Origin of the sequence: Mucilaginibacter dorajii (assembly GCF_024808255.1) — a bacterium.
Classification (GTDB): Bacteria; Bacteroidota; Bacteroidia; order Sphingobacteriales; family Sphingobacteriaceae; genus Mucilaginibacter; species Mucilaginibacter dorajii.
Window position 1 is genome coordinate 1 of record NZ_JANTYS010000028.1, and the last position, 57,671, is coordinate 57,671.

At 42.0% G+C, this 57,671-nt stretch carries 37 protein-coding genes; 18 read left to right on the forward strand and 19 right to left on the reverse strand.

The window, feature by feature from the left end:
- Positions 1-242 precede the first annotated feature (242 nt).
- From FHS10_RS25385 to FHS10_RS25405, 5 genes are all read left to right on the forward strand, one after another.
- Positions 243-2,633, forward strand: coding sequence for an ABC transporter permease (locus FHS10_RS25385; RefSeq protein ID WP_259096573.1), 2,391 nt, complete (start codon positions 243-245; stop codon positions 2,631-2,633).
- A gap of 98 nt (positions 2,634-2,731) precedes the next feature.
- The gene (locus FHS10_RS25390; protein WP_259096575.1) at positions 2,732-5,158 is read left to right on the forward strand and encodes an ABC transporter permease; all 2,427 of its coding nucleotides are present in this window, start codon (positions 2,732-2,734) and stop codon (positions 5,156-5,158) included.
- A gap of 119 nt (positions 5,159-5,277) precedes the next feature.
- A complete protein-coding gene (locus tag FHS10_RS25395; RefSeq protein ID WP_259096577.1) occupies positions 5,278-7,653 on the forward strand; it encodes an ABC transporter permease in 2,376 nt (791 codons plus the stop codon).
- A gap of 135 nt (positions 7,654-7,788) precedes the next feature.
- On the forward strand, positions 7,789-10,167 hold the full coding sequence (locus tag FHS10_RS25400; RefSeq protein WP_259096579.1) for an ABC transporter permease: 2,379 nt from the start codon (positions 7,789-7,791) through the stop codon (positions 10,165-10,167).
- 108 nt (positions 10,168-10,275) lie between these two features.
- Positions 10,276-12,672 (forward strand): ABC transporter permease, encoded by a 2,397-nt coding sequence (locus FHS10_RS25405; protein ID WP_259096581.1) that lies wholly within the window; start codon positions 10,276-10,278, stop codon positions 12,670-12,672.
- A 134-nt stretch (positions 12,673-12,806) separates the two neighbouring features.
- Here FHS10_RS25405 and FHS10_RS25410 read toward each other — a convergent pair whose 3' ends face one another.
- Complete coding sequence (locus tag FHS10_RS25410; protein WP_259096583.1) at positions 12,807-13,952, reverse strand: glycoside hydrolase family 18 protein; 1,146 nt, start codon at positions 13,950-13,952, stop codon at positions 12,807-12,809.
- 36 nt (positions 13,953-13,988) lie between these two features.
- Positions 13,989-15,164, reverse strand: a complete 1,176-nt coding sequence (locus FHS10_RS25415) for a DUF5009 domain-containing protein (RefSeq protein ID WP_259096585.1) — start codon at positions 15,162-15,164, stop codon at positions 13,989-13,991.
- Between the two features lie 352 nt (positions 15,165-15,516).
- Here FHS10_RS25415 and FHS10_RS25420 point away from each other — a divergent pair, with 352 nt between their 5' ends.
- The 3 genes from FHS10_RS25420 (at position 15,517) to FHS10_RS25430 (ending at position 23,601) form a co-directional block, all read left to right on the forward strand.
- Positions 15,517-19,083, forward strand: a complete 3,567-nt coding sequence (locus tag FHS10_RS25420; protein WP_259096586.1) for a sensor histidine kinase — start codon at positions 15,517-15,519, stop codon at positions 19,081-19,083.
- A 529-nt stretch (positions 19,084-19,612) separates the two neighbouring features.
- The gene (locus FHS10_RS25425; RefSeq protein ID WP_259096588.1) at positions 19,613-22,498 is read left to right on the forward strand and encodes a TonB-dependent receptor; all 2,886 of its coding nucleotides are present in this window, start codon (positions 19,613-19,615) and stop codon (positions 22,496-22,498) included.
- 149 nt (positions 22,499-22,647) lie between these two features.
- Entirely contained in the window at positions 22,648-23,601 is a 954-nt protein-coding gene (locus FHS10_RS25430; RefSeq protein ID WP_259096590.1) for an AraC family transcriptional regulator, read from the forward strand.
- Here FHS10_RS25430 and FHS10_RS25435 read toward each other — a convergent pair.
- Complete coding sequence (locus FHS10_RS25435) at positions 23,598-24,293, reverse strand: class I SAM-dependent methyltransferase (RefSeq protein WP_259096592.1); 696 nt, start codon at positions 24,291-24,293, stop codon at positions 23,598-23,600. The genes FHS10_RS25430 and FHS10_RS25435 overlap by 4 nt on opposite strands.
- Positions 24,294-24,353: 60 nt before the next feature.
- Between FHS10_RS25435 and FHS10_RS25440 the strand changes: the two genes are divergently transcribed.
- Positions 24,354-25,064: a DUF92 domain-containing protein gene (locus FHS10_RS25440; protein WP_259096594.1), complete on the forward strand. Its 711-nt coding sequence runs from the start codon at positions 24,354-24,356 to the stop codon at positions 25,062-25,064.
- An 18-nt stretch (positions 25,065-25,082) separates the two neighbouring features.
- The gene (locus tag FHS10_RS25445; RefSeq protein WP_259096596.1) at positions 25,083-25,859 is read left to right on the forward strand and encodes a M90 family metallopeptidase; all 777 of its coding nucleotides are present in this window, start codon (positions 25,083-25,085) and stop codon (positions 25,857-25,859) included.
- Here FHS10_RS25445 and FHS10_RS25450 read toward each other — a convergent pair.
- Positions 25,834-26,673 (reverse strand): MBL fold metallo-hydrolase, encoded by an 840-nt coding sequence (locus FHS10_RS25450; protein ID WP_259096598.1) that lies wholly within the window; start codon positions 26,671-26,673, stop codon positions 25,834-25,836. The genes FHS10_RS25445 and FHS10_RS25450 overlap by 26 nt on opposite strands.
- Positions 26,674-26,836: 163 nt before the next feature.
- Between FHS10_RS25450 and FHS10_RS25455 the strand changes: the two genes are divergently transcribed.
- Positions 26,837-27,490, forward strand: coding sequence for a YceH family protein (locus tag FHS10_RS25455; protein WP_259096600.1), 654 nt, complete (start codon positions 26,837-26,839; stop codon positions 27,488-27,490).
- 36 nt (positions 27,491-27,526) lie between these two features.
- Here FHS10_RS25455 and FHS10_RS25460 read toward each other — a convergent pair whose 3' ends face one another.
- The gene (locus tag FHS10_RS25460) at positions 27,527-31,849 is read right to left on the reverse strand and encodes a hybrid sensor histidine kinase/response regulator (RefSeq protein ID WP_259096602.1); all 4,323 of its coding nucleotides are present in this window, start codon (positions 31,847-31,849) and stop codon (positions 27,527-27,529) included.
- A gap of 618 nt (positions 31,850-32,467) precedes the next feature.
- Between FHS10_RS25460 and FHS10_RS25465 the strand changes: the two genes are divergently transcribed.
- Positions 32,468-32,692, forward strand: coding sequence for a VF530 family protein (locus FHS10_RS25465; RefSeq protein WP_259096603.1), 225 nt, complete (start codon positions 32,468-32,470; stop codon positions 32,690-32,692).
- Here the strand turns inward: FHS10_RS25465 and FHS10_RS25470 are convergent.
- From FHS10_RS25470 to FHS10_RS25480, 3 genes are all read right to left on the reverse strand, one after another.
- Complete coding sequence (locus FHS10_RS25470) at positions 32,689-33,984, reverse strand: DEAD/DEAH box helicase (protein ID WP_310504203.1); 1,296 nt, start codon at positions 33,982-33,984, stop codon at positions 32,689-32,691. The two genes, FHS10_RS25465 and FHS10_RS25470, sit on opposite strands and share 4 nt — an antisense overlap.
- 184 nt (positions 33,985-34,168) lie before the next feature.
- Entirely contained in the window at positions 34,169-34,957 is a 789-nt protein-coding gene (locus FHS10_RS25475) for a tRNA pseudouridine synthase A (RefSeq protein ID WP_259096605.1), read from the reverse strand.
- A 107-nt stretch (positions 34,958-35,064) separates the two neighbouring features.
- The gene (locus FHS10_RS25480; protein WP_259096607.1) at positions 35,065-35,289 is read right to left on the reverse strand and encodes a CDGSH iron-sulfur domain-containing protein; all 225 of its coding nucleotides are present in this window, start codon (positions 35,287-35,289) and stop codon (positions 35,065-35,067) included.
- Between the two features lie 248 nt (positions 35,290-35,537).
- Between FHS10_RS25480 and FHS10_RS25485 the strand changes: the two genes are divergently transcribed.
- From FHS10_RS25485 to FHS10_RS25495, 3 genes are all read left to right on the forward strand, one after another.
- Positions 35,538-36,569: an aldo/keto reductase gene (locus tag FHS10_RS25485; protein WP_259096609.1), complete on the forward strand. Its 1,032-nt coding sequence runs from the start codon at positions 35,538-35,540 to the stop codon at positions 36,567-36,569.
- Between the two features lie 443 nt (positions 36,570-37,012).
- Complete coding sequence (locus tag FHS10_RS25490; RefSeq protein WP_259096611.1) at positions 37,013-38,344, forward strand: Gfo/Idh/MocA family protein; 1,332 nt, start codon at positions 37,013-37,015, stop codon at positions 38,342-38,344.
- A gap of 122 nt (positions 38,345-38,466) precedes the next feature.
- Complete coding sequence (locus FHS10_RS25495; protein ID WP_259096613.1) at positions 38,467-39,819, forward strand: 3-keto-disaccharide hydrolase; 1,353 nt, start codon at positions 38,467-38,469, stop codon at positions 39,817-39,819.
- Between the two features lie 100 nt (positions 39,820-39,919).
- Here FHS10_RS25495 and FHS10_RS25500 read toward each other — a convergent pair whose 3' ends face one another.
- From FHS10_RS25500 to FHS10_RS25510, 3 genes are all read right to left on the reverse strand, one after another.
- Positions 39,920-40,948, reverse strand: a complete 1,029-nt coding sequence (locus tag FHS10_RS25500; RefSeq protein WP_259096614.1) for a GntR family transcriptional regulator — start codon at positions 40,946-40,948, stop codon at positions 39,920-39,922.
- Between the two features lie 172 nt (positions 40,949-41,120).
- Positions 41,121-42,131, reverse strand: a complete 1,011-nt coding sequence (locus tag FHS10_RS25505) for a cytochrome d ubiquinol oxidase subunit II (protein ID WP_259096616.1) — start codon at positions 42,129-42,131, stop codon at positions 41,121-41,123.
- A 12-nt stretch (positions 42,132-42,143) separates the two neighbouring features.
- A complete protein-coding gene (locus FHS10_RS25510) occupies positions 42,144-43,451 on the reverse strand; it encodes a cytochrome ubiquinol oxidase subunit I (protein WP_259096618.1) in 1,308 nt (435 codons plus the stop codon).
- A 316-nt stretch (positions 43,452-43,767) separates the two neighbouring features.
- Between FHS10_RS25510 and FHS10_RS25515 the strand changes: the two genes are divergently transcribed.
- The 3 genes from FHS10_RS25515 (at position 43,768) to FHS10_RS25525 (ending at position 48,916) form a co-directional block, all read left to right on the forward strand.
- Positions 43,768-47,061 (forward strand): glycosyl hydrolase, encoded by a 3,294-nt coding sequence (locus tag FHS10_RS25515; RefSeq protein WP_259096620.1) that lies wholly within the window; start codon positions 43,768-43,770, stop codon positions 47,059-47,061.
- Positions 47,062-47,366: 305 nt separating this feature from the next.
- The gene (locus FHS10_RS25520; RefSeq protein WP_259096621.1) at positions 47,367-48,269 is read left to right on the forward strand and encodes an AraC family transcriptional regulator; all 903 of its coding nucleotides are present in this window, start codon (positions 47,367-47,369) and stop codon (positions 48,267-48,269) included.
- 137 nt (positions 48,270-48,406) lie between these two features.
- On the forward strand, positions 48,407-48,916 hold the full coding sequence (locus tag FHS10_RS25525) for a GNAT family N-acetyltransferase (RefSeq protein WP_259096623.1): 510 nt from the start codon (positions 48,407-48,409) through the stop codon (positions 48,914-48,916).
- Here the strand turns inward: FHS10_RS25525 and FHS10_RS25530 are convergent.
- From FHS10_RS25530 to FHS10_RS25565, 8 genes are all read right to left on the reverse strand, one after another.
- Positions 48,913-49,542, reverse strand: a complete 630-nt coding sequence (locus FHS10_RS25530) for a CatA-like O-acetyltransferase (protein ID WP_259096625.1) — start codon at positions 49,540-49,542, stop codon at positions 48,913-48,915. The two genes, FHS10_RS25525 and FHS10_RS25530, sit on opposite strands and share 4 nt — an antisense overlap.
- Positions 49,539-50,228, reverse strand: coding sequence for an HAD family hydrolase (locus FHS10_RS25535; RefSeq protein ID WP_259096627.1), 690 nt, complete (start codon positions 50,226-50,228; stop codon positions 49,539-49,541). The genes FHS10_RS25530 and FHS10_RS25535 overlap by 4 nt, the downstream gene beginning before the upstream one ends.
- A gap of 349 nt (positions 50,229-50,577) precedes the next feature.
- The gene (locus FHS10_RS25540) at positions 50,578-51,498 is read right to left on the reverse strand and encodes a hypothetical protein (RefSeq protein ID WP_259096629.1); all 921 of its coding nucleotides are present in this window, start codon (positions 51,496-51,498) and stop codon (positions 50,578-50,580) included.
- A gap of 50 nt (positions 51,499-51,548) precedes the next feature.
- Positions 51,549-52,865: an O-antigen ligase family protein gene (locus FHS10_RS25545; RefSeq protein WP_259096631.1), complete on the reverse strand. Its 1,317-nt coding sequence runs from the start codon at positions 52,863-52,865 to the stop codon at positions 51,549-51,551.
- A complete protein-coding gene (locus FHS10_RS25550; RefSeq protein ID WP_259096633.1) occupies positions 52,837-53,970 on the reverse strand; it encodes a DUF1972 domain-containing protein in 1,134 nt (377 codons plus the stop codon). Before FHS10_RS25550 ends, FHS10_RS25545 begins: the two co-directional genes overlap by 29 nt.
- A 1-nt stretch (position 53,971) precedes the next feature.
- Positions 53,972-55,045 carry a glycosyltransferase family 4 protein gene (locus FHS10_RS25555; RefSeq protein WP_259096635.1) on the reverse strand — a complete coding sequence of 358 codons (1,074 nt, stop codon included), beginning with the start codon at positions 55,043-55,045 and terminating at the stop codon, positions 53,972-53,974.
- On the reverse strand, positions 55,038-56,009 hold the full coding sequence (locus FHS10_RS25560) for a glycosyltransferase family 2 protein (RefSeq protein WP_259096637.1): 972 nt from the start codon (positions 56,007-56,009) through the stop codon (positions 55,038-55,040). The genes FHS10_RS25555 and FHS10_RS25560 overlap by 8 nt, the downstream gene beginning before the upstream one ends.
- Positions 55,999-57,471: an O-antigen ligase family protein gene (locus tag FHS10_RS25565; RefSeq protein WP_259096638.1), complete on the reverse strand. Its 1,473-nt coding sequence runs from the start codon at positions 57,469-57,471 to the stop codon at positions 55,999-56,001. The genes FHS10_RS25560 and FHS10_RS25565 overlap by 11 nt, the downstream gene beginning before the upstream one ends.
- Positions 57,472-57,671: the final 200 nt, after the last annotated feature.

Below are 57,671 nucleotides of genomic sequence, written 5' to 3' on the forward strand. Positions count from 1 at the left end.
GACCTGTATAGTTCATCTTAGGACTAACAGAATACCTTGTATAGTATTTACAGGATTTACTCACAAATCTGTATAGCTATTTCCGGACGGGTCATCTTTGACACAATCTGTACGCAACCGCACATCAAGTGTTTCACTATCGTACGGTTTTAAATAAAGTGTTTGTATTTAATTAACTGATTATTAGTTATTTATGTAATTGGTATGGCTTTTAACGTTATATTGGCATAAGCAATTTACCCATGTTAAAAAATTACCTCAAAATAGCCTGGAGAAACCTCATTAAACATAAGGTATTCTCGTTCATAAACGTAGGCGGTTTAGCAATTGGTGTGGCCGCGTTTTGGCTCATCAGCCTATATGTTGCCGATGAGTGGAGTTTTGACCGTTACAATACCAAGGCCGACCGCATTTTTCGCGTTGCGCAGCATGGTGCCTGGAACGGCGGCAAATTTAACCTGGCCGTTACTTCGCCGCCATACGCGCCGGCTTTAAAAAATGATTATCCCGAAGTTGAAGATGCCGTACGGATTGACGCCGAAGGTGGTGGCAAGATAATCTACGGCGATAAGCAGATGAATGAAGGCAATATGTTTTTTACCGATAATGCCGTTTTTAACATATTTACCTTCCATTTTTTATACGGCGATGCAGAATCGGCTTTGGCTAAACCACAAACTATTGTTTTAACTAAAACGCTGGCCATTAAATTATTTGGTGATGCCGAAAACGCCCTCAATAAAACCATCCAGATTGAAAACACGCCTACTTCAGTAACCGGTGTTATTGATGATGTGCCGGTAAACTCCCATTTCACCTTCCAGGCTTTGCGTTCGTTCCCCACTGGTTTTACCGGCAAATGGGGCAATTCAAACCTGTATACCTATGTATTGCTTAAAGATCATGACGATTATAAAAAGATCGAAGCTAATTCTGATGTTTTCTTTAATAAATACATTAAAGGCGATTTAGGTAAAATGACTTTTAGAATTGAATTGCAGCCGCTTACCGATATTCACCTTAAATCCAATTTAGATTATGAGATAGGTAGCAACGGCAATATCACTTATGTATATGTATTTAGTGTTGTGGCCTTATTGATCCTGGTTATCGCGGTTATCAACTATGTTAACCTTACCACGGCCCGCTCATCAGTAAGGGTGAAAGAAATTGGTGTGCGTAAAGTGATCGGATCGGGCAAAACCCAACTGATGGTAATGTTTTTTGCCGAATCTGTTTTACTTACTGTAATAGCTACACTGTTAGCCGGGGTGCTTATCCAGTTTGTGTTGCCATATTTTAACCAGTTATCGGGCAAAAACCTGGTGTTAACACAGTTTGGCTTAACTAAAACCATCATTGCTTTTGTAGTATTTTCATTTACCGCGGGTATGTTGAGCGGTTTATACCCGGCTTTGTTCCTGTCGGGTTTCAAAACTATATCTGCCATGAAGGGGCAATTGGGCAGCCAGGCATCTACCATATTATTCAGAAAATCATTAGTGGTATTCCAGTTTGTGATCACTATAGTAATGATAGCCGGTTCATGTATCATTTACCAGCAGCTTAATTTTGTGATGAATAAAGACCTGGGTTTCAACAAAGCGCAGGTACTTACTTTTCATATCCATGATAAATCTGCCCGGACCAAAATAGCTGCCATAAAGAGCCAGTTACTGCAAAATCCAGCTGTAGAAAGCGTAGGCATAGCCGGTAACCCCATCGGTAATAATGACATAGGTGGCGGCGATTTTAACTTAGGTGCTGATGGAAAAGTAAACCAGGACTCAAAAATTGTAGAGAACCTGGTGATTGATGAAGACTTTATCCCAACCCTGCAGATCAAAATGGATCAAGGCCGCAATTTTTCGCCAACCATGGCTACCGATCAAAAGCAATCTATCCTGGTAAACCAAACACTGGTAAAAGAGATGGGTTGGAAAGATGCCGTTGGCAAAGCCGTACGCACCGGGGTTGATGAAAAAGGGAATATCATTACGCAAACCATTATTGGTGTGGTTAAAGATTTTAACACCTATTCGTTGCAGCACAAGGTTTCGCCAATGGTATTGGAAATGCCCGCGCAGGCAAACGATGAAGATAATATGTACGTCCGTATAGCTAAAAACAATATCCCTGCAACACTCAATTATATCAGCAAGGTATATGGCCGGTTTGATATTGAAAGCAAGGTTGAGTACCATTTCCTTGATCAGAACTTTGCCAAACAATACCAATCTGAGCAAAAGCAGGGGAGTATCCTGTTCATCTTCACCGTCCTGGCTATCGGTATTGCCTGCTTAGGCTTATTTGGCCTGGTAACATTTACTGCCGAGCAGCGGGTTAAAGAAATAGGCATCCGTAAAGTTTTGGGCGCAAGTGTAACCTCTATAGTTGGCCTGTTGTCAAAAGACTTGATGAAGCTGGTATTGGTAGCCACCGTAATAGCGTCGCCGCTGGCCTGGTACGGTATGAGCAAATGGCTGCAAAGTTTTGCTTACCGGGTTGATATTCAATGGTGGGTATTTGCCATAGCCGGTATAGCCGCCGTATTGATAGCCTTTGTTACGGTAAGTTCACAATCGGTAAGGGCAGCCACAGCTAACCCGGCTAAGAGTTTAAAAAGCGAATAATTAACCATTAGGTCATTTGCTTCGCGTCATTAAGTCATTTTTTTTTGATTTTCAATGACTTAATGACGCGAAGCAGATGAACCAATTAACCAAATAAAATGATTAGAAATTATATAAAAACTGCATTCCGCACGCTCAGGAAAAACCTGGGCTTTACGGCTATTAATGTATTGGGCCTGGCCCTTGGCCTGGCAACCTGTTTGCTGATTGTTTTTTACGTGGTTGATGAGTTAAGCTACGACCGATACAATGTAAACGCCGATAGGATATTCCGCATTAATAACGACATTAAATTCGGTGGTAACGATCAATCATACGCCAGCTCGCCGGCACCTTTGGCAGCCGCTTTGGCAGCCGATATCCCGGAGGTAGAGAAATCTGTACGGTTGATAAATAAGTGGGGCTATAATGTTAAAAAGGGTAATCAAAATATCAAAGAAGATCACATGTTATTTGCCGATCCCTCTATTTTTGATGTTTTTACTTTACCCATGATAGCCGGCGAACCCAAAACCGCCCTGGTTGATCCACGTTGCGTGGTAATTAGCGAAACAGTGGCTAAACGTTATTTTAACAACCCTTTACAGGCAGTTGGCAAAACACTCACTTTCAATGACAGCGTGCTATTTAAAGTTACCGGCGTAATTAAAGATATACCAAAACAATCGCATTTTAATTTTGGCTTCTTTTTATCCATGAGTACCCTTGCCGAAAGCCGGGAAAATGCCTGGCTCAGCAATAATTTTAATACCTATGTTTTACTCAAACAAGGCGCCGATCCGCAGAAATTTAAAGCCAAATTACAATTACTGATGCGCAAATACGCCGGGCCGCAATTACAAAGCGTTTTACACGTCTCGTTTGACGAACTTAAAAAAGCCGGTAACAAATACGATCTTAATATAATACCACTAAAAGATATTCACCTTAAATCAAATTGTGTATCTGAATTAGCCCCGGGCGGCAATATCCTGTATGTGTACATATTTACGGCCGTTGCTATGTTTATTTTGCTGATAGCCTGCGTAAACTTCATGAACCTATCTACCGCCCGGTCATCCAACCGGGCGCGTGAGGTTGGGGTACGTAAAGTGTTAGGATCGCCGAGGAGCTCGCTCATCTTCCAGTTTTTGTCAGAGTCCGTGATGGTTACATTTATAGCAGCTGTTTTGGCCGTTATCGCGGCTTATTTATTCCTGCCCGCGTTTAATAATATGGCCGATAAATCCTTCTCTTTTAATGTAGCCTCATTAAGCTGGCTGGTGCCGGGTATGTTGGTAGCTGTATTAGTTATTGGCTGCATGGCGGGGTTTTACCCTGCGTTTTTTCTTTCGGCTTTTCAACCAATTGAAGTGTTAAAGGGCAAGCTGGCCAATGGTTTCAAAGGTAGCTGGCTCAGGAGTTTCCTGGTGGTTTTTCAATTTTCGATATCTATTTTCCTGATCATTGGTACATTGGTGATTTATAACCAGCTGCAATATATTCAGCATAAAGACCTTGGCTATAAACGCGACCAAATGATGGTAATTCACGGCACCTGGGATTTGGCTAACCAGGCCGCTACCTTCAAAAATGAGGTTAAGCAATTGCCTGGTGTGGTTAATGCCACCATGACCGGTTTTTTACCCACCATGGATTACCGCAACAGCAGCAGCTTGTTTCCAGATCGAAACCTTGATCAAAAGAAGGCATTACTGGCGCAAACCTGGACTACCGACGATGACTATATACCTACGCTTGGGTTAAAATTGGTTAAAGGTCGTAATTTTAGTAAGCAAATGGGTACCGATACCACCTCAATGATCATTAATGAATCTGCTGCACGATTAATGGGCATAACAGACCCTATCAACAAAATGTTATATGCCCCTCAAGATAATATGGCCAAAATTTGGAAGGGGTATCGCATTATTGGAATAATCAAAGATTTTAACTTCAGCTCGTTAAAAGACAATATTGGTCCGGTGGTATTGATGTACGGCAGGGATCAGGGTGCATTAAGTGTGAAGGTGAATACTGCCAATATAACCACGTTAATGGGCCTTATCAAAAATAAATGGAAAGCGATAGCGCCCAACCGGGAGTTTAACTACTCTTTTATGGACCAGGATTTTGATGCCACTTACCGCGCCGAGCAGCGCATGGGGACCATAGCCATTGTATTTACGTCGTTGGCTATCATTATTGCCTGTTTGGGCTTGTTTGGCCTCGCTGCCTACGCTGCAGAGCAACGCGGTAAAGAGATAGGTATCCGTAAAGTGTTGGGTGCCGAAGTAAGCACCATAGTAGCCATGCTATCAAAAGAATTTATGAAACTGGTACTGATATCCATTGTGTTTGCGACGCCACTGGCCTGGCTGGCTATGAATCAATGGTTGCAAAGTTTTGCATACAGGCAAAATATCCAATGGTGGGTATTAGCGCTATCGGCGTTCCTGGCCATTTTTATAGCCTTTGTAACCATCAGCTTTCAATCAATCAAAGCAGCGGTAACCAACCCGGTGAAAAGTTTGAGATCAGAATAGATTTTAGTCATTAGGTCATTTGCTTCGCGTCATTAAGTCATTGAACTTTTAGAATGACTTAATGACCAAATGACTCAATGACAGTTTACCAATGAACATTGAACCAATGAACTACTAACATGATACGTAATTATTTCAAAATTGCCTGGCGGAGCCTTTATAAGCAAAAGGCTTTTTCGCTTATTCATATCCTGGGTTTAACCATGGGTATTACAGTTTGCCTGATGATATTCCTGTATATTATGAATGAGTTTAGTGTAGATAAATTTCATAAGCAGGGCAAAAATATTTACCGGGTTATGCGTGGCTTTGATCCGGCACAACCAATGGTACCATACCTATCGGCACCATATGCGCCAGCTTTGCTGAATGATTATCCGCAGGATATAAAAATGGCTGTACGTGTATCGCCTCAAAATAACCTGGTATCATTTGGCGAAAAAGCTTTTAACGAAAAAAAGGTGTATGCGGTAGATGCCGGCTTTTTTAAGCTTTTTACCTTCCCGCTCATCAAGGGCAACGGTGCCACAGCTTTGGACAATCCCAACAGCGTGGTGCTGACCGAAACAACCGCTAAAAAATATTTCGGCTCTGTTGACAATGCCATGGGCAAAGTGGTACAGTTTGATAAGCAGCTCAACCTAAAGGTTACCGGCGTGGCTAAAGATGTGCCGTCAAACTCGCACCTCGATTTTGATATGGTGATGCCTATTTCCAACTATACCAAATACCCAGCCTACAATGTGTGGATTAACAACGGCCTGTTTGTTTACGTGCTTTTAAATGAACATACCAATCCTGCATCACTTGTAAGCCGTTTTACCCGGTTTATGGATAAGTACATGGGGAAGGATATGCAGAAATTCGGGGCAAAATTTGATTTGAACCTTACACCGCTTAATGATATCTATTTTGAGCCATACTCGGCTTTTGATAACGTGAAGCATGGCGATAAAACCGTGGTATTCATTTTTATATCGATAGCGGCGCTTATCATGCTCATTGCCTGCATCAACTTTATGAACCTGGCCACCATAAGGGCGGTTGAGCGTTCAAAGGAGGTAGGTATGCGCAAGGTGATGGGTGCGCTACGCAACCATTTGATATGGCAGTTCATCGGCGAATCACTTATGCTGGCGCTGATCTCCTGCGCGTTATCAATTGGGTTGTTATTGCTGCTGATGCCTTATTACAACCAATTACTGGGTTATAATTTAACAGTATCGTGGAATAGCGCGCCTATCTGGTTATTTCTTTTTGGGGTGATACTGGTGGTGGGCTTTTTAGCAGGAAGCTACCCTGCGATATTTATGTCGGCATTTTCGCCTATCCAGGCTTTAAAAGGCAAATTGAAACTGGGTAAAGGAGGCAGCATTTTCCGCGAATCGCTGGTGGTGCTGCAATTCAGTATTTCGGTGATGCTCATCATTGGTACCATTGTTATTGTTAACCAGATGCATTACATCAAAAGTAAATCATTAGGTTACGATAAAGAGCAAACGTTAGTCATCAAAATAGATAATAACGACATTTATGACCACCGCCTTGCGTTTAAAAACGAATTGCAAAATTCGGGCGCGGTGTCATCAGTCTCCCTGATGTCGGGCGAGCCGGGCGGATTTTATGACGTACACGCCTTTGACGCCGAGGGACAACAGGCAATATTTAAGTCGCGTACTGAGTTTGCCGACTTTGAATATGTAAAAACGCTTGGCCTCAAGTTAATTGCCGGGCGCGATTTCTCGCCATCATTTGCTACCGATACCACAGCCTCGGTATTAATCAATCGTACTTGCGCCAAAGAATTAGGCTTTTCGCCTCAGCAAGCCATTGGTAAATGGATAAAAAACAGGGGCAGGGACGATAAAAAACGTAATATAATAGGGGTTATTGAAGATTTTAATTTCCTCTCCCTTAAAGAAAATATGGATGCCCTGGTAATATCGCCAAGTGAGGATAGGCGTGTAGTAGTAATCAAACTAAAACCAGGCAATATCCCCGCGTCTGTGAAAGCCGTTAAAGATGCGTATGCCAAAGTAGCCCCGGTTTATCCGTTTGAGTATACTTTTTTAGATCAGAAATTTGATACCACCTATAAAACCGATATCAGGCAGCAAACCATGCTAACCATTTTTTCGGGACTGGCCATTTTTATTGCCTGTTTAGGTTTATTCGGACTGGCTTCATTTACCGCCGCAAAACGAACTAAAGAAATTGGCGTGCGAAAGGTACTTGGCTCATCGGTACAAAACATACTGATCCTGATTTCAAGAGATCTATTGAAACCGGTTTTACTGGCTACAGTAATAGCTATGCCAATTGGCTATTACTGTATGAACAAGTGGCTGCAAAGCTTCGCCTATAAAACCTCGCTTCATTGGTGGATCTTTGTTTTGGCGGCCTTTTTAACTTTTGTGATCGCGTTGGTTACCATTAGCTTTCAATCGCTAAAAGCGGCGCTGATGAACCCGATAAAGAGTTTGAGATCAGAATAGTTGGTTCATTTGTTCACTGGTTCATTAGTTCATTGGTCTGGATGCAGACGCTGGCGGCGACGCAAGGACTTTAGAGTTTTTTAATTAAGATTTAGAGTTTAACAATTTGAATTTCAGATATTAAAATTTAGCAGTATGAATACAAAATTAGCGTGGCGTAATTTAAAAAAGAATAGACTTTATGCATTTATAAATGTGTTGGGTTTAACAGTGGGGATTGCCAGTTGCCTGCTTATTGGCATTTATATAAAGCATGAAACAAGCTATGATAACTTTCATGTTAATGCTGATAGAATAGTACGTGCTACCATGGAGTATGAACACTCAAACGGGGCGCAGCATATAGCTGTTACCGGTACCAAGGCCGGGCCGCAGTTAAAACGTATGTTCCCAAAGGTTGAGGCATTTGTACGTACTTTGAAAAGCGCGGCGGTAGTGAGTTATAACGACAAAGTGTTTGAGGAAAATAGTCTCTTATATGCCGATCCGAATTTTTTTAGTGTGTTTTCATTTAAATTGATAGCCGGCGATGCAGGATCTGTTTTGAGTTCCGCGGATAAGGTTGTAATTACCCAAAACGCTGCTGAGAAATATTTTGGCCACCAGGATGCATTGGGTAAAATCTTAAAAATAGGATCAAAAACATATACCGTTTCGGCTATTACAGCTAATGTTCCCTCAAATTCGCAAATCCAATACGATTTTGTGCTGCCATTTAGCTTATACATGGATAGGCAAGGCCCCGAACAATGGTGGTCGGCTAATAACATGACTTATTTGTTGTTAAATAGCAAGGATGATATCGCGCCGTTACAGCAGCAGATAAAAGCATACATGAACGATGTAAGTAAAAACGAATTAAAAATGACTGGGCGCGAGTACCTGACCTTTGATATCCAGGCATTAAAAGATGTGCATTTGTTTGGCAATATGCCTGATGAATTTGAGCCCGGAGGCAGCATTACTTACATTTATATTATGCTGGCCGTAGCCTTGCTGATACTGCTGATAGCTTGCGTTAACTACGTAAACCTGGCTATTGCCCAATCATCAGGCCGTGGTGCCGAAATTGGCGTACGTAAAGTAATGGGGGCCGGCCAGGGCGAACTTTTCTGGCAATTTATAACGGAGTCGGTTTTCACCACAATCATCGCGTCTGTTTTGGCTTTGGCGCTTGCAGCGTTTGTATTGCCATTATTCAATAACATTTCGGGCAAACAATTGCTGCCATCGGCTTTTTTAAATCCGGTAATCCTCGTTGGGTTGCTGGTGTTAAGTGTTTTTATCGGTTTTGCTGCAGGGGCCTATCCTGCCATATTATTATCTGGTGCTAAATTGGTTAAAATACTTAAATCGGGTTTTTCATTTACTTCCGGGCAAAATGTACGTAAGTCGTTGATTGTGTTCCAGTTTGCAATTTCCATTTTCCTGATCATTTCAACGGTTGTGATTTTGCAGCAATTATCCTATATCCGTAACAAGGATGTGGGCTACAACAAAAGTAATGTGGTAGTGTTGCCTATCGACTCCAAAATACAACCCCAGCTTGATGCCATTAAAAAAGCGATAAGCCTGGTGCCCGGTGTACAGCAAGTGGCAGCAGCCAATAACGAACCCATTAACGTTGGCTGGGGCGATGTAATTAAAACCAACGACGGCAAAAAGATCTCAGTAAACGCCATTCCTGTTGATGAAAATTTTATAAAAACTATCCAGCTAAAGCTGATAGCAGGCAGCGATTATACCCATGCCGACCTGATGACGCTTGATACCGCCAATCAATACAAAAACTACCGCTATTCCTTTATTCTGAACGAGTCGGCAGTAAAAGCGCTTGGATGGACACCGGAGCAAGCTATAGGAAAAACCATTAACAAAAACGCGCCTGGTGTTATTAAAGGCGTTGTAAAGGATTTTAACTTTAAAACCTTTCATGATCCTATTACGCCATTGATCCTGTTTCTTAACGACGATCAGTTATACAACATGTTTGTAAGGGTAAACGGTAACAACACCGCCGCAACCATTGCCGCATTAGGCAAGGTATGGAAAAGCCGCATCAGTCACCGCCCGTTTGATTATCGCTTTTTGGATGACGATTATGATGCCTTATACCGTACCGAGCAACGTACAGCTGGTGTATTTACAACATTTTCGGTACTGGCCATTTTACTGGCTTGTTTGGGGTTATTTGCAATTACTGCCTTTGCAGTAGTACAGCGTACCAAAGAGATTGGCATCCGCAAAGTATTAGGGGCAAGCATCGCCAACATTATCCTGTTGATAGCCAAGGATTTTTTAGCTTTAGTGGTTGTAGCTACCATCATCGCATCGCCAATAGCCTGGTACATATCCAGCAAATGGCTACAGGATTTCGCCTATCGAATTGATATTCACTGGTGGGTGTTTATTGCCACAGGCGCAGCGGCATTACTGGTGGCGGCCCTAACGGTAAGTATCCAATCAACTAAAGCCGCACTGGCAAACCCGGTTAAAAGTCTTAAAACGGAATAGAACGTCATTGGGTCATTTGCTGCGCGTCATTGAGTCATTTTAAATGTTCAATATCATGCCAGTGATCTAATGACGTGCAGCAAATGACCATTAATCCAATGAACTAACATGATAAAGAATCACATCAAAATAGCGTTCCGCAGTTTAAGCAGAAACAAGGGCTTTTCTTTTATAAACATCACGGGGTTAGCTGTTGGGCTGGCGGTTTGTATCATGATTATGCTGTACGTAACGCATGAGATGAGTTATGATACCTTTCACAAAAACGGCAAACGGATCTACAACCTGCGTGCATCTATAAAAACGGGCGGCAATGTGATGAACATGGCGTCGTTAAGCTATGCTGCCGGGCCCATTGTACAACAAAATAATCCGGTAGTTGAAAGCTATATGCGCACGCTGGCTTATTTCAGGCCAACGGTGGTAAGTAATCCCAAATCGCCCGAAAATAAATTTGCCGAAAGTAAGCTGCTATTTGCTGATGCTGGTTTTTTTGATTTTTACTCGTTTAAACTATTAACCGGTCAGACTTCCGAAGCGCTTAAAGCGCCATTCTCGGTAGTTATTTCAAGGGATATGGCTAAAAAATATTTTGGCGATGCTAACCCGGTGGGGCAAACTATCACCATAAAAACAGATAGCGCTTATACCTACCACATCACCGGTATTGCCGAAAACGCGCCATCAAATTCCTCTATCGATTTTAATTTTGTGGCCTCCACAAAAAGCCTGCTGGCCATGAAAGAGGCATCGATGTATACCGGATCGCAGGAAATTAGTTTCGGTTCGTTCAATTTGAATTTGCTTTTAAAACATACAGCAGATACCGCCGAATTAAGGCACAACCTGCAGGCTATGGCCAAAAAAGACAAAATCTTTGATGAAACCTTTTACACGTTATCGCCCATTGAAGATACCCACCTGCACATGAACTTTGGCGATTCGTCAAATACCAAATATTTGAAGATCTTCCCTTTGGTGGCGGTGCTCATCCTGCTTTTGGCTTTGGTGAATTACATGAGCCTTTCAACTGCAAGGGCAACGCTGCGTGCCAAAGAAGTAGGCGTGCGTAAAGTATCTGGCGCCAGCAGGAGTAGTATAGCCACGCAATTTTATGTTGAGTCGGCATTGTTTGCTGGTATCTCCTTTGTATTGGGGTATTGCCTGTGTTACCTGTGCAAGCCCTGGTTTTTAGATGTACTTCAATTAAAAATAGATAATTCATTTTTATACAGCCCAACCGTGCTGCTTTGTTTGTTCGCTTTATTGTTTATAACCGTTTTAATAGCCGGCAGTTATCCATCACTGGTGCTATCGGCATTTAAACCGGTGGTTACATTAAAAGGTAAAATGAGTAAACAGGCAGGTGGTACCGCGGTTCGTAAGGTATTCACCACGCTGCAGTTTGCCATATCGGTAGGATTGATCATTTGCGGTATCATCATTGACAGGCAATTATATTATTTCCGGCATACAGATACCGGCATCAACCGCGAAAATGTGGTAATGCTACCCGTAAGTACTACAGCAGTAAAAAACTACGGCGCCCTTAAAAAGGACATTAGCGAATTGGCTGGTATCAGCAAAATTGCCACATCGCATTACGCGTTGTATAAAGGCTATGATATGTTTTTTGTAGCTGGCAAAAACAAAAGCGACCAAAGCGTAGGCGTAGCCAACTTAATGGGCGATAAAGAGTTTACTTCTGTCCTCGATCTTAAATGGAAATATCCGCCAACGCAAATCACTGATATTGTTGGTCGCGATAAAGTGGTGATCAATGAACTGGCTATCGAAAAATTGCACCTGCCGGCCAATCCGGTTGGAACGTTTCTGAGTGATGGCAACAATAAATTCCAGGTAGTAGGGGTGCTCAAAAACTTTAATTTTACATCCATGGCCGATGAAATGAAGCCGCTCGCTTTATTTACCCTTGCAGACACTTCGTCGCTTTGGAAACGTACCGGCTGTAATATTTTTGTTAAGATAGCTGCACACACTAATTTACCGTCACTGCTTAATAAAATGCAAGGCATCTATAAAAAGTACGATCAGGATACGCCTTTTAATTACACGTTTATGGATGATGCCTTTAACCAGCAATATAAAGCAGAAGACCGTCTTGCTGCCATTTTTAGTCTGTTCACCTATATCACCGTGATCCTGGCCACTATGGGCTTGTTTGGCCTGGCTGCATTTACCATTGAACAGCGCACTAAAGAGATCGGTATTCGCAAAATATTAGGTGCAAGCCTGGCAAAAATAGGCACCCTGCTATCAATAGATTTTCTGAAACTGGTTTTCTTATCGGTAATTATCGCCTCGCCAATAGCCTGGTGGGCAATGCACAACTGGCTGCAAAACTTTGCCAACCGCATTGCTATACCGTGGTGGGTATTCACCCTGGCCGGGGTTATCGCTATGCTAACAGCTATTATTACCATTAGCTACCATGCTATTAAAGCGGGGCTGGCAAACCCGGTAGATAGTTTGAGGAGCGAGTAAGGGCCTCACCCAAACCCTCTCCAAAGGAGAGGGCTTTAAGAGAATAGTTCAAAATAAGGTTTCTTAAAACCTGCAAATGAAAAGTCTCCGAGATTATCGCTTATTATTTTCAGCGCTCATGAGGGCTATGCCGTTTAGAGGGGGTGAAGGCCTAATTTCTCATCTATCGCATTTAGCAAATACTCCTTTTTGTCATCGGCGTATTCCCAAAACATTACGCCTCCCATTTTATGGTCTATCATGTACTGGCATTTGTTGGTAACCGACCATTCGTCGTCGAAGCTTACAAATTGTTTGGTGGCTGCGTTAAACAGGTAAGGCGCCGCGGCTGTACTATCCCGGTAATAGGTAAAACCGTTTTTGTTGATCACACTATCCTTCAGACGACTATACCCGCCAACCCAAACATGTTGATAAGCTTTCATCCCCAGGCCATTTTGAGCCGAATCTGTAACCATTTCCGACCGGCCGTAGAAAGCCATTCCCATCACCAGTTTGGCGGCTGGCACCCCCGCTTTAATATATTCATTTACCGCGTTATCGGCCGAGTTTTCGGTGTTGTATTTATTGGATGCAAACAGGTTTGTATGGTGTACAGCTATACCTGTCTTGTTCTGAAAATAATCATACGTCATCAGGTTAATATAATTAAGGTATAGCGCGGCCTTGCCCATTTCGGTATGGTCAAGAAAACGTTTAAAGCCGCCGGTTGCCGCGGTGAGTAATTTTTTATTACCGGTTTCTTTTTCAAGGGCATCAAGTTCGGCTCTCAGTGCCTTAAACATCAGGGTATAGTTACCGCCGTCTTCTTCACGTACCACATTGTTATCACCTTGCAGGCCGGGGTATTCCCAATCTATATCCACGCCATCCAAATTATATTTGCGGATAATATCAACCGCGCTTGCTGCGAAAGCCCGGCGTGAGGTGTCTGTTAATGCAGCGTCAGAGAAATTTTTACTCCAGGTCCACCCGCCTATGGAGATGAGGATCTTTAAAGCCGGATTTTTCTTTTTGAGCAGTACCAGGTTGCGAAAATTGATGGTATCGGTGCGTTCATGCGCCAGCCAGGCCCTGTTGTTACGCACATTTACAAAAGCATAGTTGATGTGTGTGAGTTTGCCGGGGTTAACAATGCCCATGTCGGCAACGCCCTTATAACCGCCAACGTAGCCAATTACTACGTATTTGTGTTTAACCTGTGCCTGTACAGTAATAGCCGTAAATAGCAATGCTGTTAAGCAAAACAGGATGCTTTTTTTTAAAGAAGAAATATTCATTTTAGGTTTATAAATTGTGAGATAGGATGTAGGGTATTATATTTTTAGACGGATGCGTTTCTTTTCCATCAAACCAACAAGGGCTATCAGTATAAAAGCTGTAGCCATGCTACGTGCCAGGCCTATAGTGCCATTGTTGAGTGTTTTGGGGTAGCGTACATCAAACAGCATTAATATAAAAACCTGGTAATAAGGCATCAGATAACAGGTAAGCGTGCTGGTACCGGCAGGCCAAATGGCTTTAAACCAATTTCTTTTGCCTTTAACGTCAACCAGAAATATCATCAGCTCAAATACAATAATGGTGATGCCGCTACAAATAAAGATCCACGCAGGAGTGGAGTGGATTTTGGAAATACCCTCGGCATAGGGGCGAATCAATAAGCCCAGCGCTATCATGAGTACGCCCGTAACGCCAAATATTACCCAAAGCAATTGCGTTTTGCCTTTGGCTACCAATAAGGCGTAAACTTCAGAGATCATTACCCCGCCCATGATCAGGCTAACAGCTGATGCATCACCCAATAATGGGATCTTAAAGTTGATCACATCGGTATGCTTGCCTATATTGATGGCTACAAACAGGGCCAGGAAACCTGCAAGATAGCTTATTTTGCCTTTAACCAGCAGGTAAACCAGGGCACATACCAGGTAAGCCCAGCCAATGATGCCCAAAATACCCCACCATGAAGGACGCATGCCATGTATTTCGCCATCCTCGCCTCCTTTATAAATTATTGCCATGGCGATAAGCAAAGCGATGCCAATCCCCATTAAAGTGTAGCGTTTGGTTTTGGCCATAGTCTCGGGATAATCCAGCCAGATGAGGAAGAACCCGGTTGTAATAATGATGGCCCAAAGGGCTTTGGGTATAATAGCAGCTGCGTTGCTATAGCTTTCAAGGTTTACATGAAAAAAGCCCATGATAATGAGCGCCGCGCTGCGGGTAAGGATATAAATGAGTATAGATGAAAAAGATTCGCCCTTATTCAACCTGTTTTTTATAGCGAAGGGCAGCGATAACCCAACTATAAACAGAAACGCCGGGAAAATGGTATCGGCAAAACCCATAGCATCGACCTCGCCATCGGCATGATCTATCCAGGCAGGGATGTGCTTTACGCCGCTGGCATCATTTACAAAAATCATCAGCAACATGGTGATGGCGCGCAAAACATCAATGGATAAAAGGCGTTTAGGGAGTTTGTTCATATTTCGGAGGTCGGAGTTTTGATTTCGGATTTGCTGCTTTGTGCAAAACTGGTTGCTCTATCTTTCGTTAACAAAGCTATAAGGTAATGTTATTGCCCGGCATTAGCAAGCCCCTACATTACTACTACCTTATTGAAACACTAATAATTTGGAGTATAAATCTATCCTGATAAATTGGTGCAAAAGCATTCTTACGAAGTAGTATAGCTGGCTTTTATTTAAAAAAATAAACTACGGTAATTGATGCCCGCTTTTATTGTTAATTGTGGTGATCAATTTTTGTTATTTTTATAACCGATATCTACCTTACTGGCCTTTAAATCATGTATAAATGGTTAAATCGTTTACTTTCTTGAAAACCTACGTCTTAAAATTGTGTTTACTCGCATTTACAGTGTGTTTAAGCGGTGTGCTATATGCCCAGGGAGGCCATCTTTATTTCGATCACCTTGATGTGAAAAAAGGTTTGCCCGAAAGCACTGGTCGTGTAATTAAGGAAGATAATGAAGGTTACATCTGGATAGCCACACAAAATGGTTTGGTTAGATATGATGGTTACCAATGCAAAGTTTATAACCTTGGTAATTTAAACACCAATACCTATTCTTCAACCAATGTGCTTAGTTTATTGTTAGATAGACGGGGCAATCTTTGGGCAACTACCATCAGTAACGGTATTTTTCAATATAACAGGGAAACAGATTCATTTAAGCATTTTGCATATCCCACTGATGGAAAGATAGCCACTTTTACAATGGATGCCGTAGATAATGACAACAATATCTGGGGGCATATCCGTTCTATCGGATATGGAGTTTCTGTGGTAAAGTTTAATACATTATCTGGCATTTTTGAATACTTCGGAATAAGAGAAAAAGGAAATAATTACATCAACGCATCATTAATTTATGAAGCTTATGCCAGCGTATCAGGAAAAATATGGCTAAGCAGCAATAACGGTATTTACCGGTACAATGGGCCAGGGAAGGCATTAACAGGTTTTATGACTAATGCTGATACCTCCAAGCAAAGACATGTAAACCCCATATATGAAGCCAGATCCGAACCTGGCGTTTTTTGGCTGAATACATTTCACGGTTATAATATTGATTTACGCATTACCCGTTTTGACAGCCGCGATAATAGCATTAAGGAATATCTGCCATCAAACAAGCCCGATAGTGTTTTATCTACAGCAGTTTACAGTATCTACGAAGATAAAAACAAGCAGCTATGGTTTGCCACCGATAATGGCTTGTCAAAATATGACAGGAAAGCAAATAAATTCACCAACTATATACCTGATGGCCCTTTAGAGTCGCCGGATCAAAACCATCTTGAAGCATTTAGGGAAACTAAAGATGGTAATTTATGGCTTACATTTCCATCGGGCCTGGTTTATTTTGAACCACGTACAGGCAATTTCACCCGGTACGGAACCAATGCAGCAGAAGCTGGTACACTTAGCAAAACACAGGTAATAGCAAAAATGGTCGATCGTACCAATGTACTTTGGGCGGGCTTTAATGAAGCGGGTGTAAACAGGGTTAATAAGTTAAAAAGTGCGTTTAAACTTTATAAGGATATTGTTGGTAACGTAACCAGTTACCCCGGTAGTAAATATGTGGCCGGCAACAATAACAAAGACTATAGCTATATTTCAAACAGCCAGGGTATTTACAAGTTTTTCACAGCTACCGGTGCGTTAGAAAAAATGTATTCGCCGGATGAAGGTTATATCTACCTTAGCAAGGTTTGTGTTGGACTTAACGGCGCACTGTATATTGGCGGTTCAAATGGTCTTTATGTTTATAACACTGTTACCGGCAAAAGAGAACATTACTATCACAACGAAAAGGACTCGACTTCAATAAGCAGCAGCTTTATCAATAACTTATACCAGGATCGTGAAGGAGTTGTTTGGCTTGGTAATGCCGATGAAAAGGGTTTATGTTCATTTAACCCTCAAACAAAAAAAATCACAAGGTATCCTTACCGGCCTTTTAATGCAACGGCAACCGGCCAAAGTAGTGGCGCTTTAAACGATGGTAAAATACTGGCTATTTTTGAAGATAATAAGGGCGTTTTATGGATAGGCACAAATAATGGTGGCCTCAATCGTTTTGACCGGAAAACACAAAAGTTTACCTCATATTTTGATACCAATAATCATACTGCATTTTGCGTTGATGATGTATACCAGGATAGTTATGGCAGGCTTTGGGTTGGTACCTATTTAAACGGTGTATACATATTCGATAGCGAAAAAGGGGTATTTACACATCACTTTAGTGAAAGTAATGGTTTGTTGTTTAACTCAAATATGGGTATCAGCGAGGATAGCTCTGGCCGTATCTGGGTTTTAACAGAACGTGGCCTGTCGCGTATTGACCCTAAAACATTTGCTATTCACAACTTTAATATCGAAAGCTTTTTACCGGGCAACGATGTAATTCGCAGCCTATCCGGCTTATTTAAGATATCGGGCGGGAAATTCGCTTTTATGTTAAGCGGTGGCTTAACGGTATTTGATCCTAACAGTCTGAATGATAACCCATATCCGCCAATAGTACATATAGAAAATTTAACCTATAATGATCCGCTTGCCAATAGTAAAGCAGCTACCCGGGTTGTAACATTCGGCCGCAAATCTGTTGAGCTCAAATACAACGAGAACCGTATTGAGTTTAACTATATAGGCCTTCAATTTGACGATCCTTTAAAAAATACCTACGCCTATAAATTGGATGGTTATGATAAAAACTGGATTCAGGCGGGTACACAGCGCAGTGTTACCTATACTAATTTGCCGGCCGGTACTTACACTTTCCATGTAAAGGCAGCTAACAGTGATGGTGTATGGAGTAATCATGGAGATAGCATCCAGGTGATAATCCTTTCGCCATGGTGGTCGAGGTGGTGGGCATGGTTGCTTTATGTTGCTGTGTTTGCCTTTGTGGTGTACTCATATATTAATTATCGCCAGCGTCATTTAAAGGAAGAAAATCAGTTGTTAGAGGAAAAGATCAACGAACGAACTCTGGAGCTAAGCGAGGCTAATAAAGCCCTGAGTGAGCAAAGCGAGGAAATAACCGCCCAGCGGGATCAATTGGCCGATACCGTAAACGAACTGAAAACTACGCAACAGCAGTTGGTACAATCAGAAAAGCTGGCCTCTTTAGGCGAATTAACGGCGGGTATAGCCCATGAAATCCAAAACCCGTTAAATTTTGTGAACAATTTTAGCGAGGTAAGTATAGAGTTAACCGCCGAAATGAAAGAAGAGCTTACCGGGGGTAACGTAGAGGAAGCCGTTGCCTTGGCCGACGACATTGAGCAAAACCTGCAAAAGATATTACACCATGGCAAACGGGCCGATGCCATTGTTAAAAATATGCTGCAGCATTCGCGTAACAATTCGGGCGATAAACAAGCCACGGATATCAACGCTCTTGCCGATGAATATTTGCGTTTGGCATATCATGGCCTCCGGGCAAAGGATAAATCGTTTAATGCAACACTGGTAACCAAATTTGACGAAGGCCTGCCCAAAATAACCGTCATCCCACAAGATATAGGCAGGGTATTACTTAATATGTTTAACAATGCCTTTTACGCGTTGCAACAAAAGCAAAAAAACGCCGCCACCGATTATAAACCTACGCTGAGCATCTCAACCTCAACAAAAGATAATATGGTTGAAATTTCGGTTAAAGATAATGGTACCGGTATGCCGCCGCATATTAAATACAAAATTATGCAGCCATTTTTTACCACCAAACCAACAGGAGAGGGTACGGGCTTAGGGCTTTCACTAAGTTATGATATTGTAGTAAAAGGGCATAGCGGTAGAATTGATGTATTAACCCAGGAAGGTGAAGGGACGGAATTTGTCATAAGTCTGCCTTTGGGGATTTAGGATTTTTAATTATGGTATTTTACAACGTAGTTAAAAACCTTTCTGCCAATGTTCCCATTTTCGTCAATGCCTTCTCAATAACTATGCGGTAATTTCCGGGGCCATCGGCATTGTAGTAGTTCAAAGATCCATATTCTTCGTTGTTTGCTGTAGCGCGCTATCGAAGAAAACTATACAGTTTTTTAATTAGTATATTTTATACAATAACAAAATTTAACATATGAAATTCTATATGTATTTTATCAAATTTTTCAATTTTATTGATATATCTTATTTAATTTTTTAGTAGAAACATAATTTGTGTTATTTTTTATAATAATTCTATACCATATATAGTTTAATTATGTAAAATTCATAAAAAATTTATCTTTGATTTGTTTATTCTTCAAGTAATTTTTAATAAATAACAAAAAATATTAAAATAAATTCAATAAAAATCATGTAATAGTTTGAAAAGTTGATATTTAACAAGGAATTAACGTTATATTGTGATTCAATCAAAATAATTTATCAACCAATCAAACAAAACATGAAGTTAAAATTACATTTTTTCATTTCTGGGGCACTTTTCCTCCTCTGTTCCCCCGTTTTTGCGCAAAAGCTAACAGGTACTGTTACCAGTGGCGGGCATCCGGTAAGTGCTGGCACAGTTAAAGTGACCCCGACAGGCACTGGTACTATTACCGATGGCGATGGTAAGTACACGCTTTCATTAAAAGCGGGATCATACCAGGTAAGTTTTTCGGCCATCGGCCTTGAAAAGAAAACCGTTACAGTAGCTATTGCCGCCGGCGAAACCAAAGTATTGGATATGGAGCTTGCCTCATCTGCCGAAGGCTTAAAAGAAGTAATTGTAGTAGGTAGTCGTGGCGTTGGTCGTACCAAAATTGAATCGGCTGTGCCGGTAGATGTGCTTAAAATGAACCAGGTGGATGCCGTAACAGCAAAACCCGATTTAATGAGCCAGCTAAACCAAACCGTACCATCCTTTAACTATAATAAACAAAGCGGGGGTGATGGCTCCGACGCCATCGACTTTGCAAGTTTACGTGGTTTGGGCTTTGATCAAACATTGGTACTCATTAATGGCAAACGCCGTCACCTTTCGGCCTTTGTTAATGAGGTGGGTACCCGTGGCCGCGGTAATAGCGGTACAGATTTAAACGCCATTCCTGAAGCAGCAATTGATCGTATCGAGATCCTGCGTGATGGTGCATCTGCCCAATACGGCTCTGACGCAATAGCAGGTGTAATCAACATCGTACTGAAAAAGGATGTTAACCATTTAAACATAAATGCCGGCTTTAGCGGCTATAACGATCAAAAATATAACACCTTAAACAACGTTGACCCATCAGCATACTATACCGACAAGCATTTTGACGGACAAACATTTACCCTTGGTGCCAATTACGGCTTGCCTTTAGGCAAAAGTGGTGGTTTCATTAATGTGGGCGCCAACTACTTTAACCAGGGCAAAACCTTTAGGGCTATCCCCGATACCAATTGGCAAACGAATCCCAATGCCCAACCGGTTGCCCGTGAGCGCAGGGCCTTTGGTGATGGTTCTGTAGTATCTGGTGGTGGCATGTACAATCTTGAACTGCCTATAAAAGGCACTAAAACCGTGTTTTATTCATTTGGAGGCTATAATTACAAGCACTCTAATGTTTACGCCTACACCCGCAGTTGGAACTATGATAACGGCTTGCGTCAAAACCCAACAAAATTCCCTACGGATGCTAACGGCAATTTGGTATTTGTACCCGGTATTATGAAAGTACAAGGTGTACAGGATGGCACTATTAGTGCAAATAACGTATACTATAACCCACAGGAAGATGTTTATATCAAAGATCTTTCATCTGCAATTGGTTTAAGGGGTACTACTGCAAGCGATTGGGACTGGGATATCAGTAATAATGTTGGTCGTAATGATTTCCATTATTGGGGAAACAAAACCTTCAACGCTTCTTTACCTGTAGTTGCAGGCGAGCCTATTCAAACCCGTTTTGATGATGGCGGATTTAACTTTTTACAAAATACGGCAAATGCAGATATAACCAAACGCTTTGCTACTGTAGCGCAAGGTTTGCAATTATCATTTGGTGCCGAGTTTAGGTATGAGCGTTACCAGCTTTACGCGGGTGAGCTTAATTCATATGTAGCAGGTGGTGCTACACTACCCGGCGGTGTTGCCAAAGCATCAGGTTCTGAGGGATACCCGGGCTACCAGCCAAGTGATGAGGTAAAAGATCACCGTACCAACGAGGCTGCATATGCCGAAGCCGCTTTGGATGTAACCGATAAATGGTTGATTGATGGAGCAGCCCGTTTTGAACATTACTCTGATTTTGGCGGCGTAAGCACTTTTAAGTTTGCGACACGTTACAAACTAACCGACAACTTTAATCTTCGCGGATCGGCAAGTACCGGTTTCCGCGCACCAACTTTACAGCAAATTGATTTTAGTAATACCAACACTACTGTAGTTGGCGGTAACCTGGAATACACCAAACTGGTACCAAACTATTCTGACGTTGCAAAAACAGCAGGTATTCCTAAGCTAAAACAAGAAACCTCAACTAACTACAGCCTGGGCTTTGCATGGCAGCCGGTAAGTGATCTTACCGTTACTTTAGACGGCTACGATATCAAAATCAAAAACAGGATTGTGATCTCGGGATTATACAATCAGGGTGATGAGACACTTGGGCAGCCATTGAATGATCTATTATTAAAACAAGGTATAAGTGCAGCGCAGTTTTTTGCTAATGCCGTTAATACAACCAATACAGGTATTGATATTGTGTTAGATTACAAGAAACATTGGGGTAAAAACCATTTCTCTGCCTTGTTAGCCGGAAATATCCAGCATTTATCAATCAACAAGATCAATATTCCATCTACATTTAAAGGATCACCTGCAGATAGTGCTACTTTCTTTTCAGATAGGGAGCAATATTTCCTTAAAGCAAGTGCGCCAACAGCTAAATTTAACCTGAACCTGGAATATGGTGTAAGTAAATTCGCTATAGGTGGTCGCCTTACTTATTTTGGTGATGTAAAAGAATTAGGGTTTGGCGAAACCAGCGCGCCTGATGGCGTTGCCGATCCATATTTCCCTTACGTAACTTTAGATGCTACAGGTGAAAAGGTTAAAGAGATCTTCGATTTTAAACCTAAAGTAACTACCGATCTTTATGTTTCCTACAAGATCAATAAAACCGTATCATGGACAGCGGGTGTAGACAACTTGTTCAATGTGCATCCAAGCACCAACGTTATTAAAGGATCAGTTAATCCGAATAGCAGCAGTTCTTTTGGTGATAGCGAATCTGGCGGTCCGTTTGAGGCGGTTCAAATGGGCTTTAACGGTATGCGGATATTTACCAAACTGGCATTTCATTTTTAGCAGTACATAACCTTCATAATGATCCCCCGGTTTTTGTGTAATCCGGGGGATTTTTTATGTTTAGTCGATTTTTGAGCAAATATTACCCCTTAAATTGGTTTAATTGAAAATTTTTGATAATATTTGTTTATTAATCGTTCTTAAGGAGTATGAAAGTATTGCAATTCACCATTCCGGTGCCACATGATAAAAGCGTAATTGCCGATCAGTTTAGCTTGCCTTACTTTTACCCTTACCTGCACAGGCATAAAGAAACACAAATCACGTGGATCCAGAAAGGAGAGGGTACACTGATAGCCGGTAATAACATGCACCACTTTGCGCCCGGCGATGTATTTCTATTAGGTGCCAACCTGCCACATCTTTTTAAAAGCGATCCCCAATATTTTGAAGCAGAAAATGAAGACGCTATTAGCGCCCTCAGCATTTTTTTTAATCCAGATGGTGTATTAGCCTCTTTTTTTGATTTGCCAGAGGTACGCATGCATAAACTGTTCATACAACAGCATCAACAGGGAATTAAAGTGCCTGTAGCTGATGCCGATAGGATCATCACATCTATGACGGGTTTACGGGATAGCAGCGGTGCCGATCAATTGGTGCAGTTTATCCATTTATTAAAGGGGCTGTCTGATATCAACGAACAATTGCAGCCTCTATCGTCATACGGCAACCTGCCGGGTATCACCGAAAATGAGGGTATCAGAATAGGTAATATTTACAACTTCATCATGCAAAACTATGCAGAATCGTTAACACTTGATGATGTAGCTAAGGCGGCTTTTATGACGTCAGAATCATTTTGTCGTTACTTTAAAAAGCATACGGGAAATACATTCGTTACTTTTTTAAATGAAGTGCGTATCAATGAGGCGTGTAAAATGCTCACTGCCAATAAATTTGAAAGTATATCTATAGTAGCTTATAAAAGCGGTTTTAAAAGCATTACCAATTTTAACAGGGTGTTTCGGTCGGTAACAGGTAGTTCGCCAAGGGAATACACCGAAAGTTTCAACGGAAAGATAGCGATAGCCCAACCTGCTCCTGAAATTGATATTCTCAAAAAAGGAAATTCAAAAGCTGCTTTTGCCAACGGGGTTTAAGAGGTTTTTAAGGTTAACCTCACCAGGTATTGTTGAAATTCATCCTCTAATAATACTTCCATGTCCCAACCTGCTTCGGTTACAATAGCCTCTAATGTTTTTTCATCTATATATAACCAGGGAAACCAGTCAGTTTTTTGGCCTTTGTACTCGTACTGATAATTCAGTTCGCCATAATATTTCCCGTTATCAGGAAGTTTTCCATCATACAGGTAAGCTATGTCTGATGAGTCGAACAGCAGTTGTCCACCTTTATTAAGCAGTAATTTGGCGCGTTCTAAAAATGTATTCACTGTTGGTAAACTTCCAGCAATACCAATGCCGTTCATGAGCAACAGTAAGGTGTCGTATCTATGTTCGTCGTACTTAAAAACATCGGCAACGATTACCTTTTTAACACCGCGCGCCTGCATTACATCGGCTGCCAGGGACGAAATTTCTAAAGCACTTACGTCAAACCCACGTTCCTGTAACACCAGGGCATGCGAGCCCGCACCGGCACCAATGTCTAATACCTCGCCGCGGCATTCGTTTAGGGCAAGCCATTCCATATCGGGCATATCATCCTCGTCCCTAAAATAAGCTTCAACCGGCATTTCCTCTTTGGGGCCGTATTGATTATTGATCCACAGTTTGTGAGCAGTTTGCCCGTGATGGTAATCATGTATGGCCTGGCCTAATATATCTTTCATACTTGCGCAAAAGTATGAATTGAGCGCCTAATTACGGTTACATTAAATACCTTTGAGCATATGATTGGCCAAAATATCCTGTTAGCGCTCATTATTATAGCCGGTATGGTTTACAGCATCGCCGCAAAAAAACTCACTGTTCCCGCTGCAATAGCCGGTGCTTTGGTGGCTTATTTTGTTTATACCGGCGCAGGCTTCACGGGCGTAGCCATGATGACTGTCTTTTTTATTTTAGGATCGGCTGCCACCTCCTGGCAGGCGGGCAAAAAGCAAACTTTTACTGTAGAGGATGAGCGTAAAGGAGGACGCACAGTAGGGCAGGTGTTGGCCAATTCAGGCGTGGCCGCAATATGTGGTATGCTGGTATTAATGTGCACAAAGTTTGCCGGCTTATTGGTGTTGATGATGGCTGCAAGCTTTGCATCGGCAACGGCCGATACGTTATCATCTGAGTTAGGGACGGTTTATGGCAAGCGCTTTTTTAATATCATTACTCTAAAACCAGACCAAAGGGGATTGGACGGCGTGATCAGCCTGGAAGGTACATTAATAGGCATAGCCGGAAGTTGTGTCATCGCGGTTATCTACGCCATAGGTTTTGGGTGGAATTTAAACCTGGTATGGATAGTTATAGCGGGCACAGCCGGTAATTTAAGCGACTCATTATTGGGTGCTTTATTAGAGAGAAAGCATTACATAGGCAATAATGCAGTAAACTTTTTAAACACTTTGATAGCTGCGTTGGTTGTGCTGTTAATCAAATTGGTATAACCCTGATATTTACCCCCAATGACATATATTATTATCGACCTTGTAGCGTTCGCATTAGTAGCTTATTTGTTTTTAAAAGGTAGTAAATCAAAGCAGGAACCTGCTATTCCCGCTGTTGATTATAAGCTGTCGTTGCGCACACATATTCAGTTTTATAATCAATTAGATGATGCCGACAAATTGCTGTTTGAGCAAAAGATTATCGCTTTTTTGAGCGGTATCACCATTGAAGGCGTAGGAACAGCGGTTGAAGATACTGACAGGATAATGATTGCATCAAGCGCGGTAATTCCCATTTTTGGCTTTAACGACTGGGAATACCGCAACCTCACTAATGTGATCCTTTATCCCGATACTTTTGATGGTGAGTTTCAGTTTGAAGGCGAGAATCGCAACATACTGGGTATGGTTGGTACGGGTTATATGAACGGACAGATGATCTTATCGCGTGCGGCATTGATTAAAGGCTTTTCTAAACAGGCAGGGAAGGAGAACACAGCCATACATGAGTTTGTGCACCTGTTAGATAAAAGCGATGGCGCTACCGATGGCGTACCCGAAAACCTGCTGGCCCACGAGTATGTGTTGCCATGGCTGAAAATGATTCACCAGGAAATTCATAAAATTGAAGCGGGGAGATCAGATATTAACCCATACGCTGTAACCAACGAAGCTGAATTTTTTGCTGTTGTTGCCGAATACTTTTTTCAAAAGCCCGACGAGTTAAAACATAAGCATCCCGAACTATACGAAATGCTGAGCACCATATTTATGCAGGATAGGGCAAAGGACTAATTAAACCCAAATCAAGCTGACCTAAAACTTCCAAAGGTTTGCCGCCGGTACCATCAATATAATAAACCGGAGTTTCCTCGTGCCTTGATGCTACCACTACGTGAACGCCATCGGCGTAGTTTTTAAACAGGTCTTCTACCAATTGCGGGTCGTTATTGTTTTTGGATAGATGGGCTAATAGTAAATGCGTCATGTGCGCGGGCCGGTGTGTTAGGAATAGATCCAAAGCCTGCTTATTACTCAGGTGGCCTTTACCGCCGCTGATGCGCCTTTTAAGATGATAGGGGTAACCGCCGTTAGCTAACATTTCCTCATCATAATTAGCCTCCAAAAAAGCGGCGTGGCATTGAGCGAAATGACGGATCAGTTGATCACATACTATGCCCAGGTCTGTAAATATCCCAACTTTAACATCGCGGCAACTAACAATAAAGCTATGTGGCTCGGCGGCATCATGTACTTTGGGGAACGACGTAATATTTAACGCTCCAATAGTAACAGTTTCAAATTCTTTAAGGTTATGTACCTGTTGCAGATCTATCATGCTCCCTGAATGTAGCAGTGTACCGGGAGTGATGTATACCGGCAGATTGAATTTTTTGGCCAGCACCGGGATTCCCCGGATATGATCAGAATGTTCGTGTGATACAAAAATGGCTTTCACCTTGCTCATGGGCAAACCCAGCCGGGCCATGCGTTTTTCAGTTTCACGGCATGATATGCCTGCATCAACCAATATAGCCTCGTCGTCGTTCCCTATGTAATAGCAATTGCCATTACTCCCCGAATTTAGTGATGTAATAAATAAACACATATTTTAGAGCTAAAAGCTTAAAACCGAAGGCAGAAAGCTATTTTCATGATTTTATACAATGCAAAATAACGGATTTATGCCGCATTTTGGCATGAGGTAAATCGATATCTTTTTAAAATAGGTGTATTTTTTTGCGCTTATAAAAACCTGCTTATATTTAGCCATGGATTCACCTCAAACTTTACCTGTACTTGATGCTGCCGAATTGCGTGTATTGGGCTCGCTGATGGAAAAAAGCAAAACCACGCCCGATTATTACCCCATGACCCTTAATGGTTTAACTGCTGCATGTAATCAGAAAACATCGCGTAAGCCGGTGGTTAATTATGATGAGGCTATTGTTACCGAAGCACTAAACACACTAAAACGTCGCGGGCTGATATCTACCGCTACTGGCGGATCTATCCGCAATATTAAATATAAGCACAATTTCGCCATTGTTTTCCCGGTGATCCCGGCGGAGGTTGCGTTGATTTGCCTACTAATGCTGAGGGGGCCGCAAACACCCGGGGAGTTAAATACCAACTCGGGAAGGTTATATGAATTTGAGTCGATAGAAGAGGTGCAGGAAATGTTGGAAAAGCTATCAGATCCTGCCTTGCCTTATGTGGTTCAGCTCCCCAAACGCCCCGGTCAAAAAGAGCAGCGTTACGCACATTTATTAGCCGGCACACCGGAAATCAGCGATGACGACGAAATGGAAGAAACAACCGGCCGCTCATCCGGCGGACTTGAAGCCCGTGTTATTAAACTGGAGCAAGACCTCGCCGAAATGAAAGAAGCTTTTGATAAGCTGATGAAGGAATTAATGGGGTAGGGTTGATGAAGAAGAAATAAAAATGCTAACGTATTTTTATTTCTTTTTCATCACCAGCTCCATCATTTTATGCGCCGCTTTCAGCACCGCAATTAATCCTTCGGCTTTCATGGGTTTGGCAATGTAGTCGTCCATACCTTCGGCAATACACAGGTCGCGGTCATCGGGTCCTGCGTTGGCAGTCATGGCTATGATGAAGGGTTGCAATTTGCGGTCACTGTCGCGGATAGATCGGGTGGTTTCAAAGCCATCCATTTCGGGCATCTGCACATCCATCAATATCACATTAAAATCCTGCTCCTTTAATTTTTTCAATACCTCAAACCCGGTTTCGGCCATGGCAAAATCATAGCCCAGTTTGCTTAACATTCTGCTTATCAGTTTTTGATTTACCAGGTTATCTTCGGCGACCAGGATATTTAAAGGATGATCTTTGGCAAAATTGATATCCAATAGTTTGGCAGGCTTAATGTCGTCTGCAACTGGTGCGCTTTGCTGCCCCCTTAACTCGGCCTGGATACTTTTACCAAGTTGGCCCTGTTTAACAGGTTTGGTTAAAATTGCCGAAAACAAACCCGGATATTTGGTTTTGGAACTATCGCCGATAGAACTTAGCATAATAATTGGCAGCGCGGCATGGAGAGCTTTAATGGCTGTAGCAAAACCTGCTCCATCCATATCCGGCATTTCCATATCGGTGATCACCAGGTTATAGTGCTTATCGGCAGTCAATAGTTCCAGTCCTTCGGTAGCCGACGATGCGGTTATCGTAATTAGGCCCCATTGCTCTAATTGTGTTTTAAGGATGAATCGGTTGGTTTGATTATCGTCTACAATCAATACCTTTTTACCTTCCAGGTCGGCCTGGTTGAATACCACGGGTACATATTTGGATTGCTTTTGACTGATGCCCACTTTAACCGTGAATACAAACACCGAGCCTTCGTTATGAACGCTCTCTACCCAAATATCGCCGCCCATTAGTTTTACCAGGCGCTGACTAATCACCAAACCCAGCCCCGTGCCGCCATATTTACGGGAGGTAGATGAATCGGCCTGCCAAAAGGCGCTGAAAAGATTTGATACCTTTTCTTCTGGGATACCTATACCAGTGTCCATTACGCTAAAACCTATTTCTATTTCGTGGTTATTATAGGTTTTTGACAGGAATACCTTTATAAACACCTCACCTTTTTGCGTGAATTTAAGCGCGTTACCGGTTAAATTGGTAATCACCTGCTTAAGGCGAAGGCTATCGCCCACCACCTGGTGTGGCAGGGCAGCATCTATCTGGTAAACCAACTCCAAACCTTTTTCTGATGCCTTGGGCGAAAAAAGGTCGAGTACTTCCTCAATACAATGGCGCAGATCGAAATCTTCAGCTTCAAGGTCCATTTTGCCCGATTCGATCTTCGAGAAGTCCAAAATGTCGTTAATAACATTCACCAAACTATCGCCGCACGTTATTATCGTATCGGTGTACTCACGTTGTTCTTTGTCCAGTTCGGTTTCGCCCAAAAGCGAGGCCATGCCAATAACACCATTCATTGGCGTGCGAATTTCATGGCTCATGGTGGCCAGGAAAATACTTTTGGCCTGGTTGGCTTTGTCAGCTTCTTCGCGGGCTTCTTTTTCATGGGCCATGTGCACCTCCAATTCCTCTGATTGGGATAGCAGTTCCTCATTCAGGGCCTGCAGTTCTTCTGATTGTGCCTGTAGTTCTGAATTTAATTCCTGCAGGTTGGTCGATTGTTTTTTCAATTCCTGCGATTGGGATAAAACCTCGGCTGTACGTTCAGACACTTGTTCCTCTAACAAGCGCTTTTGCTTTTCAATATTGTTAACCTTTAACCGGTACAAACTGTAAACCAGGCCAAATATTACCAGGGTACTTAAAGTGAGAAACCACCAGGTAAGCCAAAAAGGGGGTAAAACAAACAGATTTAAACTCAATTCGTGTTTTGACCATTTGCCATCGCTGTTGCGGACTTTTACCTTAAAGGTATAATTACCGGCAGGCAGGTTGGTGTAAGTAGCGGAGTTTTTGTTACCCACATAATTCCAGTTCTTGTCAAAACCAACTAATTGGTAAGCGTATTCCTTTTTACTGGCTAATGCAAAATCAAGTGACACAAACGATAAAGAAATTACCGACTGCTCGTGACTGAGAGTGATTGACCTTGCTTCGGAGATATCTTCCTTTAAAGGCGAAGGATCATTTTCGTTTTGAGTTACCGGAACCGTTTTGTTAAAGATCTGGAAATTGGTAAGGATAAGCGGCGGATCGTAGGTTGTTTGGGTTACGTTCTGCGGGTTAAACATGTTAAAGCCATTAACACCGCCAAAATAAAGGATACCATCGGGCCCGATAGCTGCCGAATGGGGTTTAAACTCATCGGACTGCAAGCCGTCTTCAACAGTGAAATTTCTGAAGGTTTTGGTTTGCTGGTTAAATCGCGAAATACCATTGTTGGTACTAACCCACAGATTACTCCGGCTGTCCTCACGTACTGCGTATGTATAATCGTTTGGCAACCCGTCTTTTGCCTTATAGGTATTGAATTTGCCGGTTTGTGGATCAAAATGAGTTAGCCCACCGTAAGTACAGATCCATATTTGGCCAAGGTGATCTTCAAAAAGATCAAGGGCTGCATTATTACCCATACCATTTTTTGAAGCGTTGTATTTATAAATCTTAAAATCGTTGGTTTTGGGCCGGTATAAGTCAATGCTGCCATCATTGGTGCCCACCCACAAGTTTCCTTTCGAATCGTTTAAAAGTGAGTTGATGTTATCGCTGCCAACACTATTTGGATTGTTTGGGTCATGCCTGTACCTGGTAAAGTTGTTTGTTTTGGGATTAAACAGGTTAAGCCCCTGGCCAAGAGTGCCAATCCAAACTTTATGATCGGGTGTAATGCTTATTGCGTAAACATTATTACCGCTTAAACTGGCAGAATCATCGGCCTTATTGCGGTACGATTTAAAGCGGTGAGTTTGCAGATCCATTACGCTCACGCCATCGCCCCAGGTACCTATCCATAAATTATTCTGCCCATCATTTTTTAAAGCCAACACATAGTTACCCGTAATACTTGATTTATCAGCGTCGCTGTGCTTATATGCTTTAAAAATGCCGGTTTTAGGGTTAAACTGATTTAATCCGCCACCATCGGTGCCAATCCAAACGTCATCTTTTTTATCAGCAAGGATACTAAGCACAAAGTTATTAGATAAACTATTGGGCAACGAGCTATGGTTGTAATGGGTAAAGTTATCTTTAACTTTTTTATACAGGCTGATGCCCGACGCAAAGCCGGTTATCCACATGTTGCCCATATTGTCGCGCAAAATGACATCTACCGAATTGCTTGAAATACTGCTGTTGTCAACTTCATCGTGTATGTGATTGCTAAAGCTGTTATTGGCGTAGTCAAATATGCTTAAGCCGCCATTTTCGGTTCCTACCCAAAGTTTATGATTGCCATCTTCTGCAATACATTGTATATTATTATGTGATAATGAATTGCTGTTCTTAGGGTCGTTTTTAAAATGTTTAAAGGTTAGGGTGTTGGCGTCATACAAATTTAAACCACCACCGTCGGTGCCTATCCATAACCGGTTGCCGCTATCTTCAAAAATGCTGGTTATTTTATCGGCCGATATAGTGCCACTATTTTTTTCATCGTGTTTAAAACACGTAAAACTTTTGTTTTTGGCATCAAATAAGTTTAGGCCGCCGTAAGCTGTCCCTATCCACACATTGCCCTTGCTATCAACATAGGTAATCCGCGTGTTATCGTCGCTTAAGCTATTTGGCTGGTCTTTATTGTTCCTGTAATGGACAAATTTATGCTGGCTTATTATAAACTCATCTACGCCGTCTTTTAAAGTCGCTATCCATAAATTGCCGCTTTTATCTAAGGCCAGGTTTAGGGTAAAGTTGCTGGCCGGGGAATTTGGTATTTTATCATTGTGTAAAAAATGAGTAAAACGGCTCGTCTTCTTGTCGAATTTATTGATACCTCCGCTTGTTGCTATCCATAAATCACCATTTTTATCTTCAACAACGTGGTTTATATAGTTATTGCTGATACTGGTCGGGTCATTAATATCATTCCTGAACACCTTGAATTCGTTGCCATCATAACGATCTAATCCATCGCGGGTGCCTACCCAGATAAAGCCCCGGCTGCCCTGGATCATAGTGTTCACGTTAAGCTCGGATAGGTTTTCTTTACTGCCGATGTGCTGAAAATGAAGAGGCTGTTCCTGGGCAAAAACACATAGTGATATAGCTTGAAAAAATAAGATCAGGTATGATTTAAAGCCACTCATGGATAGTTGACGAATTATCAAGATTTAGTTTGCGTTATGAGGTAATCAATAAATAATCGGGAACGGAATATACAGTTTATTTGGTACAGATTTGGTATACCTATTTAAACGGGGTATATCCAAAATTAGTTATGATTATGTTAAAGTTAAATTAATGGGATATTTGCCATTCAATAGGACTTATATGACATTATCTGCAACTGGGTATGTAGAATACCCACGATTTGCTTTGTCCCAAAAGCGTCAATTTGGTCGGAGATAAGTTCAATCACGCTAATCAAAGTCCTCTCCTTTGAACTACTGTGTGTACACATCTTTTATAATAGAAAAATGTCATTTCGAACGAGCAAGGGCAAGGAAAAGCGGGGCACGAGGAGAAATCTTTTACAATTTGCATGGCCGAATGTTCGCTTTTAGAAGATTTTTCGCTGCGCTCAAGAGATAGTTTCTCCTCACCTCTGGCGCGCAATCCTACCCCGGCTCGTTCGAAATGACAACGTTTTTTATTTATTTGTTAAAAAGCAAAAGATGTGTACACACAGTAGTTCTTTGGAGAAGATTATTCGTATTTTAATTTTTAGCACTCATGATGGCTTCGCCGTTTAGGTGAGGCTGCGGCTATTTTTCCTACCTTTGCATATGTCACAACAGGTAAATAATCCGCTTCACGGTAAAACTTTAGAAACGATATTGAATGAGCTTGTGGAACGTTTTGGCTGGCCCGAGTTGGGTTACCAGATAAGGATCAATTGCTTTTTAGATAACCCCAGCATACAATCGAGCCTGAAATTTTTGCGCAAAACACCATGGGCCCGCAAAAAAGTGGAGGACATGTATGTGCATTATTTTACTAAAAAGAATTAGTGCTTGCGCTTATTATTCATTTTAGCCTTTTGGCCCGAGCTATAATTGTAGGTTTTTGAGTTAGCTGCCTTTTTCTCGTGAAAGGCCGCGCCAACAATAGGGGCGTCAGGATCTGCTTTTGGGGCTTCTTTTTTGGCTTTTACTTCTTTTTCAATCACCAGTTCTTCCGGGAGTTCGGCAATAGCTATTTTTTTACCACTGGCCTGCTCAATCTTTTTAACCACGCTAAGCTCCAGGTCTGTAGCAAAGGTGAGGGCCATGGTTTCGCTTTCGGCACCAGGCTGGTTATTGGTAATGCGCTCAATAAAAGTTTCTTTTTCGGCAGGTAAATCAAAATGGATGAGGAATGGGATGCCGCTTAAATCCAGCGTTTCTTCATTTTCGCCGGCCACCAGGAGTACCCTTGTGCTTTCATCGGCCACAAAGTCTTCAATGCTTTTAAATCCCGGGCTATCAAAAAACTGGGGATTTAAATACGCCACAGCCTTGCGCAGGCGACTTTGCAAGCTTTTATATACTTTTTCGGCAGTGACGCGGGTATTTACAAAAACAACGGTTTTGGTAAATACTTCCTCGTCATATAAAAACAAGTTCAGCAGGTTTAATTTAGTGCCGAAGTTGGGAACATTATATAATAATTGAGGGTGCAGCTCTAAAGGTTGTTCGCTTAATGCCTCAACCTCTACAACCGCGGCATCACCCATAAAAGGATCAAGCATTTTTTCAAGCTTGCTGTGCATTACCTCGGTAAATACCAGTTTCTGGCTTTTGCCAATGCTGTTTGCCAGTTCAACCACCGGTAATTGCATGCCTTTTTTTATCATGCGGTCAGCATCATCAACTACAAACATATCAACCTTGTTAAGGTTAAGCGCCAGCTTTAAATAAATAGCCCTTGCCCTGTCGGGAGTAGCTACCACAATGTCGGCACCATCAGCAAGCGCGTCCATCTGCGCCTCAATACCAGGAGCAACATAAAGGCCGACAATTTTAATGGACTTATTTTTGTTTAAACGCTCAAAGTGTTCTATAACACCCATTACGTCTTCTTTCTCGGGCACCAGGATCAGTACACGTGGTACACCTTCGGGGGCGTAGTTAAACCGGTTTAATACCGCCAATACATAAGTGGTGGTTTTGCCACTGCCTTCATGACCTATGGCAATCAAATCCTGCCCGCCGGCTATCCGGCTTAAAGTTTTTAGTTGTAATTCCTTAGGGTTTGTAAAGCCAAGTTCATTTACCGATCTAACCAACTGCTTATTCAGCTTTAATTTTTCAAACCACACCATCAGGACGAGTATTAATTTATTACAAAGTGCGAAATTACTGAAAATATCTGTTAGTTAGAGTCAAGAATCAAGAGCCAGGAATCAAGACAGGAATTATTAAGGGAAAGACAAGAGCAGTTTACCGCTTTGAACCGCCCCACAAATCAAAAGTCCTCTCCTTTGGAGAGGATTTAGATGAGGCTCCTTAGGTTAGGTCCAGGCTCCCCGCATTAAAACTTCCCCTCATCGGCAAATCCAAATATGGATAGGTTACTTTAGATAGATACAAACCCTGCGGATAAGCAGGTATAATTGTTTTTGGGGTTTCTTTGCTGATGAGATAGCTTTCAAACTCATCCACGCTCATCTCGCCCCGACCGATCTCCAGTAGCTTACCCACGATTATCCTGATCATCTTGCTTAAAAACCTGTTTGCCGAGATCTGGAATTGAAGCCTGTCGCCGGTTTTATCAATCAGTAGGCTTGCGGAGCTTACATTGCAAATGGTATGGTCTATCCTGTCGGGCATTTTGCAAAAGGCGCGGTAGTCATTGTATAATGGGAGCAGGGCTGTTGCCCTTTTCATTTCATCAATATTGAGGTTTCTTTCGGGATATAAAGAGCTGAAACCATTCAAGAATGGGTCTTTATAAGTATGTATAAAATAGTCATAGGCGCGTTGCACAGCATCAAAACGGGCATGAGGCAAACCCTGCATCGGGATAATGTCAAACACCGCTATATCATCCGGCAGGACCTTGTTCAGCCTGAAAAAAAGATCAAAGTCCCATTCCTGCTCAATATCTGCATGAAAAAAAAACTGGCTTGCATGTACCTGTGCATCTGTACGGCCACAGCCATTAATGGCGATAGGTATGTGTAGCAGTTTAGTTAAAGCGGTTTCAAATACATCCTGTACACTTATAACCCCGGCATGTTTTTGCCAGCCGTTATACTTAGTACCGTGGTAACCAATGTGAAAAAAATAACGCATATATCGGGTTCAAAAATCCAAAAAAAATGGCAAAATGCGGTATCAAAACAAAGGCCTGCTATACATTAATATGGCAGGCCTTTGTAATATGGATGTTAACCCGGTAATTATACTTTTTTTGGAGGCAAATCAAATGCTATTGCATTGTGCTCAAAATGACCTTTGTGTGAGCCATCGCAAAATGGTTTATTTGCCGATAAGCCGCAACGGCAAACAGATACAATGGTTCTGCCTTGTAAGCCGTAGTTGTTGCCTTGCATATCTACAATTTCAAAGTCGCCCTCAATTTTTACCGAGCCGTTGTTATTGATAGTAAGTTTAGTTGATGCCATATATTAAAATTTTGCGCAAAGTTAACCAACCGCCCGGCCTTTGAAGTTTCTATTTGCTATTTAGAAGAGTTCCTGATTGGGGGATAACACTACTATGATTGCTATAAATGACAAATTAATGATGCGTAAAACCCACTGCTCCAAAACATAAATTTTAGTTTTGTTATTAACACAATAGCAGTTTTTGCCGGAATCGGCTTAATGCTTTTAGCCTTAGGCTTTGAGCTTTCTGCTTTAAAAATACCACAATGGAATACAGACAATTAGGAGCATCGGGCTTGAGAGTACCCGTATTAAGTTTTGGAACCGCCACATTTGGCGGCGGCAACGATTTTTTTAAGGCCTGGGGCAATACACAGGTTGATGAAGCCAAAAAGCTGGTAAACCTGTGTTTAGATGCCGGGGTTAATTTTTTTGATACCGCCAATGTGTATTCGCGCGGTATTTCTGAAGAGATATTGGGTAAAGCGTTAGAAGGCCTGCGCAATGATGTACTCATCAGCACCAAAGCTACCTTTACTATGGGCGATGGTGTTAATGATTACGGTTCATCGCGTTTTCAATTGATTAAGCAAGCCGAAGATAGCTTGCGCCGTTTACAAACAGACCATATTGATATTTATCACATGCACGGCTTTGACGCTACCACGCCCATACAGGAAACCCTGCGCGCGCTTGACGACCTGGTGACCAGTGGTAAAGTGCGTTATATTGCCTGCTCCAATTTTTCGGGCTGGCATTTGATGAAATCGTTATCGATATCCGAGCGTTATGGCTGGAGCCGTTACATTGCCCACCAGGCTTATTATTCATTGCTTAACCGCGAATTTGAGTGGGAATTGATGCCATTGGGGATTGAGGAAAAAGTAAGCACCATTGTTTGGAGTCCGCTGGCATCTGGTCAGTTAAGTGGCAAATTCCGCAGGGGGCAGCCTATTCCAGAAAATTCAAGAACAGTGCAAGGCGGTGCCCATGGCCCGGCAACTAACTTTGAGCATTTATATAATATTGTTGACGCTTTGGACGAAGTTGCCGAAGAAACCGGTAAGTCTGTTGCGCAGATATCATTAAACTGGCTGCTGCAAAGGCCAACGGTGGCCAATATCATTATTGGTGCCCGTAACGAAGAGCAGTTGAAACAGAACCTTGATGCCGTAGGCTGGAACCTAACTACCGACCAGGTTAGGAAACTGGACGCAGCGAGCGAACTGCCACCGATATATCCGTATTGGCACCAAAGGCAAAATACCAAGCTGGTGCCGTTGCCTATACGGTATTAAGCCCCTCTAAACGGCGAAGCCCTCATGAACATCTAAAAATAAAAAACCGTGAATAATCTCCCCTGAAGGGGAGACTATAAAAAATGTTAAAGGTTAACCGTTAATTGTCTTTAGGATAGTTGGATATTTCACGTAAAACTACGTATCAAAAAACAGTGAAAACACCTATGTTTAAACATGGGTGTTTTTTTAATTTTACAGTGTAAGCGGTTGGTATTAATACCCGGCCGACGCACCTAAACCCTATCAAAAAAACAAGCCCGGGATTGCCGCTGGCTTGTTTTTTTGTTTAAATGGCGACCCAATCGCGCCAAAGTAACAGTTTAATTACAAAGGCTGTAAAAAATAATCCATCGTTTTTTTCAATGCTTTATAAAACTTAACTAATTTGCCCGCATGTCCGCCGGGGCAATGTGTTATAAACCATCTAACCTTTTTTTATAATGATAAACCGCAGAAAGTTCATCCAAACTACGTCTGTAGCTACCACAAGTTTCCTGCTTGCTTCGCAGGTATCAAAAGGGGCTGCTTTTTTTAGGGGATCGCCTAATGAAAAAGTGGTCCTGGGCTTTATGGGTACCAACAGCCGTGGCCTTTACCTGGCGCAAAACTATGCCAAGATCCCTAATGTGGAGATTGGGTACATTTGCGATGTTGACTCTAAAGTAGTTGATAAAACTATTGAAGAGATCTTTAAAATAACCGGGAAACGCCCCAAGGGCCTTACCGATATCCGCAAAATGCTGGAGATTAAAGATATCGACGCCGTGGTTATTGCTCCGCCCGATCATTGGCATGCGCCCGCAACCATTATGGCCTGCCAGGCTGGCAAACATGTTTATGTAGAGAAACCATGTAGCCACAACCCGCACGAAGGCGAAATGGCCATAGCCGCGGCAAAAAAATACAACCGTTTGGTACAAATGGGGAGCCAGCGCCGTTCATTCTCCAACGTGCAGGCTATGGTGAAAGAATTACATGATGGCGTTATCGGCCGTACATATTATGCTAAGGGCTGGTACACCAATCACCGCCTGAGTATTGGGCATGGCAAACAGGTGCCTGTCCCCGCAAATTTAAACTACGATTTATGGCAGGGACCGGCACCACGGAAGCCGTACCAGGATAACTTGATCCATTATAACTGGCACTGGTTTTGGAACTGGGGAACAGGTGAAGCCCTGAACAACGGTACGCATGAGCTGGACGTGATCCGCTGGGGCTTAGGCGTTGATTATCCTAATAAGGTGGTTTCAACCGGCGGTCGGTTTCACTTTAATGACGACTGGCAAACACCAGATACGCAAAATATTCTCTATAATTTCCCCAACAATACAGCCGCCGAATGGGAGAGTCGCAGCAGCAACGGTTTTAACATTGAACAGCTCAGCCGCGGCGTAATATTTTATGGCGATAAAGGAACCCTGTTTTATGGCAGTGGTAACGGCTACCAGGTTTACGATGGCGATAACAAGCTGGTGAAAGAAATTAAGGACGATACCAAGGTAGACGGCACCAATAAGGTAAGCCCAACCGAAGCGCTGGACGGCTTCCACATGAAAAATTTCATCGATGGCGTGAGGGGAATAGCGCCATTAAACTGCCCGATAGAGATCGGCTTTAAATCGACCCTGTTGCCGCAATTAGGCAATATATCCTATCGGGTAGACCGCGTACTGCACACCGACCCAACCAACGGCCACATCCTCAACGACCCCGAAGCCCAAAAGCTTTGGAGCAGGGAGTATGAAAAGGGCTGGGAGGTGAAGGTGTAAGAGCAGCCCCACCCAACCCTCCCCGGAAGGGAGGGCTTTTAAATTAAACAAGTAAAACACACACAAATAAAAAAGTCTCCCCTCCCGGGGGAGATTTAGAGGGGGCTTAACAACACACAACTATGAAAAAATACATTTATCCAATAATCCTTCTGCTGTCAACAGCAACAATAACCAATGCCCAGGAAAAGATCTTTGATGGCAAAACTCTTAAAGGCTGGAAACGCGTGGCCGGCATGGCCGACTATAAAGTTGAAGACGGCCAGATTGTGGGCACCACGGTTTTAAACTCGGGTAATACCTTTTTGGTGACCGAAAAAGAATATGGCGACTTTATTTTGGAACTGGATGCCAAAATTGAAAGTCCGCTGAGTAATTCGGGTGTTCAAACCCGCAGCCATTATAACCCTGCCGGTCACGATGGTAAAGGTTTGGTGTACGGGAGGCAGTTTGAAATTGATCCGTCGGAACGTAAGTGGACAGGTGGCATTTATGACGAAGGACGCAGGGATTGGCTTTACCCTTTGGATTTGAACGCCAAAGCGAAGGACGCGTTTAAGGTAGGAGAGTTTAACCATATCAGGATTGAGTGCATTGGCCACGAAATGAAAACCTGGGTAAACGGTATCCCGACTGCGGATGTGGTAGATACTATTGATGCCAAAGGCTTTATAGGGCTACAGGTGCACGCGGTAAGTGATGAAAAACAGGCTGGCAAAAAAGTTTACTTTAAAAACTTTAACCTGCAAACCACCAATTTAAAACCCAAACCCTTCCCTAAAGATGTGTATGTGATAAACCTGCAACCCAACAGCCTTACACCTGCCGAAAAAGCAGCGGGTTGGAAACTATTGTATGACGGCAAAACCAATACCGGCTGGCGTGGGGCTACGTTAAAAGGCTTCCCCGATCATGGCTGGGAATATAATAACGGTGTGATGCATGTGCTGCCATCGGCCGGTAAAGAAGAATCGGGTGGTGGCGATATTGTTACCAATGATAACTATAGCGCGTTCGACCTGTCGTTTGAGTTTAAATTAACACCCGGTGCCAATAGCGGGGTCAAATATTTTGTTACGCTGAGCGAAGTAACCAAAGGATCGGCAATCGGCCTTGAATACCAGGTTTTAGATGATAAGCTGCACCCCGATGCCAAATTAGGCCGCGATGGTGACCGCACGCTGGCTTCGCTGTATGACCTTATCAAAGCCAATAAACAAGAACGCTTTGTACACCCGATAGGTGCATGGAATATCGGTCGAATAATCGTGTACCCTAACAACCACGTAGAGCATTACTTAAATGGGGTTAAGGTGTTGGAATACGAACGTGGTTCACAAGCCTTCAAAGACCTGGTAGCCATCAGTAAATACACCATCTGGAAAAACTTTGGCGAGGCCCCGCAAGGCCACTTGTTGTTACAGGATCATGGTAACGAGGTGTTTTTTAGGAGCATCAAGGTGAAGCCCCTCTAAATCTCCCCTGAAGGGGAGACTTCAAAAAAACAAAATCACAGCAAATATAAACGCTTCCTTTTTCAAGTCTCCCCCTTCAGGGGGAGATTTAGAGGGGGCTTTAAATCGAGCTCCTCAAAGTCACATTAAAAGGTACTGCAAAATGCTCGTGGCAGTTGCTTAATGCAAACTCAGCGGTTTTGCTTCCCATTAGCTTAAAATCGGTAGATATGGTAGTAATACCATCCAGGATGATCTCCTTCAGCGCTGTTTCGTTATAGGATATCACACCGACATCCTTGGCCACTTTTAAATCGGATGCGATGATCTTTTTAATCAGTACTACCAGGTCATCTTCGGTAAGGCTAATGTAAACGGTATCTTTTTGGATTGTTTCAATTGAATCTGATTCAACTACTTCATAATCAAAGGCATACTGTCGGCAAAAATTAAGAAACCCTTTCAGTATTTCTTTGGAATGATATGTTTTTCCGGGAAATATCAGCTTGATGTTATGGTACTTAGTTAGCTTGTGTATAAGGCTTTTAAGTGCTTCATATACATCCAAAGCAAAGTTTTCATAAATCGCTGCAAACTTGCCATTTATAGCCGGTACAAGGTTGTCCAGCAGAATCAGTTTATCCTTGGGGATAGTATTGATGATCTCGTGGGCCTTGGTTTCATTATCCAAAAAATGGGGGATGATGATATACTTGGCATAATCGCTTTGAAAGCTCTCGGTTACGATCTTTTTAAAAAAGTAAAAATCGTTATTGTAAATATAAAAATCGATGGTGGCCAGTTCGCCAATGGTGGCTACAAAGGCATCGTAAATGATTTTTTTGTGAGCGCTTAACTTATTAAATAGCAGGAAAATCTTCAACGGTTTTTGAAAGTCCGTATTCGAAATAAAAAAACCTTTACCTGGAACTGAGCTTACTATTCCTTTGTCCTTCAGTTCTTTATAAACGCGTTCTATAGTATTACGTGAGGTATCAAGGGCAAAGCTAAGGTCGTTAATGGAAGGTAGCATATCATCCTTAACAATATCCCCGCTTTCAATAGCCCGGATTATCGCGTTTGATAGCTGAAGGTATTTTGGAGTAATGGAATACTCGTCGATAGATAATATTTTGAGATAATTCTTCACGCTTTACAATTGGAGTGTTACAAATGTAATATTCAGCTATTGTATTTTTTACTTAAAAAGATAGTAGGGGATAGATGGAGAGATTTTAGATTACAGATGCGCAGATTTCAGATGAATTTATTTGAGAATTTGAAGATTTGAAAATGTATTTAAAAAAGATTAATTCAATAATTTACCTGTCCTTCCATCTAAAGCTATAATACAAATACCCCAAAGCAGGTAATATAAACAAGCTACCTACCAGCAGGCCAATGCCAAGATCGTCGATGGTATTAACTGTAGCGTGATCGGTTAACAGCGACATTGAACTGCCTCCTTTAAAGATCACGAACCGTGGGAAACGGGTTGCCCCAACAGATATCAGGATCATACTCACCTGGAAAGCAGCCAGGAGCCTGATCCATTGGCGGTTTCTCTTTTCAGATATAATGAACCATAACAATATCAATGAGAGAGTAGCGGCAATTACTGCTGCAAGGCTTAGAGGATTGCCGAAGATCCAATGCGACAGGCCCACATGCTCTATTTCTGAAGCGATGAAAACCAGTCCGCCGCAGAACACGGCTGCTATGTTGGATACTTTTGCTTTTTTGATGTAACGTTTGATATCGTTCACGTCATCGGTTTCGCCTACAATGTAAATAGCCGCTAAAAATCCGCATAAAGCCACGGTGAAAAGGCCAACAGCCACCGAAAACCAGTTAAACCAGCTGAAAATATAAGCATGGGCAAAATCTTTTGCGGTTGGATCAATCTGGCCTGATAATGCGCTACCGGCGATAATACCCAGAAACATTGGGGTAACAAAGCTTGAATAGATGAACAGGTGATTATAAAGGTTTTGTGTTCTTTCGCCTTTTATAGCATCATAATTACGGAAAGTGAAAGCTGTGCCGCGGGCAATGATACCTAAAAGTAAGATCAATAAAGGGATGTGCAGGTAAGTACACATCTCGCTGTAAATATCAGGGAAACCAACAAATAAGATTACCACAGTGATGATCAGCCACATATGATTGGCTTCCCAAACGGGGCCGATAGCCTGGTACATGGTTTTGCGGGTGCGGTGTTTATTATCTGTAGACGTAAAAAGCTCGATGATACCCGCGCCGAAATCGGCACCGCCCAACAGAAAGTAAAGGGTGATAGAGGCAAATAGAAATAGAATAACGATGTATAGCATAATATCTGCAGGTTAACGGTCGTACAATTCGGGCACCATCTGGATCTGTCTTTTCAGCAGGAAAATAACAAATACGCTAAGGGTGAAGTAAATAAACGTGAACAGGTAAAAAGTGTATTGAATGCCTGGCATTTTGGTTACAGCATCGGCGGTACGCATCACACCCTGTATGATCCAGGGTTGGCGGCCAACTTCGGTTACTGTCCACCCGGCCTCTAAGGCGATAAAGCCGGTAGGGGTGGCAATGATGAACAATTTTAAAAACCATGCTTTGGTAAGCCATTCCTTCTTTTTCCAAAGGGCTACAAAGTACAAGATGCCGATAAACATCATGAGTGTACCAATACCTACCATAATTTGAAACGCGTAATGCGTTACTGCTACTGGTGGTTGGTCTTTAACAGGGATCTTATCCAGCGCGTTTACTGTTGTTTTAAAGTTATCATGCACCAGGAAGCTAAGCAAGCCGGGGATCTCTAACCCATAATTTACCTTTTTTGCTGCGGTATCCGGGATGCCTCCAATTACCAGCGGCGCATATTCCTGGGTATGAAAGTAGGCTTCCATGGCGGCCAGTTTTGCGGGTTGCCTTTTGGCAGCGCCTTTGGCAGAGATATCGCCACTCAGTGGTTGTAAAATAGCTGCTGCTGCGCCAAACACAATGGCGATTTTGAATGATTTGGTATGAAAATTAACGTTCCGTTTACGATAGATCATCAGCGCGTGAATACCCGCAACTGCAAAACCGGTAGCAGAGAATGCCGCTATGGTCATGTGTAAAGCTTCAGAAAACCAGGCCTCGTTGAGCATGGCCTTTAGCGGGTTGATGTTTAGGTATTTACCATTCACATAATCAAACCCCGAAGGACTGTTCATCCATGAGTTGGCCGATACCACCAGGATGCCCGAAGCAATGCCGCTTAAACCCACCACAACACCTGTAAACCAATGGAACCAGGTGTTAAGCTTATTCCAGCCGTAAAGGAAAAAACCAAGTGCTATAGCTTCAATAAAAAAGGCTGTACCTTCCAATGAGAATGGCATACCAAAAATAGGACCGGCATGTTTCATAAAACCGGGCCATAACAAGCCAAGTTCAAAAGAAAGCATAGTGCCGGATACCGCACCTGTGGCAAAAAATATAGCGACACCTTTACTCCATGCTATGGTAACGTTTTTGTAAACCTGGTTTTTGGTTTTTATCCATTTGTAGTGCGATATAGCCATAAATACAGGCATAACCATACCAATGCAGGAGTAGATGATGTGAAACCCTAAGGATAAGGCCATTTGCGACCTTGCTGCAATAAAATCATCCATAGTTGTGATATAAATTATGGTTGAAAGTTAAAAGCTATATCGCACAAATGTAACAGAAATGTTAATTGATATTGAATATGAATTACAGTTACTTCCGTTTAAAATATTGCATTAGTGGAGATAATTTTGTAAAAAAGGCATATTGGTTCTTATCTGAAAATTTAACAACACTCAAAGGCAATAACCCGTAGCTTTATTTAAGCAATGTGTGATAGGGATGGCAAAGGATGGTTTTGAAAATCATTAGTGATAGTTTAGTATGTCAGAATCTGTTTTGGCGCTGCCAACCAATTATAACCTAAAGTAAAAGCAAAGGATGTATTTTAAAAAACTATTTTGTTACCTGTCGCCGGCTTTCTTTCTGGTGCTGATAACGATTTCATCATTATCAGCCCAGGTGGCACCAGTCGTACCGCCGAAGGAACAGCTTAATCGTAGTTTTGGCGCATATGATAAGGTAGCTTTTATGTCGCCCCCAAAAGTTTACTACCCGGAAACCTGGTTCCATTTAATTGGAGGTAACGTTTCAAAAAAAGGTATCACGGCAGATCTGGAAGCGATTGCCCGTTCGGGAATTTCGGGAATCCAGCTTTTTCATGGTCAGTTTGGTGGGCCATGGCCGGGTGTTAACCCTCAAATAGCTTGCCTTAGCCCGTTGTGGGAAGATGCTATACGCCATACAGCCCAGGAATGCAGGCGTTTGGGTTTACGTTTTACCATGCAAAACTGCCCCGGATGGGCTATGGCCGGCGGACCGTGGATAACGCCTGCCAACGCGATGCGCCACCTGGGCTGGAGCCGTACCGATATAACTGGTGGAAAAGGCATGGTTATCCTCCATTTAGATCAACCGCAACCAAGTACTGAGCCCTGGCGGGATTACCGAGATATCACCGTACTGGCATTTCCAACGCCAATGGGGGATATCGGAAAGCCGCTCGCGCCACAATCTGTTAACGGCAGCAACAATATTTTATGGGGCGATTGTTTTTTGAACCAGGCTAAAGAACCCGTTCGCCTTCACGTAGCTGACTCTGGAAAGCCGTACTGGGCAGAGGTTACTTTTCCTGACACCGTGACCATACGGACTATTGAATTTCCAAGCGTTAATAGTATGGGCCATGCATGGAACTATGAACCTGGTGTTAAAATAAAAGCGCAGGCCATCATGGCCAACGGTAAAATAAAGGATATTTTAAACACAAACATTCCTGCGGGGAATTGGCAAGACACCCAGCCGCTCTCTTTTGCCTGTATGGAAGTAAAAGGTGCTAAAAAGATCAAAATATGGATCGAAAATAAGCATGATATGGCGCTTGGTTTCATTCATTTCTTTTCGGCAGCCCGCGAAAATAACTGGGAATCGGAAGCGGGATGGACATTGCGGAATATAGATCGTAGCGGCAAAAAGTATGAGCAATCAGCTAAGGCATATATTGATCCGGCCCAAATTCGTGATATCACCAAAATGATGGATGCACAGGGCAATTTGAGATGGGTTGCCCCGCGTGGTAAATGGACAGTTTTACGCATAGGGCATATAAATAGCGGAAAACAAAATGGTCCCGCACCTGCAGAGGGCACCGGCTGGGAATGTAATAAACTTTCAGAAACAGGAGCCGACGCGCATTTTGCCGGCTATATTGGTCGCTTATCAGGCGCTACTGGTGTGTTAGGCAACGGTATGTTAAATGGTATGCTGATGGACAGCTGGGAATGTGAAACACAAACCTGGACACAAAATATGGAGTGGGAGTTTAACCGCGTAGAAGCTTACCCGCTTCGCAAATGGATTCCCGCTTTGTTTGGCTATGTGTTGAAAGACCAGGAAACCACATTTAAGTTTCTGCGCGATTGGCGGTCGACCATAAACGACCTGTACACTAACAAATTTTATGGCCGTATGGCCCAATTGGCTAAACAAAATAACCTGGCGGTATCATACGAAACAGCTGCCGGGGATGTCTTCCCGGCTGATATTTTAGAATATTACAAGTTTGCTGATGTGCCGATGTGCGAATTCTGGCAGCCTTTTACCAATGGCTACGTGGGCTCGCTGAACTTTAAACCCATAAAGCCCGCGGCATCTGCTGCACGTCTGTACGGTAAACCGCGTTTAGGTGCAGAGGCATTTACATCTTTTGCGCTTACATGGGATGAACACTGGCAGGATTTGAAAGAAGTTGCAAATGTAAATATTGTAGAGGGTGTAACACATCTGATTTACCATACCTACACCCATAATCCCCGGGCCGACTCTTTAAAGCCGGGCACCTCATTTGGCGCACAGATAGGGACGCCATTTCTTAGGCAACAAACCTGGTGGAATGATATGCCGCAGCTAAACGGCTATTTTGCACGATGTAGCTATTTGCTGGAACGCGGCAAGCCAGTGTCTGATGTACTTTGGTATTTAGGCGACGAAATAGATCACAAGCCCGATCAGAATGCCCCTTTCCCTGAGGGCTTTAAGTACGATTATTGTAACCCGGATGTTTTACTACACAGGCTTTCGGTATCAAACGGCATGCTGGTTACGCCCGAAGGGATACAATACAAAATTTTGTGGTTGCCATCAACCACACATATGCTACCACAAACGCTGGAGAAATTAGAATCATTGATCCGTGCCGGCGCAACTGTTGTTGGCGATGCTCCACAAGGGCTTGCAACTCTTAGCGGCGGCGAAAATTCGCACATGCGCTTTAATATCGCTGTAAAGAATATCTGGGGCGATACGCAAACAAAAGGCTTACGAAAGCTTGGCAAGGGTACGGTAATATCCGGCCTGACCTTATCCGAAGCCCTGGATAAATTGAAGATGACAGCCGATGTTACAGGCGGAGACGCGCTTTGGACACACCGAAAGGTTGCGGGGGCAGACTGGTACTTTGTTTGCTCACCCAAAAGTAAACCATTTAAGGGGGTACTTGATTTTCGTAACACCGGAAATATAGAAATTTGGGACCCGGTAACTGGTAAAACGAAATCTGTTGCAGGTGAAAAGAAGCAAGGTCGCACATCGGTAATGCTTGAATTACCACAGGCGGGCTCATGTTTTGTAGTATTTAACCATAATAGCGGGCAAAACGCAATTGTAAAATCTCCTCAAACAAAAACTATTGCTACGCTGAACCTTACTACGCCTTGGGAGCTTTCTTTTCCAACGGGATGGGGGGCACCGCAATCACTACAAGTTAACGAGCTAAAACCCTGGAAAGACCTCGATATGTCGCCCGAAGCAAAAGCATTTTCCGGAACTGCCACGTACACAACATCGTTCATAATTGATAAAATCCAATCTGGCAGCCATTTTTCAATTAACCTGGGGGCGGTAAACATGATAGCAAAAGTGACCCTCAACGGAAAGTACCTGGGCACGGTATGGTGCGATCCTTATCAATTAGATTTAACGAACGCCATTCTTCCGGGTAAAAACTCGCTAAAGGTTGATATAACGAGCACCTGGTTTAACCGGCTGGCCTATGATGCTTCATTGCCCGAAACACAACGTAAAACCTGGACTATAAGCGGCCCGCCAAAAGATTCGCCACCAAGAAACAGCGGGCTGCTGGGGCCGGTAACTTTATTAACGGAAAAGGAATTTTAGAATTGCCTGCTATTTTTTTATTAGAGCCTATATGATTAATGAGTTCCCATAGGAACACCGTCACAGAATACTGTTTCTTTAAAAAAGATAATTAAATGCTATAATAAGATAATATTCGTATAGTGATGGATTATCCTACTGTTTGTTTTTGAAAAAATATGTGATTTTGGCATAATGATGTGTACAATACGCAATAGGCTATAATTAATTGTTTTTCAGGTTTCCTTTGGTTATAATAGCATTGCGTATGACAGACAATATGTTTGTTTTTATGTTTATCTAATTATACACCAATTATATTTTTCATGAGTAACGGCGTTAAAAGACGAGATGGATTTATTGGGGAAAAACTCATAAATGTTCCGCCAAAAGTGCTGGAAGAAGTTAAAAAGAATGAGCCGGAGCTGTTCCCTGTGTATATTACCCAGATAGGCTATTTCCCTAAAGCAAGCTTTCATTATCGCGAACGCCGTAGAGGCTGCTCTGACAACATTCTTATTTATTGCCTGCAGGGTAAGGGCCATTATATATTAGATGATAAACGCTACGAGGTAAATAGCAACCAGTTTATTATAATCCCCGCCACAGATAAGTATATGCGGTACTGGGCCGACAAAGATGATCCATGGACAATATATTGGGTACACTACACCGGCGATGGTATTGATGCCTTTAACAGGGCACTCCATTTAAGCATTGCCAATGGCCCTGTACTTATTCCGTTTAATGAAAAAGCTTTAGAGATATGGCAATACATCTATCAAACATTGGAGATGGGGTATAGTACAGAAAACCTATGCAATGCCAGTTTTTGCCTATACCACTTAATAGCTACTTTCCTGTTTCCTCAAAAACATATGCAAACCAGCAGGGTGGATGATGGCGATATTATAGCTAAAACCATTAACAGTATGCGCGATAACATTAATAAAAAGCTTACTGTCGAGGCAATGGCCGCAAGCCATAGCTTATCGGTATCGCACTTTTCAACGTTGTTCCGTAAGGCAACAGGGATGCCGCCTATTGATTATTTTATACATATTAAAATGCAAAAGGCCTGTCAATTACTATATAACAATGTTAGTAAAATAAGAGACGTAGCTACCGACCTTGGTTATGACGATCCTTACTATTTCTCGCGCATCTTCAAAAAGTATATCGGTTCATCGCCAGAACAATATAGGTTAAACATTAAAAGTTCTGCCTGATAAAACCTTTTATTACCTTATAAAAGCAATTTTGAGCTTATTGGGATGCTGATGCTATAAGGTAAATGCAATTCAAATATCGTTTTTCTTTTAACGCGCTAAACATTAAGTTTGCCCTCCCAAAAACTATAATGTATATGCCCATTACTAAAGCTACCCTTGCCGATGTGCCGGAATTGAATGTTTTAATTAATAGCGCTTACCGGGGCGAAGGCTCAAAAAAAGGCTGGACAACCGAAACCGATTTGATTGACGGTATCCGCATTGATGAACCTATGCTGGTAGATTATCTGAACAATGACGCTATCACCATACTTAAGTACGTAAATAACGAAGGGAGAATAATAGGTACAGTTTACCTGGAAGTTAAGGGCGACCGTTTATACCTTGGCATGTTCAGTGTTTCACCGACGTTACAAAACGGGGGAGTGGGCCGTGCGTTAATTGAGGAAGCCGAGGTTGTGGCAAAACAATTAGGATTACGCACGATTAGCATGACGGTTATTCGTAGCCGCAAGGAATTAATAAGCTGGTACGAGCGCCGTGGATATATTTTTACAGGCGAGATACAGCCATTTCATGACCATGGTAGGTTTGGTTCGCCAAAAACGTTGATTGAGCTTATTGTGATGGAAAAATCCGTTTAAACCGGGCTATTCATTAAATCCTGGAACAGGTCAATAAACTGACCCACATGCAATCCATCAACCAGGGCGTGGTGCACATGTATGGAAACGGGCATTGACCGTTTGCCGTTTTTCTTTTGCGTCATTTTACCAAACGAAATACTTGGGCAGCTATCTGGCCGGCTAAACATCCGCGCGTGAGAAATACTGGTAAAATCTATCCATGGCAAAGCCGAAAAGCGGATAATGTTATTAACGTTTGAGCGAATCAATTCATTTGAGCTTTGAACTTTCTCAACCTCCTGGTTAGCCATCGCTATAAACTCATCAAAGACATCAGCATAGGTAATGTAACCAAAGCCAAAAGTATCATTACTACGTGCAATAGTCGATCCGGCATCAATGCGGTCGTAAATAAAAATTTCCTCGTTTTCGATGCGTAATTTTAAAGGTTGCAGGTCATTTGCTGCCGCCAGCGCCCTATGCATGGTATACAGAAAAAATGAAACACCTTTTTCTTTGGCAAAATTATAAGCGGCTGTACAATCTATCTTTACAGTTACCCCATAAAATGGCTCGTCAAACTGTTTAAAAAATAAAAAGTGATCTTTACGGTTCCAGCTATCCAGCTCTAACTTTTGTTTCATGCCAATATTGATACTAAGATATCAGTCAGTTGGTCAGCGTGCTTAAATCTTTCATGTGTAAGGCTGGTTTCTACATGTTCATGTGCCCAGGTAGTGTGAAACGGCACATGAATGGCATACCCGCCAATATTTAAAACCGGCATTACGTCTGATTTAAGGGAATTGCCCACCATCATAAATTCTTCGGGTTGAATATCAAGGTGTTTGATCAGTTTTATATAATCATCTTCTTTTTTATCGCTCATGATTTCGATATGATGAAAATAGTGCGCCAATCCCGACTTTTTTAGTTTACGTTCCTGGTCAAGCAGATCGCCCTTGGTGGCTACCACCAAGCGGAAATCATTTTTCAGGGTAGATAACACATGTTCCACACCATCCAAAAGCTCAATAGGCTCATTCAGCATCTCGCGGCCATATTGCAATATAATATCAATGGTATCAATGCTTATCTTTTTATCGGAGATGTTGATGGCAGCTTCTATCATGCTTAGGATATAACCTTTTATGCCATAGCCGTAAAGCGCAAGATTATCAACTTCTACCTTAAACAGCTCTTTAGAAATATCGTGCTCGGGCAAAAAATCTTCCAGCAGGCTGCAAAACTTTTTTTCGGTATTTTGAAAATAAGGCTCATTTACCCAAAGGGTGTCATCGGCATCAAAAGCAATAACTTTTAATTTCATGGTTTATAATAGCGTATTGCAATAATAACAATACCGCTTTAAATTTCCACTTAAAAATGCCGGGAAGCAGAGAAATCCCTTTTACTCACAACTAATGAACTCGTGTTATCAATAAGGCCCTTTTTTTATACACGAATGTCCGCCGACCCGGTTACAATTTTATCAAATTTCACGAATTTTGGAGTTGACAGATAGTGCAAGCATCACGTCATTTTAGTGTTAACCTTGCTAAATCATAAAAAATTGATTATTAGATATTTAGGTTGAATTTTATCTGAAATATGTTAAGTTATGTTAACCCAAATAGATGCGTTTGCTCGGAAATGTTTAGGATAAATCACCAGGAGATTCAATTAGCTACGCTATGCTGATTCTCTTCTAAAAGCTGGGCAACTTTATTTTCGAATCGGCTGATGAGGTTAAACTGAAAGTTTTTAGGATCGGGCTTGGCATAGTGCTTATCCGCGGCAATGGCCAGTAAAAAACCATGGTCATTTAGTTTTTTTGCCCTGGTTTTTTGATCCCACCTGGCTATAGTTACTTTCATGAAATTATCATCTAAAAAGTCGCCCAATTTGTTATTGAACAGAAATTCTACAGCGCTTTTCAGAAAACTCTTTTTTTCCGATTTAGCAGATGATACCCGCATAATATGGTTAGGTAAAAAGTTGCGCGTCCAGGCATTGGCGGTAAAAAAATCGGCGAAGGTAGTATCTCCTTGTATTGGAATCAGTGTTACAACTTCGGTAGCGGTGTAAATGTTCTTTTCGGCAATTTCAAGCTGCTGCTCGTCAATATAATAGTTCATGCAAAAGCAATGCTGCTTATTGACCAAAAAAGTTAGCTTCTTTAAGCAATGCATCAGCGTACGGGCTATCCACAGGCGGTTTGCGGCAGTAATGATAAACAGGTCGATATCTGAGCCATCGTCGGCATAATTTTTAGATAGGGAGCCTGAAATGGCTATGCCACGCACATAAGGGAATTTGATAAGCAAATTACCAACCCTTCGGGCTGTTTTTACCATTTCAAAAGCCTTTTGATTGCCTTTGGTACGGCGCTGCACCAGGTATTGGTCGTTTTTAAGACTGTAAAACTTATCGAAACGAAACACCAGCCTATCGCGCATCAGGCAAGCCAGGGCATCATCAAAAATTTGGCGCTCAAATTTCACAGTCAAAAACAGGCAAACTTCTTCGCGGGTCAATGGATAGTTGAACGCATCAAAATAGGCCAGGGTAGCTAATATATTCTTTTTAATTTCTGACACTGTATTGATGGTTAGATGTTGACTAAAAACGGACCTGGTTTGCATATTCATTAGTATGACGTAACTACTAAACCGTTGGTTGCCATCTTACTCAAATATTCGGTGTCTTTATTTGATGCGAAGGGTTTTGATGAGCTTTCGCTGCTGGTGAACAGTAAGAAAGAAAAAAACATGCTGTAAAACATCACGCCTTTATCTGCATCAAGCACGTTTTCAGATAATGATACAATTACTATCAGCATCATAAAACAGATGAAGATAAGGTCCTTTTTTTTCAGGGCCGCCTTTATACCATAACCAAGCGTCAATAAATAAATTAGCAATCCCCAAATGCCGGATTTAACTACAAAGCTGAGATACTGGTTATGGGAATTTAAACCGGCAAGAAAAGAGCTGTACATTTTAGCATCATAAAATCTATCGTGCAACAGCGGGATTTCGGAGCCTGAACCATGACCGGCCAAGGGTTTCTGTTTTATTAAATCGGAAACAATAAGCCAGCGGGCCAGACGTGGATCGGTGCTTTCGCCTGGTTTTGCTGCAGAAAGATCATCCTTTAAGCTTGTTAAATAACGCTCCTTAAAAGAGGATACGCTTAACACCACAACGAAGGCAAGGGCGGATAAAAGCAGGCCTGCCAACATAAACCTCACCCTATTTTTACCTTGTAGCAAACAATATGGCAAAACAAAATTGACCAGGAAGAACAATACAACCAATATAGATTTTGAACTTAGCTGGATAAGCCCGCATAGTAATACACAGATACATGCTCCATAAAATTTTTTCGTTTTTGATTTAAGCGGCTTAAACAGAAGTGTAACAAAATAAGATAAGGCAATTACCAATTGAAGCGAAAAAAATGTGGCGTGCATATCAATCGGCATCGAGAAATTGTGATTTGTAAATGCGTGCGAAAAAAGCGTTTTAAGCGATAAGTGATAATGCCTGATAACAATAAGTGCATCTGCATATAAATAAATTATAGTAGCCGTACATACAAGTGAAAAAGCTAACAACAGGTTTGATCTGTACTTTTTAAGATCGAGGTTGTTAATTAAAAACACAAGAGGGAACAATAAGATAGGTATCCGTAAACCCAATTCACCAAAACCTTCGGAACGATATGATGTGTATAAAGTAGCTATCACCGAAACAAAAAATGCAGCCTGAAGTATTAAAACCCTGGTGTTGACAATTGACTTCAGTTTTTCTTTTTTAAGGTTGATGAGCGTATGTAATATTAAACTAATCAAAATGATATGGCTGTAAAACCTATCAAAAGGCATACTTGCCATTAGCAGCATCACATGAAAATAACTAATCTTATTAACGTTGTTATCGTTGATCAGCAATAATTGTTTCATAGTTTTTATGCTTATAGCTTTCTACAATAAACTCCTCGTATTGATCAATTACCTGCTCCCAATTAAATTGATATTGTATTTTATGAAGATTATTCATCACCATATTTCTCTCAGGATCATTTCGTTGCACATTTTCTACCAGGTGAGTTACTTCGGCTGCATTTGAAAAATAAAAGGCATCGGTATTTAGTACAGATTTATTGAAGGGGTTATTGTGCGCGGCTATCAATGCTTCGCTTGCCATCGCCTCTAATAAAGATGGATTGGTGCCCCCTACACTATGGCCATGAAAGTACAGATAAGAGTTATTTTGCAGCGCGCGAACTTTAGGGGTATCGAAAATAGCGCCCTTGAACTGGATACGTTCGTCGTTAGCAAACTTATTGGTAATGAATTTGCCAAAACGGTTACCGGTATCACCTAACACCTTAAAGCTTTTATCAGAATTGCTTTGATTAAATCCTTCTAAAATAGCCTCAATGTTATTTTCAGGCTCCATGCGGGCCATCAACAGGAAATAATCCTCTTTAAGCGCCTGTTCCGGTTCGCATTGTTCGCGTTCCATATCGGTATACAAATCTGCCCCATAGGGGATGTATCTGCAATTAATATTGTACTTATCCTTTAAGTAAGATTTGATCACCCTTGAATCGGCTACGTAATATTGGCTATATTGTACGGCCAGCTTTTCGGCGTATTTTAAAAACTTTTGCACAGGTTTGGAATACTTGCTTCTTTTCCATTCCATGCCGTCCATATTGGTAATTATGGTGCTGTTTTTAGGGTAAAGCTGTCCCCAAACCGAACTGCTGGTATAGCCCATGATCAAAACCACATCAAAATTTTGTTTACGGGCGTCTAAAAAGCAATTCATATCATAAACAAATTGCCCGGCTGTACCTATCAGGTATTCGGGATCATAGCAATGCCTTATTTGTACGCCATTCCAGCTCTCCTGGTTGTAAGGATGATTATGGGAGTTATAAACTGTTACCGAGTGACCGCGTTTTACCAGGCCGGCTGATACATATTCGGATATATGCTCAAAGCCCCCGTAGTAATTTGGAATGCCCCTGGTTCCTAATATCGCTATGCGTAATTTCATATTATAATACGGATTGATATGCTTTTAAAGTTTCTGTAGCTGCCTGTTTCCAGGTATATTTTTGTAATATCCGGTCTCGTAATTGTTCGTTCACGGGTGCCTGGCTTGCTTTTTCGATAGCAGCAAAAATGCTTTCTGTAGATGCCGGATGGCAGTAAAAAGCATCATCGCCAAAATATTCGCGAACATCGCCTTTGTCGCTTATAGCTACGTTGCAGCCCATCAATGCGGCTTCTATGGAGCTAAGACCGGTGGTTTCAAACCAGCTTGGTAATACATGCACCTTTGCGCGGGCAAAATATTTCACCAATTGTTGTTGTGGCATTTGTTCAATGAAAATGATGTTACTCGCTGCTATCCGCCGGCATTCCTGGTAATAAGCAAACTGGTTAGGGGAGTAGCTGCCAATCAATAACAGGCGATAGGGCGTATTATTTAAAGCCTTGATCAGGTTAAGCTGATTTTTTATCCCTTCAATCCGTGCGGCGCAAATCACCAGCTTATCATCTTTAATAACGTTTTTGTCGTAAATAAAAAGATGCTGATCAGTGCCGTTAGGTACAACCATATGTTTTACCTCGCCGGGATAATTATTAACTACCCTTTGATATTCTGATTGGGAATTTGGCAGGATCATAGCGGCCCTGCCTAAAATGTCGAGGATGCTTTTGCGTTGCCCTTTCCAGGTATAAGCTAAGCTGGCCATACTATCGCGCCCAAGCAGGTAACGGGCCATTGTTTTTACATATTCCACGCCATCGGCGGGTAAGTATTTTAGTAATCTACCCAAACCGTTGCGGTGTTGCTGATCATACTCACTATAATTGCACATAATTGTAGATACTACAAAGGGCTTTTCGGCCTTATAGCTGTGGTATAAAATATCGGCAGGGCGGCTCAGGTTAAAAAAATGCAGCAGATCATAACTATTATAGTTGATGCTTTCGTTTGCCAATTTTATTTCGGCCCTGATGCCCATAAAAGTGAGGTGTCGTGCTGTTTGTACGGCCTGTATGGTATCGCCGCCGGGAACACTATACAAAGTAGAACGGGTTATGAAAGCAACTTTAATCATGACTTGGCCCTCCTGAAATAATTTTATGCAGCCAGGTGATAAACCGCTGAGGAAAAAAACTTACGGTATATAATAAATAGTTATCTAACCGAAGTGGGGAAATACCGATAGCCTTAGACACATGCATCCGTGCTTTTTGTGGCTGGAAGTTATTCAGTAGTAGCTTTTTGCCACACAGCGCATAATAGGAGCCTTTTTTGATCTTATCAGAATATTGTTTTTCGCCAATTTCAATTAAAAGGTCGCTTTCAGTTTGACTTATGGTTTTGTTTTTAAGTGTGGCATATTTGATATCCCTAAACTTACGCGGCCGCCATTTTTCATCAATAGTGATCGACTCGGGGTTAAGCCTTACCTTAATAAGTGGTAACGATAGGTTGCAGGCTTTTTGATCTTTAAGGATATTTACCCATAAAAAATGATCTTCGTAGGTATAGGCCTGCTCATTGTAACCACCCTTACGAATGATAAGGTCCCGTTTATAAAATACTGATGAATGTATAAACGGACAAACAGAGTATTTAAGCAATTGGATTTCGTCGTTATCGAACGCGGGCGGTTTATGGGTAAACAAAAAGTGTCCGTCCATATCAATGTAATCTGCCGCCGAGCCGATAATACTAAACTCAGGATTGGCAAGCATAAAACCATATTGCAGTTCAAGCCGTTCAGTATGGCATATATCATCGGCATCAAACCTGGCTATATGTGGCGCTCTGGCATATTTTAAACCTTTGTTTAAAGCAGTAGCCACACCTTTATTATCCTGGTATATTAATACAATGCGTGGGTCGTTAAAAGACCGGATCACTTCTACTGTATTATCTGTTGATCCATCGTTTACAATTAGTAACTCAAAATCTGTAAAAGTTTGGTTTAATACAGATCTGATTGCATCGCCGATGTATTTACCGGCATTGTAGGCCGGCATCAAAACCGTTATCTGTGGAATGTCAAAATCCATTTGGCAACGGTTTAAGGGGTTCATTTTCTTTGATGTTAAGCAGTAACAGCAATTCAAAAAATATCATTACCGATAATTGCTCAAACCAATACTCTATAAAAAAAGCTGCCAGCATCACCAGCAAAATTGGCAAGCCGTAAGTTAACGCCTTATAATGCCTTGCAAAAAAGCCCAGGTAATAAACTGCAAATGCAAATAGTCCAACAAGACCATATTCTGCCAATAATTGATCATATACCGAATATGGGCTGTTAGTTAGCGAATGAAAGCCAGACCTTTTACTGAAAAAATTAAGGTACAGATCAAGGTGATTCACTAAAAAAGGATGATCTATATAAACAAATTGACGCGGATATCCACCCGCAAAACCAAGCCCTGTGGCACGGAAAGCAAGCTTTGACGAAAAATTACCCATGCCCAGTCCCGTTGCTACGCGGCTCAAGTGCTCTTTTAAAAAAGATGCAGTTTGTATTAAGCCGGTAACCTTACCTGGTAATGCAGGTACGTCATTGGGCTTCCCGGATATCGGCAATTCGTGTTTATGATTTTCGATGAAATCAATTAAGGGCTTTTGTTCGTCAGGGGTTTCGGTACTGCTTTGAAAAGATGCCGAATTAATATCATCGCCCTTGATTTCAAAATGGCCCGATTCTGTTTTGTAAATTCCTTTTGCAGGGTCAATTTCTCCGTGGGGATGATTAACAACGTACATGCTGTCAATAAATATCATCGCCTTTTTTTGCCGGCGCTCTTCAAAGTTTAAAATACTGTCAGGGCGATATGTTAATGGCAAGGGGTTTATAATCGGATGTTTATTGGGATATAGCTCCTTATGAAATAAATGAGCTATAGTTTCACCTGCGTATTTATTGTTTTGGGGCGATATTTTGGCCATGAATATGGCCAGGAACACAATGCAAATTACCACCAGGCTTTTTTGATACCGATTGGTTTTAAAAGCGAATAATAGTAATAATGTAAATATCACAACAATGTTCAGGAAGTTGCTCCCGGTAAGCAACAGGGTTGCCATACAAACCAAAAGCATTGGGGCATTTTTGCGGGTAAGAAAGTAGATAACCCCAAAAGCATTTAACAGGGCATTAGTAATTGAGGTATCAAAGGTAATTCCTTTTACATAGTCGCCTGTACCAATAAAATATTTTTGAAACAGTCCCTGGTAAGTATATGGGTTAATAGCGTGGGTTTCTAAAAATATCACAAATAGGTTTCCTAATGAAAAAACGGCGTTTATTATAAAAAAAACAAGGATGGTTTGGTGAATAATGGCGGGTTCGTTTTTTTCGACAGTAAGCTTTACCTGGTGTATGGCCAGGATACACAAAGCCCAGAAAACAATGCCTGTTAATAATAGAACCGTGTAATTAACGTCTGTGTAATTTTTGCCAATGAGCCAGTTAAAAACCGCGATGAGGATCATGAGCGGATAGAAAAGTGGCAACCGCGAGTTTTTTAAACTGAACCCAAACTTAAAATTGGATTGAACCAATGTGAAAAGGATGATAACGGGAATCTTGATCTCCAGCTTTACATTTAAAAACAAAAGCAAAAATGTAAGGAGTTTTAGATCTACTTTGCTTTTGATTTGATTATAGTAAAAAATCACCTTGCTGGTCAACATTATCCGGGGTTTTTCTTTAT

Bases quoted from the DNA above. Each gene is read 5' to 3' on its own strand.
- FHS10_RS25415 (WP_259096585.1), bottom strand. From the start codon at position 15,164: ATGAACAAACTCCCTAAACGCCTTTTATCCATTGATGTTTTGCGCGCC.
- FHS10_RS25410 (WP_259096583.1), bottom strand. From the start codon at position 13,952: ATGAATATTTCTTCTTTAAAAAAAAGCATCCTGTTTTGCTTAACAGCA.
- FHS10_RS25475 (WP_259096605.1), bottom strand. From the start codon at position 34,957: ATGCGTTATTTTTTTCACATTGGTTACCACGGTACTAAGTATAACGGC.
- FHS10_RS25445 (WP_259096596.1), top strand. From the start codon at position 25,083: ATGACATATATTATTATCGACCTTGTAGCGTTCGCATTAGTAGCTTAT.
- FHS10_RS25485 (WP_259096609.1), top strand. From the start codon at position 35,538: ATGGAATACAGACAATTAGGAGCATCGGGCTTGAGAGTACCCGTATTA.
- FHS10_RS25495 (WP_259096613.1), top strand. From the start codon at position 38,467: ATGAAAAAATACATTTATCCAATAATCCTTCTGCTGTCAACAGCAACA.
- FHS10_RS25560 (WP_259096637.1), bottom strand. From the start codon at position 56,009: ATGGATTTTGACATTCCACAGATAACGGTTTTGATGCCGGCCTACAAT.
- FHS10_RS25400 (WP_259096579.1), top strand. From the start codon at position 7,789: ATGAATACAAAATTAGCGTGGCGTAATTTAAAAAAGAATAGACTTTAT.
- FHS10_RS25395 (WP_259096577.1), top strand. From the start codon at position 5,278: ATGATACGTAATTATTTCAAAATTGCCTGGCGGAGCCTTTATAAGCAA.
- FHS10_RS25515 (WP_259096620.1), top strand. From the start codon at position 43,768: ATGTATTTTAAAAAACTATTTTGTTACCTGTCGCCGGCTTTCTTTCTG.
- FHS10_RS25390 (WP_259096575.1), top strand. From the start codon at position 2,732: ATGATTAGAAATTATATAAAAACTGCATTCCGCACGCTCAGGAAAAAC.
- FHS10_RS25450 (WP_259096598.1), bottom strand. From the start codon at position 26,673: ATGTGTTTATTTATTACATCACTAAATTCGGGGAGTAATGGCAATTGC.
- FHS10_RS25480 (WP_259096607.1), bottom strand. From the start codon at position 35,289: ATGGCATCAACTAAACTTACTATCAATAACAACGGCTCGGTAAAAATT.
- FHS10_RS25535 (WP_259096627.1), bottom strand. From the start codon at position 50,228: ATGAAATTAAAAGTTATTGCTTTTGATGCCGATGACACCCTTTGGGTA.
- FHS10_RS25490 (WP_259096611.1), top strand. From the start codon at position 37,013: ATGATAAACCGCAGAAAGTTCATCCAAACTACGTCTGTAGCTACCACA.
- FHS10_RS25550 (WP_259096633.1), bottom strand. From the start codon at position 53,970: ATGAAATTACGCATAGCGATATTAGGAACCAGGGGCATTCCAAATTAC.
- FHS10_RS25430 (WP_259096590.1), top strand. From the start codon at position 22,648: ATGAAAGTATTGCAATTCACCATTCCGGTGCCACATGATAAAAGCGTA.
- FHS10_RS25555 (WP_259096635.1), bottom strand. From the start codon at position 55,045: ATGATTAAAGTTGCTTTCATAACCCGTTCTACTTTGTATAGTGTTCCC.
- FHS10_RS25385 (WP_259096573.1), top strand. From the start codon at position 243: ATGTTAAAAAATTACCTCAAAATAGCCTGGAGAAACCTCATTAAACAT.
- FHS10_RS25505 (WP_259096616.1), bottom strand. From the start codon at position 42,131: ATGCTATACATCGTTATTCTATTTCTATTTGCCTCTATCACCCTTTAC.
- FHS10_RS25440 (WP_259096594.1), top strand. From the start codon at position 24,354: ATGATTGGCCAAAATATCCTGTTAGCGCTCATTATTATAGCCGGTATG.
- FHS10_RS25520 (WP_259096621.1), top strand. From the start codon at position 47,367: ATGAGTAACGGCGTTAAAAGACGAGATGGATTTATTGGGGAAAAACTC.
- FHS10_RS25435 (WP_259096592.1), bottom strand. From the start codon at position 24,293: ATGAAAGATATATTAGGCCAGGCCATACATGATTACCATCACGGGCAA.
- FHS10_RS25545 (WP_259096631.1), bottom strand. From the start codon at position 52,865: ATGAAACAATTATTGCTGATCAACGATAACAACGTTAATAAGATTAGT.
- FHS10_RS25470 (WP_310504203.1), bottom strand. From the start codon at position 33,984: ATGGTGTGGTTTGAAAAATTAAAGCTGAATAAGCAGTTGGTTAGATCG.
- FHS10_RS25510 (WP_259096618.1), bottom strand. From the start codon at position 43,451: ATGGATGATTTTATTGCAGCAAGGTCGCAAATGGCCTTATCCTTAGGG.
- FHS10_RS25455 (WP_259096600.1), top strand. From the start codon at position 26,837: ATGGATTCACCTCAAACTTTACCTGTACTTGATGCTGCCGAATTGCGT.
- FHS10_RS25530 (WP_259096625.1), bottom strand. From the start codon at position 49,542: ATGAAACAAAAGTTAGAGCTGGATAGCTGGAACCGTAAAGATCACTTT.
- FHS10_RS25405 (WP_259096581.1), top strand. From the start codon at position 10,276: ATGATAAAGAATCACATCAAAATAGCGTTCCGCAGTTTAAGCAGAAAC.
- FHS10_RS25425 (WP_259096588.1), top strand. From the start codon at position 19,613: ATGAAGTTAAAATTACATTTTTTCATTTCTGGGGCACTTTTCCTCCTC.
- FHS10_RS25525 (WP_259096623.1), top strand. From the start codon at position 48,407: ATGCCCATTACTAAAGCTACCCTTGCCGATGTGCCGGAATTGAATGTT.
- FHS10_RS25465 (WP_259096603.1), top strand. From the start codon at position 32,468: ATGTCACAACAGGTAAATAATCCGCTTCACGGTAAAACTTTAGAAACG.